General features: G+C 72.2%; 48 protein-coding genes and 3 tRNA genes (2 of these 51 only partly in view). 29 read left to right on the top strand and 22 right to left on the bottom strand.

The features are described 5' to 3' along the window. The 3 genes in view from O3X23_RS05835 to O3X23_RS05825 are tightly spaced (at most 54 nt apart) and all read left to right on the top strand, a layout consistent with a single transcriptional unit that may run on beyond the window. Positions 1–954: the 3' portion of a carbohydrate ABC transporter permease gene (locus O3X23_RS05835; RefSeq protein WP_269270039.1), read on the top strand. It extends 57 nt beyond the left edge of the window; the window shows 954 of its 1,011 coding nt (coding positions 58–1,011); its start codon lies off the left edge, out of view; the stop codon is at positions 952–954. Between the two features lie 3 nt (positions 955–957). Continuing rightward, positions 958–1,875, top strand: a complete 918-nt coding sequence (locus O3X23_RS05830; RefSeq protein WP_269270038.1) for a carbohydrate ABC transporter permease — start codon at positions 958–960, stop codon at positions 1,873–1,875. A 54-nt stretch (positions 1,876–1,929) separates the two neighbouring features. Next, the gene (locus O3X23_RS05825; protein ID WP_269270037.1) at positions 1,930–3,387 is read left to right on the top strand and encodes a GH1 family beta-glucosidase; all 1,458 of its coding nucleotides are present in this window, start codon (positions 1,930–1,932) and stop codon (positions 3,385–3,387) included. Between the two features lie 120 nt (positions 3,388–3,507). Here the strand turns inward: O3X23_RS05825 and O3X23_RS05820 are convergent, their stop codons facing one another. The 3 genes from O3X23_RS05820 to O3X23_RS05810 form a co-directional block, all read right to left on the bottom strand. Further along, positions 3,508–4,986: a cellulose binding domain-containing protein gene (locus O3X23_RS05820; protein ID WP_269270036.1), complete on the bottom strand. Its 1,479-nt coding sequence runs from the start codon at positions 4,984–4,986 to the stop codon at positions 3,508–3,510. 125 nt (positions 4,987–5,111) lie between these two features. Then, the gene (locus O3X23_RS05815; protein WP_269270035.1) at positions 5,112–6,506 is read right to left on the bottom strand and encodes a sensor histidine kinase; all 1,395 of its coding nucleotides are present in this window, start codon (positions 6,504–6,506) and stop codon (positions 5,112–5,114) included. Next, a complete protein-coding gene (locus O3X23_RS05810) occupies positions 6,503–7,192 on the bottom strand; it encodes a response regulator transcription factor (RefSeq protein WP_269270034.1) in 690 nt (229 codons plus the stop codon). Before O3X23_RS05810 ends, O3X23_RS05815 begins: the two co-directional genes overlap by 4 nt. 180 nt (positions 7,193–7,372) lie before the next feature. Here O3X23_RS05810 and O3X23_RS05805 point away from each other — a divergent pair, with 180 nt between their 5' ends. Next, entirely contained in the window at positions 7,373–7,912 is a 540-nt protein-coding gene (locus O3X23_RS05805; RefSeq protein WP_269270033.1) for a hypothetical protein, read from the top strand. 15 nt (positions 7,913–7,927) lie between these two features. Here O3X23_RS05805 and O3X23_RS05800 read toward each other — a convergent pair whose 3' ends face one another. Beyond that, a complete protein-coding gene (locus O3X23_RS05800) occupies positions 7,928–8,794 on the bottom strand; it encodes a spermidine synthase (RefSeq protein ID WP_269270032.1) in 867 nt (288 codons plus the stop codon). Between the two features lie 25 nt (positions 8,795–8,819). Then, a complete protein-coding gene (locus O3X23_RS05795) occupies positions 8,820–9,221 on the bottom strand; it encodes a hypothetical protein (RefSeq protein WP_443047777.1) in 402 nt (133 codons plus the stop codon). A 210-nt stretch (positions 9,222–9,431) separates the two neighbouring features. Here O3X23_RS05795 and O3X23_RS05790 point away from each other — a divergent pair, with 210 nt between their 5' ends. Next, entirely contained in the window at positions 9,432–10,733 is a 1,302-nt protein-coding gene (locus O3X23_RS05790) for a tetratricopeptide repeat protein (RefSeq protein WP_269270031.1), read from the top strand. Between the two features lie 58 nt (positions 10,734–10,791). Here O3X23_RS05790 and O3X23_RS05785 read toward each other — a convergent pair whose 3' ends face one another. Beyond that, positions 10,792–11,400 carry a histidine phosphatase family protein gene (locus tag O3X23_RS05785; RefSeq protein ID WP_269270030.1) on the bottom strand — a complete coding sequence of 203 codons (609 nt, stop codon included), beginning with the start codon at positions 11,398–11,400 and terminating at the stop codon, positions 10,792–10,794. 38 nt (positions 11,401–11,438) lie between these two features. Then, the gene (locus O3X23_RS05780) at positions 11,439–12,140 is read right to left on the bottom strand and encodes a TetR/AcrR family transcriptional regulator (protein WP_269270029.1); all 702 of its coding nucleotides are present in this window, start codon (positions 12,138–12,140) and stop codon (positions 11,439–11,441) included. 214 nt (positions 12,141–12,354) lie between these two features. Between O3X23_RS05780 and O3X23_RS05775 the strand changes: the two genes are divergently transcribed. From O3X23_RS05775 to O3X23_RS05715, 13 genes are all read left to right on the top strand, one after another. Next, the gene (locus O3X23_RS05775; protein WP_269270028.1) at positions 12,355–13,350 is read left to right on the top strand and encodes a phosphatase PAP2 family protein; all 996 of its coding nucleotides are present in this window, start codon (positions 12,355–12,357) and stop codon (positions 13,348–13,350) included. Positions 13,351–13,371: 21 nt separating this feature from the next. Further along, positions 13,372–14,511 carry a hypothetical protein gene (locus tag O3X23_RS05770; protein WP_269270027.1) on the top strand — a complete coding sequence of 380 codons (1,140 nt, stop codon included), beginning with the start codon at positions 13,372–13,374 and terminating at the stop codon, positions 14,509–14,511. Beyond that, complete coding sequence (locus tag O3X23_RS05765) at positions 14,502–16,064, top strand: hypothetical protein (protein ID WP_269270026.1); 1,563 nt, start codon at positions 14,502–14,504, stop codon at positions 16,062–16,064. Before O3X23_RS05770 ends, O3X23_RS05765 begins: the two co-directional genes overlap by 10 nt. Continuing rightward, positions 16,061–17,443: an AAA family ATPase gene (locus O3X23_RS05760; RefSeq protein WP_269270025.1), complete on the top strand. Its 1,383-nt coding sequence runs from the start codon at positions 16,061–16,063 to the stop codon at positions 17,441–17,443. Before O3X23_RS05765 ends, O3X23_RS05760 begins: the two co-directional genes overlap by 4 nt. Before the next feature lie 91 nt (positions 17,444–17,534). Further along, positions 17,535–17,897 carry a hypothetical protein gene (locus tag O3X23_RS05755; RefSeq protein WP_269270024.1) on the top strand — a complete coding sequence of 121 codons (363 nt, stop codon included), beginning with the start codon at positions 17,535–17,537 and terminating at the stop codon, positions 17,895–17,897. A 163-nt stretch (positions 17,898–18,060) separates the two neighbouring features. After that, positions 18,061–18,678, top strand: coding sequence for a bifunctional DNA primase/polymerase (locus O3X23_RS05750; protein WP_443047775.1), 618 nt, complete (start codon positions 18,061–18,063; stop codon positions 18,676–18,678). A gap of 58 nt (positions 18,679–18,736) precedes the next feature. After that, positions 18,737–18,810 (top strand) — tRNA-Lys (locus tag O3X23_RS05745). A gap of 238 nt (positions 18,811–19,048) precedes the next feature. After that, positions 19,049–19,690 (top strand): class F sortase, encoded by a 642-nt coding sequence (locus tag O3X23_RS05740; protein WP_269270099.1) that lies wholly within the window; start codon positions 19,049–19,051, stop codon positions 19,688–19,690. A gap of 228 nt (positions 19,691–19,918) precedes the next feature. Beyond that, positions 19,919–22,534, top strand: coding sequence for a phosphatidylglycerol lysyltransferase domain-containing protein (locus tag O3X23_RS05735; RefSeq protein ID WP_269270023.1), 2,616 nt, complete (start codon positions 19,919–19,921; stop codon positions 22,532–22,534). A gap of 186 nt (positions 22,535–22,720) precedes the next feature. Beyond that, positions 22,721–23,359 (top strand): hypothetical protein, encoded by a 639-nt coding sequence (locus O3X23_RS05730; protein ID WP_269270022.1) that lies wholly within the window; start codon positions 22,721–22,723, stop codon positions 23,357–23,359. 71 nt (positions 23,360–23,430) lie between these two features. After that, positions 23,431–26,664 (top strand): bifunctional lysylphosphatidylglycerol synthetase/lysine--tRNA ligase LysX, encoded by a 3,234-nt coding sequence (lysX, locus tag O3X23_RS05725; protein ID WP_269270021.1) that lies wholly within the window; start codon positions 23,431–23,433, stop codon positions 26,662–26,664. A 168-nt stretch (positions 26,665–26,832) separates the two neighbouring features. After that, positions 26,833–27,717, top strand: coding sequence for a polysaccharide deacetylase family protein (locus O3X23_RS05720; protein ID WP_269270019.1), 885 nt, complete (start codon positions 26,833–26,835; stop codon positions 27,715–27,717). A 92-nt stretch (positions 27,718–27,809) separates the two neighbouring features. Further along, on the top strand, positions 27,810–28,238 hold the full coding sequence (locus O3X23_RS05715) for an OsmC family protein (protein ID WP_269270018.1): 429 nt from the start codon (positions 27,810–27,812) through the stop codon (positions 28,236–28,238). Between the two features lie 60 nt (positions 28,239–28,298). Here the strand turns inward: O3X23_RS05715 and O3X23_RS05710 are convergent, their stop codons facing one another. Both O3X23_RS05710 and O3X23_RS05705 read right to left on the bottom strand, forming a co-directional pair. Continuing rightward, positions 28,299–29,552 carry a M6 family metalloprotease domain-containing protein gene (locus O3X23_RS05710; protein WP_269270017.1) on the bottom strand — a complete coding sequence of 418 codons (1,254 nt, stop codon included), beginning with the start codon at positions 29,550–29,552 and terminating at the stop codon, positions 28,299–28,301. A 4-nt stretch (positions 29,553–29,556) separates the two neighbouring features. Then, on the bottom strand, positions 29,557–30,783 hold the full coding sequence (locus O3X23_RS05705) for a M6 family metalloprotease domain-containing protein (protein ID WP_269270016.1): 1,227 nt from the start codon (positions 30,781–30,783) through the stop codon (positions 29,557–29,559). 279 nt (positions 30,784–31,062) lie between these two features. Between O3X23_RS05705 and O3X23_RS05700 the strand changes: the two genes are divergently transcribed. Beyond that, entirely contained in the window at positions 31,063–32,850 is a 1,788-nt protein-coding gene (locus O3X23_RS05700) for a putative bifunctional diguanylate cyclase/phosphodiesterase (protein WP_269270015.1), read from the top strand. 89 nt (positions 32,851–32,939) lie between these two features. Here the strand turns inward: O3X23_RS05700 and O3X23_RS05695 are convergent, their stop codons facing one another. Together O3X23_RS05695 and O3X23_RS05690 are read right to left on the bottom strand one after the other, a co-directional pair. After that, positions 32,940–34,670 (bottom strand): glycosyl hydrolase family 18 protein, encoded by a 1,731-nt coding sequence (locus tag O3X23_RS05695; RefSeq protein ID WP_269270014.1) that lies wholly within the window; start codon positions 34,668–34,670, stop codon positions 32,940–32,942. 290 nt (positions 34,671–34,960) lie between these two features. After that, a complete protein-coding gene (locus tag O3X23_RS05690; protein ID WP_269270013.1) occupies positions 34,961–36,070 on the bottom strand; it encodes an LLM class flavin-dependent oxidoreductase in 1,110 nt (369 codons plus the stop codon). A 343-nt stretch (positions 36,071–36,413) separates the two neighbouring features. Between O3X23_RS05690 and O3X23_RS05685 the strand changes: the two genes are divergently transcribed. Beyond that, entirely contained in the window at positions 36,414–37,169 is a 756-nt protein-coding gene (locus tag O3X23_RS05685) for an IclR family transcriptional regulator (protein ID WP_269270012.1), read from the top strand. Between the two features lie 74 nt (positions 37,170–37,243). On the opposite strand, the gene O3X23_RS05680 is transcribed toward O3X23_RS05685, so the two are convergent. The 3 genes from O3X23_RS05680 to O3X23_RS05670 form a co-directional block, all read right to left on the bottom strand. Beyond that, entirely contained in the window at positions 37,244–37,540 is a 297-nt protein-coding gene (locus tag O3X23_RS05680; protein ID WP_269270011.1) for a hypothetical protein, read from the bottom strand. A 165-nt stretch (positions 37,541–37,705) separates the two neighbouring features. Next, positions 37,706–37,779, bottom strand: a tRNA-Lys gene (locus O3X23_RS05675). Between the two features lie 82 nt (positions 37,780–37,861). Then, a complete protein-coding gene (locus O3X23_RS05670; protein ID WP_269270010.1) occupies positions 37,862–41,596 on the bottom strand; it encodes a S8 family peptidase in 3,735 nt (1,244 codons plus the stop codon). A 203-nt stretch (positions 41,597–41,799) separates the two neighbouring features. On the opposite strand from O3X23_RS05670, the gene O3X23_RS05665 reads away from it, so the two are divergent. Further along, a tRNA-Lys gene (locus O3X23_RS05665) sits at positions 41,800–41,873 on the top strand. 66 nt (positions 41,874–41,939) lie between these two features. Here the strand turns inward: O3X23_RS05665 and O3X23_RS05660 are convergent. Then, entirely contained in the window at positions 41,940–42,779 is an 840-nt protein-coding gene (locus tag O3X23_RS05660; RefSeq protein WP_269270009.1) for a metallophosphoesterase family protein, read from the bottom strand. A gap of 114 nt (positions 42,780–42,893) precedes the next feature. Between O3X23_RS05660 and O3X23_RS05655 the strand changes: the two genes are divergently transcribed. Genes O3X23_RS05655 through O3X23_RS05645 form a run of 3 tightly spaced genes read left to right on the top strand, consistent with a single transcriptional unit; the run spans position 42,894 to position 47,865 of the window. Then, positions 42,894–45,767, top strand: coding sequence for a Na+/H+ antiporter subunit A (locus O3X23_RS05655; RefSeq protein WP_269270008.1), 2,874 nt, complete (start codon positions 42,894–42,896; stop codon positions 45,765–45,767). Next, complete coding sequence (locus tag O3X23_RS05650) at positions 45,764–46,249, top strand: Na(+)/H(+) antiporter subunit C (protein WP_269270007.1); 486 nt, start codon at positions 45,764–45,766, stop codon at positions 46,247–46,249. The genes O3X23_RS05655 and O3X23_RS05650 overlap by 4 nt, the downstream gene beginning before the upstream one ends. After that, on the top strand, positions 46,246–47,865 hold the full coding sequence (locus tag O3X23_RS05645) for a Na+/H+ antiporter subunit D (RefSeq protein WP_269270006.1): 1,620 nt from the start codon (positions 46,246–46,248) through the stop codon (positions 47,863–47,865). The genes O3X23_RS05650 and O3X23_RS05645 overlap by 4 nt, the downstream gene beginning before the upstream one ends. 13 nt (positions 47,866–47,878) lie before the next feature. Here the strand turns inward: O3X23_RS05645 and O3X23_RS05640 are convergent, their stop codons facing one another. Continuing rightward, entirely contained in the window at positions 47,879–49,351 is a 1,473-nt protein-coding gene (locus O3X23_RS05640; protein WP_269270005.1) for a M1 family metallopeptidase, read from the bottom strand. Between the two features lie 183 nt (positions 49,352–49,534). Then, positions 49,535–50,992 carry a peptidoglycan D,D-transpeptidase FtsI family protein gene (locus O3X23_RS05635; RefSeq protein WP_269270004.1) on the bottom strand — a complete coding sequence of 486 codons (1,458 nt, stop codon included), beginning with the start codon at positions 50,990–50,992 and terminating at the stop codon, positions 49,535–49,537. 110 nt (positions 50,993–51,102) lie between these two features. On the opposite strand from O3X23_RS05635, the gene O3X23_RS05630 reads away from it, so the two are divergent. From O3X23_RS05630 to O3X23_RS05610, 5 genes are all read left to right on the top strand, one after another. Then, positions 51,103–51,624 (top strand): Na+/H+ antiporter subunit E, encoded by a 522-nt coding sequence (locus O3X23_RS05630; RefSeq protein WP_269270003.1) that lies wholly within the window; start codon positions 51,103–51,105, stop codon positions 51,622–51,624. Then, complete coding sequence (locus O3X23_RS05625; RefSeq protein ID WP_269270002.1) at positions 51,621–51,890, top strand: monovalent cation/H+ antiporter complex subunit F; 270 nt, start codon at positions 51,621–51,623, stop codon at positions 51,888–51,890. Before O3X23_RS05630 ends, O3X23_RS05625 begins: the two co-directional genes overlap by 4 nt. Continuing rightward, positions 51,887–52,243: a monovalent cation/H(+) antiporter subunit G gene (mnhG, locus tag O3X23_RS05620; protein ID WP_269270001.1), complete on the top strand. Its 357-nt coding sequence runs from the start codon at positions 51,887–51,889 to the stop codon at positions 52,241–52,243. The genes O3X23_RS05625 and mnhG overlap by 4 nt, the downstream gene beginning before the upstream one ends. Positions 52,244–52,267: 24 nt before the next feature. Beyond that, a complete protein-coding gene (locus tag O3X23_RS05615; RefSeq protein WP_269270000.1) occupies positions 52,268–53,401 on the top strand; it encodes a PP2C family protein-serine/threonine phosphatase in 1,134 nt (377 codons plus the stop codon). 203 nt (positions 53,402–53,604) lie between these two features. After that, positions 53,605–54,165: a hypothetical protein gene (locus tag O3X23_RS05610; RefSeq protein WP_269269999.1), complete on the top strand. Its 561-nt coding sequence runs from the start codon at positions 53,605–53,607 to the stop codon at positions 54,163–54,165. A gap of 81 nt (positions 54,166–54,246) precedes the next feature. Here O3X23_RS05610 and O3X23_RS05605 read toward each other — a convergent pair whose 3' ends face one another. The 5 genes from O3X23_RS05605 to O3X23_RS05585 all read right to left on the bottom strand — a co-directional run. After that, entirely contained in the window at positions 54,247–54,897 is a 651-nt protein-coding gene (locus O3X23_RS05605) for a class F sortase (protein WP_269269998.1), read from the bottom strand. Between the two features lie 6 nt (positions 54,898–54,903). Next, positions 54,904–55,500 (bottom strand): hypothetical protein, encoded by a 597-nt coding sequence (locus tag O3X23_RS05600; protein ID WP_269269997.1) that lies wholly within the window; start codon positions 55,498–55,500, stop codon positions 54,904–54,906. Positions 55,501–55,645: 145 nt separating this feature from the next. Then, positions 55,646–56,425 (bottom strand): HAD-IIA family hydrolase, encoded by a 780-nt coding sequence (locus O3X23_RS05595; protein WP_269269996.1) that lies wholly within the window; start codon positions 56,423–56,425, stop codon positions 55,646–55,648. A gap of 87 nt (positions 56,426–56,512) precedes the next feature. After that, entirely contained in the window at positions 56,513–57,583 is a 1,071-nt protein-coding gene (locus tag O3X23_RS05590) for a 2-aminoethylphosphonate ABC transporter substrate-binding protein (protein WP_269269995.1), read from the bottom strand. 64 nt (positions 57,584–57,647) lie between these two features. Next, a protein-coding gene (locus O3X23_RS05585; RefSeq protein ID WP_269269994.1) for an ABC transporter permease crosses the window boundary here: on the bottom strand, positions 57,648–57,671 show its final stretch. 774 nt of this gene lie beyond the right edge of the window; 24 of the gene's 798 nt are visible here — the last part of the coding sequence; the start codon falls outside the window, past its right edge — the gene reads right to left on this strand; the stop codon is at positions 57,648–57,650.

Genomic DNA, 57,671 nt, shown 5'->3' with positions numbered 1-57,671 from the left:
CCCGCCTCCGCACCGCCGGGCACTCCCGGCTCCCCCGCCGGCCCCTCCTGGCGCTCGCGGCTGTACCGCCTGGACCTCAAGGCGACGCCGTACGCGTACATCGCCCCCTTCTTCATCTGCTTCGCCGCCTTCGGGCTCTTCCCGCTGATCTACACGGGCTGGCTCTCGTTCCACCAGGTCGAACTGGGCGGCTCCGCGCAGTGGCGCGGCTTCGACAACTACACCCGGCTGTGGGACAGCGAGTTCTTCTGGAACGCGCTGCGCAACACGTTCTCGCTGGGGGTGATCTCCACCGTCCCGCAGCTGCTGATGGCGCTGGGCCTGGCCCATCTCCTGAACTACAAGCTCCGGGGGCGCGGGTTCTTCCGGGTGGCGGTGCTGGCCCCGTACGCGACGTCGATCGCGGCGGCCTCGCTGGTCTTCGTGCAGCTCTTCAACCCGGACTACGGGATGGTCAACCAGCTGCTGAGCCACTTCGGGGTGGACCACATCCAGTGGGAGGCCGACAAGTGGCCGTCCCAGATCGCCATCTCGACGATCGTCACCTGGCGCTGGACGGGGTACAACGCGCTGATCTACCTCGCGGCGATGCAGGCCGTGCCGGGCGATCTGTACGAGGCGGCCGCGCTCGACGGGGCCTCGCGCTGGCGGCAGTTCATCAACATCACCATCCCCTCGATCCGTCCCACGATCCTGTTCACGATCATCGTCTCGACGATCGGGGCGACCCAGCTGTTCGGCGAACCGATGCTGTTCGGCGGCGGTCTGGGCGTCAGCGGCGGATCGGCGCACCAGTACCAGACGCTCAGCCTCTACATGTACGAGAAGGGCTGGCAGAACGGGGCGCTCGGACAGGCGTCGGCCGTCGCGTGGGTCATGCTCCTGATCCTCCTGCTCGTGGGTGCCATCCAACTGATCATCACGCGGGTGAACCGCAGGAAGCTGGGGGGCTGACCCATGGCACACGCAGTCGCCGACCGCAGCGCGCGCCGGGCGGGGCCCGGTTCCGCCGCTCCCCCGCCCAAACGGCGGCGCTTCCGGGCCCGTGCCGGACGGCAGGACCACGCGGGGCCCGTCACGTACGCGGTCCTGGTCTTCGCCGCGCTGGTCTCGCTCTTCCCGCTGTACTGGACGATCGTCGCGGCCTCCAGCACCGACACCGAGATCGTGCAGCCGCCGACCGAGCTGCTGCCCGGCAGCCATCTGATCGACAACCTGAAGATCGCCTGGGACCAGGTCCACATGGGCCAGGCGCTGATCAACTCCACCATCGTGGCCGGGTTCGTCTCGCTCAGCACGGTGCTGTTCGCCACGCTGGCCGGCTTCGCCTTCGCGAAGCTGCGCTTCCGGGGCCGCAACGGGCTGCTGACCCTCGTCGTCGCGACGATGACGATCCCGCCGCAGCTCAGCGTGATTCCGCTCTACCAGATCATCACCGATCTGGGGTGGGTGGGCCAACTGCAGTCGGTCATCCTGCCGTCGCTGGTGGCGGCCTTCGGGGTGTTCTTCATGCGGCAGTTCCTCGCCGAGGCCCTGCCGATCGAGCTGATCGAGGCGGCCCGGGTGGACGGGGCGCACAGCCTGCGGATCGTCTGGCACGTGGTCTTCCCGATCGCCCGGCCGGCCATGGCGGTGCTGGGGATGCTGGTCTTCGTCCAGTCCTGGAACGACTTCTTCTGGCCGTTCATCGCACTGAACCAACAGAACCCCACCGTGCAGGTGGCGCTGGCCGGACTGGGTTCCGGCGACCACACCATCGACCACGCGGTCGTGCTGACCGGTGCGCTGATCGCGACCGTGCCGCTGCTGCTGGTCTTCGCCCTGCTCGGCAAACACATCGTGGGCGGCATCACCGCCGGCGCGGTCAAGAGCTGACCCTCCCGCCGGCCCACCGCCCCTCCCCACACTCATCCTTTGGAGTGCCCCCGTATGACCGCTGTCCGTCCCGAGACCGCATCCACCGGTCTGCTCCGCTTTCCGCCCGGCTTCGTCTGGGGCGCGGCCACCGCCGCCTACCAGATCGAGGGTGCCGTGGCCGAAGACGGCCGCACGCCCTCCATCTGGGACACCTTCAGCCACACCCCGGGCCGGGTCCACAACGGCGACACCGGTGACATCGCGGCCGACCACTACCACCGGTTCCGTGACGACGTCGCCCTGATGTCCGACCTCGGCCTGGGCGCCTACCGCTTCTCCGTCTCCTGGTCGCGGGTCCAGCCCACCGGCCGGGGGCCCGCCGTCCAGCGCGGCCTGGACTTCTACCGCGCGCTCGCCGACGAGCTGCTCGACAAGGGGATCACCCCGGTCGCGACCCTCTACCACTGGGACCTGCCGCAGGATCTGGAGGAGGTCGGCGGCTGGACCGTGCGCGACACCGCCGAGCGGTTCGCCGAGTACGCCGCGATCATGGCGAGCGCCCTCGGCGACCGCGTCCCGTACTGGACCACCCTCAACGAGCCGTGGTGCTCGGCGTTCCTGGGCTACGGCTCCGGGGTGCACGCACCCGGCCGTACCGAGCCCGACGCCGCCCTGAAGGCGGCCCACCATCTCAATCTCGCCCATGGCCGGGCGATCGGGGCTCTGCGCTCCATACTCCCCGCTACCGCGCAGACCTCGATCACCCTCAATCTCCACCAGGTGCGCCCGCTCGACCAGTCGCCCGCGGCGCTGGACGCCGCGCGCCGGATCGACGCCGTCGGCAACCGGGTCTTCACCGGGCCGATCCTGCACGGCGGGTACCCGGCGGACCTGCTCGAGGACACCGCGCACCTCGTGGACTGGCAGGCGCTGGTCCACGACGGCGACCTCGCCGAGATCTCCCGCCCCATCGACCTGCTGGGCATCAACTACTACACGCCGACGGTCGTCTCGGGCCCGCTGCCCGTGCAGGACGGGGCCGACGCCACCCGCTTCGACGGCCACGGCGCCAGCGCGCACTCCCCGTGGCCCGGCTCCGAGCAGGTCGCCTTCCACCTCCCGCCCGGCGAGACCACGGCGATGAGCTGGGCGGTCGACGCCAGCGGGCTGTACGACCTGCTGCGGCGCATGGCCGAGGAGAACCCCGGCCTGCCGCTGATGGTCACTGAGAACGGCGCCGCCTTCGACGACTACGTCTCCCCCGAGGGCACGGTCAACGACCCCCGGCGGATCGACTACCTGCGCGGCCACCTCGCCGCCGTGCACCGCGCGATCGCGGACGGCGCCGATGTCCGCGGCTACTTCCTGTGGTCGCTGATGGACAACTTCGAATGGTCCTACGGCTACAGCAAGCGGTTCGGCGCGGTGTACGTGGACTACGCCACCCAGACGCGGATCCCGAAGTCCAGCGCCCACTGGTACGCCCAGGTCGCCCGCACGGGTGAGATCACGGAGCCCGACGCTCCGTAACGGACGCGGGGGGTGCGGCGGTTCGAGGGTGCTGTCGCGACCCCTCGCACGGCAGCGGCCCACCGGCGGGAGGCTCCGCCGGTGGGCCGCTGTGGGCGTGCGCGATCAGGTCGGGGCAGGTCAGCCGAAGGCGCCGAACGCCTTCGTGAAGGCCAGGTCGCCCTGGACGATCGAGCTGCAGCTCGCGTCGGCGTAGTTCTTCGCGCCGCCGGGGCACTGCTTGTCACGGGTCGAGGACCACATCGACAGCCAGCCCAGGCCCTTGGACTTCGCGAAGTTCACCAGCTGCGTCGCGTCGTCGACCGTGAAGATCTCGGTGTTGACGTCGTTCACACCGATCATCGGGGTGACCGCCACCGCCTTCCAGGCGGCCGCGTCGGACAGTCCGAGCACGCTCTTGACCTGCGCCTGCGTAGCGGTGGCGCCGTCGATCGCGTACTGGCCCATGTCGCCGTTGAACGCGGGTCCGTAGTCCATCGCCATGATGTTGACCGTCGAGATGTTCACGCCGTTCTTCTTGGCGTTGGCCAGCAGGTTGATGCCGTCCTGCGTCAGACCGGTCGGCATCGCGGGGAGCGTGTACGAGACGTCGAGGCCGCTGTGGCTCTTCTGGAGCGCGGCGATGGCCTGCGCGCGACGGCTGTTGGACGCGGTGTCCGGCAGCGCGCCGCCCTCGATGTCGAAGTCGACCTTGGTCAGCTTGAACTGGTCGACGGCCTTGCCGTAGGCGGCCGTCAGATCGGCGACCGACGAGCAGGCCGTGCCCAGCTCGGTGCCGGACGCGCCGCCGAACGAGACGCGGACGTCGCCGCCGGCTGCCCGCAGCGCGCCTATCTGGCCGGCCACCGAGTCGGCGCCGAGCTCCGTCACGCCGCCCCACTTGGGGGTGCAGCCGCCGCCGGAGGTGATGAAGGCGAGGTTGTACTGCTTGACGCCGGTGCTCTTCGCGGTGCCGACCATGTCGTAGGCCGGGTACAGCGAGGTGTCGATGTACGGCGAGAAGCCCGCGCCGGCGACCGGGGTGGTGGTGCCGCCGGTCTTGGTGGGCGTGGGGGTCGGCGTGCTGGTCTTCGTGGGCGTCGGCGTCGCGGTCCTCGTCGGGGACGGCGTCGCGGTCGGGCTCGCGGTCACGGTCGGCCGGCCGCTCGGGGTGGCGGTCGGGCCGCTGTCCACCGAACACTTGGCGTCGTTGATCAGGCAGTTGACGGGGTCGGCCGCGGTGCCGCCGGACGCCGCCACGAACCCGACGTTCACCTTCGCGCCCGGCGCCACGGTGCCGTTCCAGCTCTCCGGCTTCACGGTGACGTGCTGGCCGTTCGCGGTGAACTTGCCGTTCCACAGCGAGCTCAGCGTGGTGCCGGCCGGCAGGTCGAACGAGAGGGTCCAGCCGGCGAGCGCCTTGTCCGAGGAGTTGGTGATCTCGTACTGGCCGGTGTAGCCGCCGGTCCAGCCGCTCGTCTTGGTGTAGGCGGCGCCGACCGGAGCGGCACTCGCTGATCCGGCCAGCGCGAAGGCGCCTCCCGCCACGACTCCCACGGCGACGAGGCCACCGATCGCTTTGGTCTTGAGCCCGGGTCGACGGCGGTGCGTGCTGGCCATACCGGCCTGCCTTTCGTGGGGGGCGGGGTGCGGCACGACGCTAGCGCGGGCGGAACGGACAAAAGCCCTGACCACAGCGGGGGTTGGGGTTCTTATGGCGCCCTTAAGGGAGGGATCGGAGCGGGTTAATGGTTCAGACCACTGGCACGGGACTTCTGTCCCGATCTGCGACGGCGGCGTGCCACACGGTGACCCCGGCCGGAGTCGCCGGAGCCGGGACGCAGCGCCAGCCAGACCCGGACCTCGGTGCCGCCGAGCACGGAGTGGCCGATGGCGATGTCGCCGCCGGTGGACTCGGCGACCCGGCGCACGATGTCGAGTCCCAGACCCGTGGAGCCCGGCCCGCCGTCGCCCTGACCGCGGCGCAGCGCGGCCGCGGGGTCCTTGATGCCGGTCCCGGCGTCGGAGACCAGCACGATCACGGCGTCCTCGCCGTTGTGCATGTCCACGGAGAACGCGGCGCCCTCCGGGGTGTGCCGGAAGACGTTGCCGAGCATGGCGTCGAGCGCGGCGGCCAGCTCGCCGCGCGCCACCGGCACCCGGACCGGCCGGTCCACGCCCGCGGTGCGCGCCTCGCGCCCCTGGTCCTCCGCGAGGGCGGACCAGAACGCCATGCGCTCACGGATCACCTCGGCAGCGTCGCAGCCGGCCACGACCGGTGCGGTGATCTGCTGTTCGCGCGCGGTGCGGATGATCGTGTCGACCTCGCGCTCCAACTGTGCGACGGCCTCGCGGGTCTGCTCGGCGACGGGCCCGTTGCCGAGCGAGGCGGCGTTGAGCCGGAGCACGGTGAGCGGGGTGCGCAGCCGGTGCGAGAGGTCGGCGGCCAGCTCGCGCTCGTTGGCGAGCAGTTGGACGACCTGGTCGGCCATGGCGTTGAACGCGACCGCCACCGAGCGCAGTTCCGACGGCCCGGCCTCCGAGACCCGTACACCGAGGTCGCCGCGGCCCAGCGCGTTCGCCGCGTTCGCCAGTCGGCCGGCCGGCCGCACCATCCGGGTGCCGAGCCGGTCGGCGATGGCCACCGAGCCGACGATCAGCCCGATGCCGACCGCCGCCAGCACCATCCACGCGGTGGCGACGCCGCGGGTGATGTCGCTGTCCGGCACGTAGACCTCGACGACTGCGACCGTGCCCGAGCTGACCGCGTTCGGCTGCAGCAGCGCGTATCCGCCGCGGACCCCGACGGTGGAGGCCCGGCCGCGGCTGGACGCGGCGTCCATCGCGGCGTTGGAGGAGCGGTGCTTCCCGATCTCCACCGGGGCGGAGCCGGCGGTGGCCGGCACCCGCAGCGCCATCCGGCCGTCCGCGCCGGCCTGGGTGGACGCGAGCGCCCGTTCCAGCTGGACGCGGTCGGTGGTGATGGCCAGCGCGGGGCCGATCGCGGCGGCCTGCCGTTCGGCGTTGGAGAAGGCCCGGTCGCGGGCCAGCTCCTTGACCACCAGTCCCAGCGGGACGGCGAACGCGACGACGACCATCGCGGTCACCGCCAGGCACACCTTGACGAGCAGCCACCTCATGCGGGTGGCTCCAGCTTCACCCCGACACCGCGCAGCGTGTGCAGATACCGCGGCCGGGCAGCGGTTTCGCCCAGTTTGCGACGGAGCCAGGACAGATGGACGTCGATCGTCTGGTCGTCGCCGTAGGACTGCTGCCACACCTCGGCGAGCAGTTCCCGGCGCGCCACGACGACGCCGGGGCGCGCCGCGAGGAAGGCCAGCAGGTCGAACTCGCGGCGGGTCAGGTCCAGCGTCACCCCGTCGAGCTCCGCCCGCCGCCTGCGCACGTCGATCCGCAGCCCGCCGACCGCGAGCAGCGCGGTCTCGTCGGGCGCGGCCTCCCGGCCGCGTGCCCGGCGCAGCACGGCGGACATCCGGGCGGACAGGTGCTCGACCGAGAACGGCTTGACGAGATAGTCGTCGGCGCCCGCGTTGAGCAGCCTGACCACCTCCGCCTCGTCGTCACGGGCGGTGGCGATGATCACCGGGACGTCGGTGATCCCGCGCAGCATCTTCAGCGCCTCCGACCCGTCCAGGTCGGGGAGGCCGAGATCCAGGATCACGACATCGAAACCGACCTGCGCCACCTCGCGCAGCGCCTCCAGAGCCGTGCCCACACTGCGTACGGTGTGGGCCGCCTCGGTGAGGTGCCGGATGAGGGCGGAGCGCACGAACTGGTCGTCCTCGACCACGAGCACACTTGCCATGGCCCGCACGGTAGCCCATTCGGGGGACGCGGTACGGGTCGGTCCGCTTACGCCTCCGCGGCCGCACCCCTTAGCAGCTCCTCCGACCGCCCCACCCGCGTTCGAACGTATTCGCGCACGCCAGGACAGGTTCCGGGCGCCGAAGGCCCGGCCCGGACGGGCGTACGGCAGGATGTGCCGATGCAACGAGGATTGCTTCACGCCGGGGCCTGGACGCTCGCGACCTCCGCCGCGGTGACGATGTCGTGGTTCGGGGTGCACTCCGTGCTCACCGGTACCGCCTACGATCCGCCGCGCGCGCTCCCGGTCTCCGACGCCGTCGCCGGCTCCTCGGCGCAGCCGGTGGCCTCCTCCACGCACCGGCCGAAGCCGACGCCGTCCACGAAGTCGCCCTCGCCGACCGCCCCGCCCACCACCAAGCCCGCGACGAAGGCGTCGTCCACGCCGCCGGTGCGGCCCCCCGGCGCCTCGCACGACGCCTCCACCAGCAACACCACGGGCAATGTGCACAGTTACAAGGTCACCGGCGGCCGCGTCGTGCTGGACCTCGGGCCGTCCTCGGCCACCCTCGTCTCGGCGACTCCCGACTCGGGCTGGGAGATGAAGGTCTGGAAGCTGGACGAGTGGATCCGGGTGGACTTCACCGGGGGCGCCGCCACCTCGTCGGTCTTCTGCACCTGGAACGGCCACCCGCCGATGGTGGAGATGTACAAGGCCTGACCCGCTGCGCACGCGTCAGCGGAAGACCGACTCCGGCGGGGCCGGTGACGGTGCCGCCGTCGCGTCGGTGACCGGGACGGCGCCGCCGGCGAAGTCGGCCAGCGGGCGGCCGTGTTCGACGCGGCCGGGATGCGGATCGGAGGCGACCCGCCGGGTCAGCTCGGCGAGCGGCAGCTCGACGTCGGCGGCGAGCAGGATGGCGTTGCCGAAGCGGCGGCCGCGCAGCACGGCCGGGTCGGCGGACACACAGACCTCGGCGAAGGCGGACCGCGCGGTGGCGATCTGGGCGCGCAGGAAGCCGAGCGCGCCGCCGTCGGCGAGGTTGGCCGTGTAGAAGCCGCCGGGGCACAGCGCGCGCCTGACCTCGTGCAGGAACTCGGCACTGGTCAGATGTGCGGGGGTGCGGGCACCGCCGAAGACGTCGGCGATGACCAGGTCGGCCCAGCCGTCCGGGACCTTGCCGAGCCCGGCCCGCGCGTCGCCGCCGCGTACCTTGATCCGCCAGGTCCTGTCCCACGGCAGCTCACGGCGGACCAGCTCGACGAGTGGACCGTCGAGCTCGACGGCCTGCTGCGTGGAGCGCGGCCGGGTCGCGGCGGTGTACCGGGCCAGGGTGAGCGCGCCGCCGCCCAGGTGGAGCACCTGCAGCGGGCGCCCCGGGGGCGCTACCAGGTCGATGATGTGGCCGATCCTGCGCTGGTACGAGAAGTCCAGGTACGACGGGTCGTCGAGATCGACGTGCGACTGCGGGGCACCGTCGATGAGCAGCGTCCAGCCGCGCGGCCGCTCCCGGTCCGGGACCAGCTCGGCCTGCCCGCCGCCGACCGCGGCGCCGACCGCTTCCCTCGCCTGTGCTCTTCCGCCCTGCTTCTTGCCCGCCACCCGACCAGTATCGGTCAGCGGTCGATCAGACGCCGCCGGCCAGCCTGATCGTGCGGGCCGCCTCGCCGAGCGCCGCCCGCAGTACGGCCGGGTCGGTGGCGGTGAGCCGGTCGGGCCCGCTGTCCGGCGGCACCAGCCAGCCGGAACCGGCCACCGACGGCTCCGCGCCGATGGAGAAGCCGCGCCCGTTGCTCCGCGTACACGAACTGCCGGGCAGGTCCCAGCCGTCGGCGGTGCCCTGCGGCACCAGGAAGCCGATGCCGTCCCCCGCGTCGTCGTGCAGCACCGGCCCCACGCGGGTGCGCAGCCGCAGGATGTCGACGGCTTCCAGGCCCTGCTGGGTCGGGACGGTGACGAGATCGCAGGGCGGCGTCGACGGCGGCAGTTCGCTCTGCTCCGGACTCGGTTCGTGCCGATCGGTGTGCAACAAGGGGAACCCTCCTCGCGGGCGGACGCAGCACCGCCCTTATGAGGGGTACAACGCGCCTCCGCGTCAACAGCTACGGCCACCTAACACCGCAAGGGGTGGCATTTCATGGCAGATCCAGGGTGAGATATCCGTTTTGTAGGCAAACTCTCGGTATCCGGACCATGACAGCCGGTACGGTCGTCGCGCCGTCCGCACCAGGAGTCCGCCATGGCTTCACCGTCCTCCAGCCCCGATCCAGCCCGTCCCGCCACCATGGCCAACGCGGCCTTCCGGCAGTTGCGCGGAGACCGCTCCCCCAACGAGTTCGCGGCGGCGGTACGCCGTTCCGCCCGCGAGATCGGCGAGCAGGTCAGCTGCGACGCCCGGTACATCGGGCGGGTGGAGGCCGGGGAGATCCGGTGCCCCAACTACGCCTACGAGCGGGTGTTCCGCCACATGTTCCCCGGCCGTTCGCTGGGGGACCTGGGCTTCGCCCCCCGCGAGGCGGTGCGGGGCAGACGCGGCGGCGCGCCACCGCAAGAGACGTATGAATCCGAGTTCGAGGAGAGCGACGTGCTGCGTCGCGTGTTCATGACCGGCGGCCCCGTCGTCATCGCGACCGCCCTGGCGTCCGACCCGCGCCGGGTCGGTGTCAACGACGTCCAGGCCGTGGAGGACGCCGTCCGGCACATCCGGCTGCACGACGACCGGCACGGCGGGGACGGCCTGTTCGAGCAGGCCGGCCAGGCGCTGCGCACCGCCTGCCGACTGCTCGACGAGGGCGCCTACAGCCAGTCCGTGGCCGACGGCCTGTACGCCGGGGCGGGCGAACTCGCCGTCTCCGTCGGATGGCTGGCCCACGACTCCGGCCGGTTCGGCGACGCCCGCTCCTACTATGCCGAGGCCCTGGCGACGGCCCGGGTGTCGGGCGACGCGGCCCTGGAGGCGCACGCGTTCTGCAACACCGCCTTCCTCGCCCGTGACGCGGGCCGGCCGCACGAGGCGGTCCGGGCCGCCCAGGCGGCCCAGGCCGCCGCCAAGCGCCTGGCGTCGCCCCGGCTGCTGTCGCTGCTCGCCCTGCGCGAAGCGAACGGCCGGGCGGGGCTCGGTGACCGCGTCGGCTGCGAGCGCGCGCTGTCGCGCGCCCAGTCCCTCTTCGGCCGCGGCCCGTCCGACGCCGACCCGCAGTGGATGACGTTCTTCGGCGAGGCCGAACTCGCGGGCCTGGAGGCCCAGTCCTGGTCCGCCCTCGGGGACCACCGCCGCGCGGCGGACTCCGCGCGGCGCGCGGTCAGCCTCCAGGACCCGCACTTCACCCGCAACATCGCCCTCTACGGTGCCGAGCTGTCGGCGAACCTCGCCGCCGGCAACCGCCCGGACGAGGCGGCCGCCGCAGGCTCCCGCGTCCTCGACCTCCTCGGCCGCGTCCAGTCCTCCCGGGTGAGAGCCCTCCTCGGCACCACAGCCACCCGCCTCCGCCCCCACCACCGGACAGCGGCGGTCGCCGAGTTCATGAACCGCCAGAGGTAGCGCCTCCGGGCCGGGATCCGGCCCCGGCCCGGAGGGCCCGGTCACCGACCCCGCAACGTCACCCGAGATGACCGGTGTCGTTCCAGCGTTCCATCGCCGGTTCGCCGTAAGCCCAGCCCAGGATCGACAGCGACGCCGGGTCCAGGCGGATCGACGCGCCGAACGAGGGGTCCAGGCCCAGCCAGCGGGCGCCCAGTGTCCGCAGGAAGTGCCCGTGGGCGAAGACGAGTACGTCGCGGTCGGCCGACCGGGCCCACGCCACCACCTCGTCCGCCCGCGCCGCGACCGCGGCGAGCGCTTCCCCGCCCACGATCCCGTCCCGCCAGATGTTCCACCCGGGCCGGCCCGCCGCGCGTTCGCGCTCCGCGATGCCGTCGGGGGTGAGCCCTTCGTAGTCGCCGTAGTCCCACTCCATCAGCGCGTCCCACGCGGTGGCGCGGCCGCCGAAGCCGGTGAGCTCGCAGGTCTCGCTCGCCCGGACGAGCGGGCTGGTGCGGACCTCGACGCCCGGCAGCCCGCCCCAGGGCGCGCCGCTCAGCCGGTCGGCGAGCAGCCGCGCGGTACGGCGGCCCTCCTCGGTGAGGGGGATGTCGGTACGGCCGGTGTGGCGGCCGGAGAGGGACCACTCCGTCTGGCCGTGACGGACCAGAAGGATGCGCGGAGCCATGCGGAGGGACCTTTCATCACGTAATGGAGATCACGCCATCATCGCGCACTCCGGGCGCCCCGGCCGATGAGGCCGGTCAGCAGTCCGTCGAGCCCGAGTTCGTACTGGGCCATTCCCGCGTCCTGGGCGATGGCGAGCTCGGGGACGAGCTCGGTGAGCGCGGGGTAGCGGTCGGCGGGGAGGTCGGCGAGCCGGGCGCGCACCCGCTCGCGCAGCCCGTCCTCGCACAGGGCGCGGTCCCGCCGGACGTTCCACAGCGCGGACCCGACCGTGTACTGCATGAGGGCGACGTGGGCGCGCGCGGCGTCGACCCGGTCGAGGCCGGCGGCGCGCAGCAGGCCGAGCATGCGGTCGATGACGGCGATGGCCTCGTCGCCGCGCATCGGCCGGGTGGTGAGGAGCTGCAGGGCCGACGGGTGTTCGGCGAAGAGCCGGAAGACACTGCGACATACCTCACGCAGTTGCTCGCGGGCGTCACCGTCGACCTCACCCGCGGCGGGCAGCTCGACTTCTCCGAGGAGCCGCTGGGCGACGGCGTCGCTGATCTCCTCCTTGCTCCGGAAGTGCGAGTAGACGGCCATCGTGCCGACGCCGAGCTGCGCGGCGAGAGCGCGCATGGTGAACGCCTCGGCGCCGTCACGGTCGAGAAGTGTGACCGCCGCGTCGAGGATTCTGTCCGGATTGAGCGTGTTTCGGGGAGCGCGGCGCCGGGGGGAGCGGGCCGGCTGGGTGACGGTCATGCCATTCTCTAACTTCTCACGGGGAGCAACCTGGGAGGGTGCCCCTGGCGTCTTCCCTCCCGCATACCCGACCAAGAGATGCTGAACACGGGACAAACAGTATGTGGCCGGGAATTTCCGGGGCGATGTGCGGGCTGTCTAGCGTACGACGTACGGTAGAGCCTACGACATGGTCCGCAACGAGCCACATCCGCAGAACGGGGAGAACGGCCGCATGACGATCACCGCCACAGCGCCTCGCGCCTCGGCCTATCGGGGCCGGCTGCGCTGGTGGACCGAGCTGCCGCTCATCGCCGTCGTGTACGCCCTGTACTCGTCCGGCCGCCTCCTGGTCCGCGGCGACGTGGCCAACGCCATGGAGAGCGGGATCGACATCCTGCATCTCGAACAGCTGATGCGGATCGACCCGGAGCGCTGGCTCAACGGCATCTTCACGAAGCACGCGGCGATCGGTGTCCCCGCGGACTTCGCGTACGCCTCCCTGCACTACCTCGTGACGCCCGCGATCCTGGTGTGGCTGTGGCGGCGGCGGCCGACGCACTACCGCGCGGCCCGCACGTGGCTGATGCTCTCCACCCTGATCGGCCTGATCGGCTTCACCCTGACGCCCACGGCCCCGCCGCGGCTGCTCGACGCCAGCCACGGCTTCATCGACACCATGGCGCAGTACGGCTCCTACGGCTGGTGGGGCCAGGAGGCCAGCGCCCCGCGCGGCCTGGGCGGGCTCACCAACCAGTACGCGGCGATGCCGAGCCTGCACGTCGGCTGGGCGCTGTGGTGCGGGATCATGCTCTGGCGTTACGGGCGGACCCCGCTGGTGCGCTCGCTGGGCATCCTGTACCCGCTGATCACCACGTTCGTGGTGATGGGCACCGCCAACCACTACCTGCTGGACGCGGTCGCCGGTGCGGCCGTCATGGGCATCGGGTACCTGCTGGCCCCGAAGGCCCTGCACGCCGTCGACGCGCTGCGCGCCCGGCGGGCCGTCCGGTCCGGCGCCACCACCTCGGCGGAGGGCCACAGCCCGGTCGTCGCGGCCTCGGCGGACGTCTCCGGCACGAAGTCGAGGGCCCCGGCTCCGGGGGCTTCCAGGAGCACGCCGCACGACCCGGCACCCAGCGGGGTCCCGACCCCGCGGACGGCGTCGGAGGACGAGCACAGAACCGACCCCTCGGGCAGGTCTTCCGTGGGTCAGAGCCGATTGTCGTAGCGGGGTGCGAGACTTCCGCGGGTGAGCACTACGCACTATCTGCGGGAGCGGCTGGCCGAGTTGCGCGGACCGGCCACACCACCACGTCCGCTCGACGCGCGGGCCCTCGCGGCCCTGGCCGCGAACCCCGGCTGCCGCCGCCGGGCCCTGCTCGACGCCGCCGGGATCGACAAGGGGGCGGTCGCGCAGGTGCTGGGCGCGCCCGCCCCCTTCGGGCAGTCCCAGTTCGCCTTCGCCCGCGGCCATGCCTTCGAGGCCCGGGTCAAGGCGGAGAAGTGCGCCGAGCTGCTGCGGCTGCTGGGCGCCCCCGAGGACAGCGGCGCGCTGCTGCCGGACCTGTCGGCCGCCGGCCCCGAGGGCCGTACGGCCAGGACCCGGCTGGCCCTCGCGGAGGCGACCACCGCCGGCTGCTGGACGCTGCTGGACCACCCCCTGCTGACGCTGGACGTGGCGGGCTCGACCGCCTACCTGGAGCCGGACGCGGTGGCGGTCGCGCCGGACGGCGGCTGGACGGTCGTCGAGGTCAAGTCCTTCCCGATCCTGGACGGCGGCGCGGACTCGGTGAAGGTGGGCGCCGCCGCCCGCCAGGCCGCCGTCTACGTGCTGGCGCTGGAACGGCTGGCGCCGACGCTGGAGGAGACACCGGGTCCTGTGCGGGTCTCGCACGATGTGCTGCTGGTGTGCCCCAAGGACTTCTCCAACCTGCCCACCGCCCAGTTCGTCGACGTGCGCAAGCAGCTGTCGGTGACCCGGCGGCAGCTCACCCGGCTGACGCGTATCGAGGAGATCGCCGCGGAACTGCCGGACGGCACCACGTTCGACCTGCGCTGGTCCGAGGACGGCCGGACGCCGACCCGGCCGGCCCCCGAGCTGACCGCCGCCGTCGAGGCGCTCCCCGCCGCGTACTCCCCCGAGTGCCTGGCCGCCTGCGAGCTGGCCTTCCACTGCCGCGGCCGCTCCCGCGCCTGCGGCTCCGTCGAGTCCCTGGGCCGGGGTCTGCGCGGTGAACTGGGCACCCTCACCACGGTCGAGGCCGTGCTGTCCGCCGCCCGGGGCACCGACGCGGCGAGCGCCGCGGCGGATCCGGCCGTCGCCGCGCTGCGCCGCGCCGCCGTCCTGCGCGCCGAGGCGCTCGCCGCGGGAGGTGCCGGATGTCGCTGATCGGGACCCTGGCGCGGGCCGAGGCCGTGGTCGCGGGCCGCGCGCAGCCGTTGGCGACGGTCAGGCACCGGCACCTGTCGCCGCATCCCCTGGTGTTCGTGCCGCTGACCACGGCGGGCGAGGTCGGCGCGCCGCTGGGCGCGCTGATGGGCCGCGACCGGAAGGCGCCGAGCCTCCTGGTGGTGCCGCAGCCGCGCGACCGGGACCTGCGGTTCGACTTCCTCGCGGCGCTGGCGACCACGGTCGTCGCGCACATGGACCGGTACGCGGACGAGGTCGAGACCGAACCGGCGACACGCAACCGCGAGGAGTCCGAGGTCTGCGCGGACGCCCCGCAGATCATCGTGCCGAACGCCGCGGCGGCCGACTACGTCCGGCTGCTCGGCCGCTCCACCCGCTTCCGCCGCACGGCGGAGGAGAATCCCGACGAGCCCTACCCCGTGCCGTCGCGGGTCCCGCTGGCCGGGCGCTGGCTGACGCAGTACGGGGAGCGCGCCCGCACACCCGGCGCCTGCCTGCTGCTGTCGATGACGGAGCTGCTGTCGCGCCACTGGGCGACCGGCCAGAGCAATCTGGAGGACCAGCACCTGGGCGCGCTGCTCGGCTGGATCGACCCTCCCGAGGACATGACCGGCGCGGAGGCGGCCCGCCGCGCGGAGACCGGGCGCGGCGCCGACGGCCTGCTGCTGAGCCCGCCCGCGGGCCCGGCGACCGACCCCGCCTTCGACAACACGGTGCTGGCCCCCGCGATGTCCCGCTTCGACGCGGCCCGCGCGGCGGCGCGGGCGGCGGGCGAGGAGCGGACCCCCGCGACCGCCGTCGCCGAGGCCGAGGTGCGGGGGCTTGTCGAGAGTCAGTTGCGGCCGACCTGGGACGATGTGTGGCGCGGGCTCGACCTGCTGCGGGCGCTGCCCGAGGGCGGGCACGTCGAGGAGCGCTGGAAGCGGGACCGCTGGTCGTTCACCGCGCACCGGGACCGGGTGCGGGCCGGTGAGCCGCCGCAGCCGAAGCGCGACGACGCCATCGCCGCCGCGCAGAAACTGATGGGCCGGGAGACGGCCCAGGTGCGGCTGGAGGCGCAGGAGGCGTTGGACGATCCGCTGGTGATGGCCGGCCGGCGGCTGTCCGGCGAGGCGTTCGCGGGCGAGGTCACCGACGTGGTGATGGCGTACAGCGAGGCGAAGGTGCCGCGCCCGCGCCCGCTGGTGACGGTCGCGACCGCGGACGTGCCGCACTTCGACACCGACGCGAAGCTCTACCGCGCGCTGCCCGGTGGGAAGACCCAGGAGGCGCGCTTCGTGGAGTGGCCCGCGCCGGGCGAGGTCACGGTGCGGCTGCTGAACGGCATGGGCCGCGGCAAGGTCCCCGACGAGGGATCCGTGCCCGCCGCCGGCGACCTCGTGTGCTGGACGCTGTTCGAGCACGCGCCGCGCGGCGGTCCCGAGCTGCCCGACCCCGAGGACACGCCGTGGACGCACGGCGGCCCGCCGCAGTCCGCCGCCCCGCCGGCCGCCCCCGCACCCGATCCCGTCACCGTGGAGGACTTCCTGTGAGCCGCACGACGGAGGACTCACCGCCCCACGGTTCGGCCCGCCCCGCTCCGCGCGACCCCGCGGCCGAGGCGGCGGCGGTCACGGAGGCGATCCTGCGCGACACGCTCCACGGGTCGTCGCGCGGTGTCGTCGTCGACTCCCCGCCGGGCGCCGGCAAGTCGACGCTCGTGGTGCGCGCCGCGCAGGAACTGGCCGCGGCGGGCGAGTCGTTGATGGTCGTCGCGCAGACGAACGCGCAGGTGGACGACCTCGCGGACCGGTTGGCGACCGCCGATCCCGGACTGGCGATCGGACGGTTGCACGGCGCGGAGTCGCCGCCCGATCCGCTGCTCGACCGGCATCCGTCGATCGTGAAGTCCGCGAAGGTGGCCGATCTCGCCCAGCAGAAGGTGGTGATCGCGACCTCGGCGAAGTGGGCGTACGTCAAGACCACCGACCTGACGTCGCCCTGGAGGCACGCGATCGTCGACGAGGCGTACCAAATGCGTTCGGACGCGCTGCTCCAGGTGGCCGGGCTCTTCGAACGGGCGCTGTTCGTCGGTGACCCCGGGCAGCTGGACCCGTTCAGCGTGGTGGGCGCCGACCAGTGGGCGGGGCTGAGTTACGACCCGTCGGCGAGCGCGGTGGTGACGCTGCTGGCGCACAACCCAGGGCTCCCGCAGCACCGGCTGCCGGTGTCGTGGCGGCTCCCGGCGTCGGCGGCGCCGCTGGTGTCGCGGGCGTTCTACCCGTACACGCCGTTCCGCAGCGGCACCGGGCCCGGCGTCCGGCGGCTGTCCTTCGGAGTGCCCTCGCAGGGCACGGGCCCCGACGAGGTGCTGGACGAGGCGGCCGCGTCGGGTTGGGGGCTGCTGGAGCTGCCGGCCCGGCACACTCCCCGGACGGATCCCGAGGCGGTGCACGCGGTGGCCCTGGTGGTGCGGCGGCTGCTGGACCGGGGCGGGGTGACGTTCAGCGAGCGCTCGCAGGAGCCGTCGCCGCTGACCGCGGACCGGATCGCCGTCGGCACGGCCCACCGCGACCAGGCGGCGGCGGTGCGGTCGGCGCTCACCGCGCTGGGCGTGGCCGGGGTCGCCGTGGACACCGCGAACCGGCTGCAGGGCCGGGAGTTCGACGTGACGGTCTTCCTGCACCCGCTGTCCGGCCGTCCGGACGCGACGGCCTTCCACCTGGAGACGGGCCGGCTGTGCGTGCTCGCCTCCCGGCACCGGCACGCCTGCATCGTGGTCTGCCGGGCGGGCGTGGCCCGGCTGCTGGACGAGCATCCGTCGACCGAACCGGTGCAGCTCGGCGTGACGGTGAAGTTCCCCGACGGCTGGGAGGCCAACCACGCCGTTCTGGCGCACCTGGACGAGCACCGGGTCCCCTACCGGACGTAGGGCCGCTGCGGAGCAGCACGTCGGACGGCCCGCAGGCCCTCTTGCGCGGGCGCGGGACAATGGAACGCGCGAATCCCTTGGAGGTAGGTACATGTCAGAGCCGCAGTCGGCTCACGACCGGCGCGACGCCGTCCCGCCGGCGACCGCACGGCGCCTGCGCCCGGCGGAGCTGCTCTTCGAGCCCGCCCAGGCCCTCGCCGACGAGGAGCACTTCTTCGACCTGGAGTCGCTCGACGATCCCCGGCAACTGCTGGCGCGCTCCACGGAGCTGGCGCTGGCCTTCCGCGCGGCGGCCGACCGGGCGACGGAGTACCAGGCGATAGCTGCGGCCCAGTTGGCGGATCCGCGCCGGTTCGACCGGCTGACGTTCGCCGCGATCGCCGAGCAGTCGGGCTGGACCGAGGACTACGCGAAGAAAATGGTCGAGTTCGGGACACGACTGCAGGAGCGGTGACCGGAAGGTGGCTGAAAGCCCTGCCCTGAGCTGGTGATCGTGTCAAGCGATCACGGGCCTTTGGCATATGCGGGTTGCGCAAGGTACCGGATGAGCGTTGTTCCTGTCCCGTATTCGTCCGATTCACTTCGACACAGCGCGATCGGCCGGTACCTCTAGGTGTATGAGCGAATGGCAGTGGGAGACCTGGAGGCACCCGGACTTCGGCGTGGCCGGTGACCCGATGGATCCCGAACGGCAGTCGCACACCGCGTACGTCACCCCGGCGGGCGCGGAGTGGCTCGCCTCCGCCAGCGCTTTCCCACGCAGCGTCCAGGCACTGTGGAGCGCCCGCCCGACGGCGCCCAGCGTGCTGCCGTGCGGCACCGTCTTCGACGTGGTGAACCTCCCCGCGCTCTTCGGCCGCCGGGTGCTGGAGCAGCTGTGGGCCTCGGGGCCCGGGAGCGGGCCGGTGGCGCTGCACCGCGGCCGGGTGCTCCTGCTGGTCGCTCCCGGGTGCGCCCAGCGGCTGCCGTCACTGCTGGGCTGGGAGGAGTGGAGCCACTCGGTACCGCCGCTGATGTGCCACGGGCCGGGGGACGCGGTGACCGTGCCGCCGCTGTACGGCGACGAGACCGGCCTGGACACCGAGGGCGGGTCGTCGCGCTGGGTGGTGGCACCCGACACCCGTCAGCCGTGGCTCCCCGGCCCCGACGTGCTGCTGTGGGCCTGCATCCGGGCGGCCCGCTCCGCCGCCCGCCCGTCCGCTCCCGCGCCGACCCCCACGACCTCCCCGGCCTGATCGGGATATTCGATTTTCGCTCCGCCGGAAGCGGATGCTAATGTCTGTCTCGCAGCACGCGCCGCTAGCTCAGTTGGTTAGAGCAGCTGACTCTTAATCAGCGGGTCCGGGGTTCGAGTCCCTGGCGGCGCACCTACGGTAACTCCGTTGACCTGGGCGTTCCTCCTTCGGGAGGGGCGCCTTTCGTCATTTCGCGGTGCGGCGTGAGAGCAGTGCGTGAGCGGTACGGGAGCGGCCCGGCGCGGTAACAAGGCCAGGGAGAGACCGTCTCCAGGAGGCCCGCATGCCACTGCCGCACTACCGTCCCCCGGACGCGCCGGACGGCGCGCGCGACGATGCACGGCGTCCGCCGTCGCACCGCGTCGGCCGGATGGCGGCGGGCATCCTCGCGGTCACGGTGGTGACCGGCGTCTGGCTGCTGCGCGACGGCACGCAGGAGCGGGAGCCGCCGCTGCCCACCGCGGCCGACGCGGTCTCCACGGCCGGGCGGAACCCGGACGGCGGCAGGCCGCAGGAGGCCGTCCTGCCGCCGCGCGCGACCCCGCTGGCCGCCGCCGACCCCGAACGGATCCGGATCCCGGCCATCGGGGTGGACGCGTCCCTCATGCGGCTCGGACTCGACGCCGCCGGCCGGCTGCAGACGCCGCCGGAGACCGAGCGGCCGCTGGCCGGCTGGTACGCGGGCGGGGCCGCGCCCGGCGCGCCGGGCGGGGCCGTACTCGCCGGGCACGTGGACACCCGCGAGGGCCCCGCCGTCTTCTACCGGCTGGGCGGGCTGCACAAGGGCGACCGGATCGAGGTCGACCGCGCGGACGGCCGTACCGCCGTGTTCACGGTGTACGGCATCGAGGTCTACGACAAGCGGGAGTTCCCCACCGAACGGGTGTACGGCGCGACGCCCGACGCCGAGCTGCGGGTGATCACCTGCGGCGGGGAGTTCAGCAAGGCGGCGGGATACCTGGCCAACGTCGTGGTCTACGCCCGGCTCACCGGCTCCGCCGGACCCGCCTGACCCCATCCGCTTCCGGCGGTCTGCCCACCCCCGGGCGGACCGATCGGCCGGCCCGGGGGCACACCACTGGCAGGCGAGTTCAGTATGTCCTAGTTTAGGAATTTCTGATGGCATGGATAAAACGGTGTGTCACCTTATTGCTCGCGTTCACGACAAAATCCCAGCCCGGCCGCCACTTTGTGTACATGATGTGCTCTCCGGATCCGGCCGCTCTCCCGAGGTGACGCCATGTGGGACTGGTTGGCCGACGCCTACCGGTCGCGGATCGTCGACAACGGCCGCGAACCGCTCTTCCTGCTGCTCGTCGGGTTGATCGGGTCCTTCCTCTTCATCCGCTTCAGCGTGCGGATGATCAGGCGGGGCGTGAGCTGGTGGCCGGGGAACGTCAACCCGGGCGGCCTGCACATCCACCACGTCGTCTTCGGCCAGGCCATGATGCTCATCGGCGGCATCGGCTCCTTCGCGGTACGCGGCGGTGTCGTCGCGCACAACCTCCTGGCCGTGCTGTTCGGCATCGGCTGCGGGCTGGTGCTCGACGAGTTCGCCCTCGTCCTGCACCTGGAGGACGTCTACTGGAGCGAGCAGGGCCGCAAGTCCGTGGACGCGGTGATCCTCGCCGTCGCGGTGATCGGTCTGCTGCTCATCGGGGAGGCCCCGCTGGGCGGCTTCGTCGGCGGGGTCAGCGGCGAGCAGATCGGGGTCGCGGCGGTCCTGCTGGGCTTCGTGGTCATCTGCCTGATCAAGGGCAAGGTGTGGACCGGGCTGATCGGCGTGATGATGCCGCCGGTCGCGATCATCGGGGCGCTGCGGCTGGCCCGGCCGGCCAGCCCCTGGTCGCGCTGGCGCTACCTCTCCCGGCCCCGGCGGCTGGCCCGCTCCGAGCGCCGCGAGGACCGCGTCCACCGGCGGCTGGTGGCGTTCAAGACCACCCTGATGGACGCGGTCGCGGGCGCCCCGCACCTGAAGTCGAAGTCCGAGAGCGCCCCCGTGCCCCGCCCCACCCTGGTCGACATCCCGCCGTCCCGGATCGAGGTGTGGCTGCGGCCGCTGCAGGAGCCCGGGGCGGCGATCGCCGTCTGGTACCTGCGGGCCGCCGCCGTGGTGAACGTCCTCACCGGACTGATCGCGCCTTTCCGCGAACGGGTGCACCGGGCCACCAACGGGGAGTTCTTCACCGCCTTCCTGCTGAGCCCGGGATTCACCGGCGCCGCCCTGGCCTTCCTGCTCGCGGTGACCCTGCGCCGCCGCAAGCGCGCGTCCTGGATCGTCGCCGTAACGCTGGTCTGGGGATACCTGGCGCTGTGCGCGCTGGCGATCGATCTGCTCCCCGAGGCCCGCACGCACCCCTTCAACTGGATCTCCGGCGGCCTCACCCTGCTGCTGGCGCTCTCCCTGCTCGTCTCCCGGCGGGCGTTCAACGTGCGGGGCGAGCGCGGCAACGTCGCCCTCGGAATGGTCTCGCTGCTGATCGGCAGCGTCGTCGCGGTGGGCCTGGGCACCGTCCTGGTGCACGCCACGGACGAAGCGCCGCCCGCGAGTTGGCGCGCCTGCCTGCACTACGCCGTGCTGCGCGTGCTCACCGTCTCCAGTCTGTTCGACCTGCCCGAGATCACCGTGCCCGGCTGGACCGACCTCGCCGTCAACCTGCTGAGCGTCACCCTGATGCTGATGGTGCTGCTCGCCTTCTTCCGCTCCCCGCGCGGCCGCGCCAGGCTCGAACCGTCGGACGAGCTCCGGCTGCGCGAACTGCTCGCCGAGCACGGCGAGCACGACCCGATCGGGTACTTCGCGCTGCGCCGTGACAAGTCGGTGAGCTGGTCCCCCGACGGCCGGGCCGCCGTGCTGTACCGGGTGGTCAACGGGGTGGCGCTGGCCTCCGGGGATCCGATCGGCGACCGCGCGCAGTGGCCGGCGGCGATCGACGGCTGGCTGGCCGATGCCCGCCGGCACGCCTGGATCCCGGCCGTCACCGGGACCGGCGGGGGCGCCGCGGCCGTCTACGAACAGGCCGGACTGAAGTCGCTGGACTTCGGCGACGAGGCGGTGGTCGACGTCGCCGAGTTCGCCGGAACGTATCTGGGCATGTCGGAGGAGGGCGCGGACGGCCGTGCGGCGTTGCGTCCGCTGCGGGAGGCCCGCGGGCTGATCCGCGACGCCGGCTACACCGCCGTCGTACGCCGCCACCGCGACATCCCCCGCGAGGAGATGGCCGGTCTGACCCATCTCGCCGACGCCTGGCGGCGGCACCCCGGCGAACGCGGCTTCTCGGTGGCGCTGGGCCGGCTGGGCGATCCGGCGGACGGCGACTGCGTGATGGTGGAGTGCCGCGACCCGCAGGGGCGGACCTCGGCGCTGCTGAGCTTCGTGCCGTGGGGCCGGCGGGGCCTCTGCCTCGACCTGATGCGCCGCGACCGCGAGTCCGGCAGGGCGCTCATCGACTACCTGATCACCGAACTGCTGCTGCTGGCGCGGGCGGACGCCGAACCGGTGCGGGGCGTCGAGCGGATCTCCCTCAACTTCGCCGTCTTCCGCTCGGTCTTCGAGGAGGACGGCAAGGCCGGCGCCGGCCCGCTGCTGCGGCTGTGGCGCAAGGTTCTCCGGCTGCTCTCCCGCCGCTGGCACCTGGAGGCCCGCTACCGCTCCTACGCCGCCTACCTGCCGCAGTGGCGCCCGCGCCATCTGCTGTACGAGCGGTCCGCCGAGCTGCCCCGGATCGCCGCCGCCACCGCCATGGCCGAGGGCTTCCTGACGGCGCCGCGCCTGCCGCGGCTGGGCGGGGCACCGGCGCCGGCGGCGGCCGGGCCCGTTCACCCGGGCGGCGGTGACGCCGACATCCGGTCCTGATGCCCGGGGCACGTCGCTGACCTGCGCGGGCCCGGCCGGAACGCCCCCTGCGGTGGTCCGTTCGGCGTAGTCCCGGCCGGGCGGCCGACAGGCAACGGGCGCGGCATCCGGGTGTGCTCGGAGGGAGGGCGGGTTCCTGTCCGCCCCGCGGAACACCGTCCGTGAACCCGCCCTGGGAGAGACCCGATGCGCTCACAGCACCTACTCGCCGCCCCCGCCCTCGCCGCGGTCATCGCGCTGAGCCCGGCGGGAGCCGCGTCAGCCGTGTCACCCGAGCCCGTCGTCCCCGTCGAGTCCGTAGAGCCCTCGGCGCCCGCCGAGCTCCTGCAGCCCACCGAGCCCGCCGAACTCACCTCGCCCGCCGTACCCCTCAAGCCGGTGGTGCCCGCCAACCCCGTCATCGTCCAGCCGAACCCGGTCGCCCCCGGCGGCCAGTTCTCCGTGTTCGACGGCGGCAACTGCACCGGCACGTCCGGCGTCGCCACGTTCCGGTCCACCGCGGGCGGTTCCGTCATCCCCCCGGTCACCCTCTCGATGCTCGACAACCAGGTCGGCGGCGTCGGCACGATCCCGGAGGGCACCCAGCCGGGTGAGTACGAGGTCACGGTGACCTGCAAGAACGGTTCCGCGCCCAAGGAGGGCTCGTTCACCGGAACCCTCACCGTCTCGTCCCGCACCCCCAGGGGCGGCGTGCAGACGGGCCTCGGCGGCGGCATCGGCATGAACCCCGCGGAGACCGCGCTGGGCGCCGCCCTCGTCGCCGCCGCGCTGACCGGGACGGTCGTCCTGCGCCGGCGCCGCCGGACCCGGGGCGACGACGACTGAGGCCCGCCCACCGGAGGGCGCGGGCCGGGGTGTCCGGTTGCGGAAACCCCGGGGGCGGCCAGCATGGTCGTATGGAGGAACAACCCCGCTGGAAACGCTCGGTACCGGAGTGGTTCGGGGAGTTCTTCGCCGCGCTCGCCGTGTTCTGCGCCGTACTCGCCGTCATCGGCCCCCTGCACCGCCTCCTCCGTCCCGTGCTCCGCTGGATCGAGATCCTGACGGTGCCGGCATCCGCGAACCTCGCCTACGCGGCGTTCCTGATGCTGCTGGCCGGGGCGCTGGCGGCGCGCAAGCGGGTGGCCTACTGGATCGTCGTGGTGCTCCTCGGGCTGACGGTCCTGGCGAACGTGGTGCTGATCTTCTTCTCGGAGTGGAGCGCCGTACCCGCGCTGCTGATCACCGGCACGGCGCTCGCCGTGCTGGTGATCGCGCGCGGTGAGTTCTCCGCGCGGGTGCGCAAGGGCGCGTTCTGGCGGGCGCTGCTGGTGCTGGTGCTGGGCCTGGTGGCCGGCGTCCTGGCCGGCTGGGCGCTGCTGTCGGTGTTCCCCGGCACCCTCGTCGGGAAGGACCGGCTGCGCTGGTCGGTCAACCGGGTGGTCGGCGGCGTCAACGACCTGCCGTCCGGCATCGGCCATCCACCCTTCTGGACCAACTTCTGGCTCGGTCTGTTCGGCGCGCTCGCCCTGCTCGCCGGCGCCGCCGCGCTGTTCCGCTCGCAGAAGGTCGAAGCGGCGCTGCACGGCGACGACGAGCCGCGGATCCGCGCCCTGCTGGCGAAGTACGGGGAGCAGGACTCACTCGGCTACTTCGCCACCCGGCGCGACAAGTCCGTGGTCTTCTCGTCCAGCGGCAAGGCCGCCATCACCTTCCGCGTCGAGATGGGCGTCTGCCTGGCCAGTGGTGATCCGCTGGGCGACACCGAGGCGTGGGGCCCCGCCATCGAGGCGTGGCAGGAGCACGCGGCGCGGTACGGGTGGGTGCCGGCCGTGATGGGCGCGGGCGAGGAGGGCGCGAAGGCGTACTCGCGGGCCGGTCTCGGCGCCCTGGAGCTGGGCGACGAGGCGGTGCTGGAGGTCGGCGGCTTCGATCTGGGAGGCCGCGAGATGCGCGGCACCCGACAGGCCGTCAACCGGGTGCGGCGCACCGGTGCGACGAGCCGGATCCGCCGCCACCGCGAGCTGTCGGCCGAGGAGCTGAGCGAGGTGGTGGCGCGGGCGGACGCCTGGCGCGGCACCGACACCGAGCGCGGCTTCTCGATGGCGCTGGGCCGGCTCGGCGACCCCGCGGACGGCGACTGCCTGCTGGTGGAGGCGCTGGACGACGCGGGACAGGTCATCGCGCTCCTGTCGTTCGCGCCGTGGGGCCGGGCCGGGGTCTCACTGGACGTCATGCGGCGCGATCCCGCCGCACCCAACGGGATCATGGAGTTCATGGTGACGGAGCTGGCCGCGCAGTCGCCCCGGCTCGGCATCCGGCAGATCTCGCTGAACTTCGCGGTCTTCCGCTCGGTCTTCGAGGAGGGCGCCAGGATCGGTGCGGGGCCGGTGCTGCGGCTGTGGCGGCGGCTGCTGCTCTTCTTCTCCCGGTGGTGGCAGCTGGAGGCGCTGTACCGGTCGAACGTGAAGTACCAGCCGCAGTGGTACCCGCGCTTCCTCTGCTACTCGGAGGCGAAGGACCTGGCCCGTATCGGCCTGGCCTCCGGTATCGCGGAGGGTTTCGTGGAGATGCCGCGGCTGCGCTTCTGGCGGGACCGGGGCGGCGCGGAGGTCCCGGCCGCGATGCCGGTGTTCATCCCGCTGGAGGAGGCCGCGGAGGCCGCCGCCGACCTGTCGGCGGCCGGGCCGGGCCGGTCGGCCGGCCCCGGACGCCCGGAGCAGGTGCGCGTCAGGCTGCGGAAGCTGGAACGGCTGCGGGAAGCGGAGAGCGACCCGTACCCGCCCGGCGTCGAGCCGACGCACACCCTGGCCGCCGCCGCGGCGGCGCCCGCCGGCACCGGGGTACGGCTGGCGGGGCGGGTGCTGCGGCTGCGCGACCACGGCGGCGTGCTCTTCGTGACGCTGCGGGACTGGTCGGGCGACCTGCAGATCCTGCTGGACCGCGACCGCTTCACCACTGCCGGGATGCGCTCCTTCGCCGCCGACGTCGACCTGGGCGACCTGCTGGGCTTCGAGGCCGTGATGGGCGTGAGCCGGGCCGGCGAGGTGACCGCCGACGCGCACACGTGGCGGCTGAACGCCAAGTGCCTGCACCCGCTGCCCGACAAGCGGCGCGGCCTGACCGATCCGGAGGCCCGGGTCCGGCAGCGCTACCTCGACCTGGTGGTCAGGCCCGACGCCCGAGACGTGCTGCGGGCCCGCAGCGCGGCGGTGCACTCGGTGCGCGAGTCGCTGGTGGACCGCGGGTACCTGGAGGTCGAGACGCCGATGCTGCAGCCGGTGCACGGAGGCGCCAACGCCCGCCCGTTCACCACCCACATCAACGCCTACGACCTGGACCTGTACCTGCGCATCGCCCCGGAGCTGTACCTCAAACGGCTCTGCGTCGGCGGTGTCGAGAAGGTCTTCGAACTCGGCCGCACCTTCCGCAACGAGGGCGTGTCGTACAAGCACAACCCCGAGTTCACGATGCTGGAGGCGTACCAGGCCTACGCCGACTACGACACGATGCTGGACCTGACCCGTGAGCTGATCCAGCGGGCCGCGACCGCCGCCAACGGCTCGCAGACCGCCCGCCGGGACGGCGGTGACGTCGACCTGTCGGGACTGTGGCCGGTGCGGACCGTCAACGACGCGATCTCGCAGGCGCTCGGTGAGGAGGTCACCGCCGACACCCCGCCCGAGGCGCTGCGGCGGCTCTGCGACCGCGCGGGCGTGCCGCACTCCCCCGGCGACGGGCGCGGCGACATCGTGCTGGAGATGTACGAGCGGCTGGTCGAGGAGCGCACCACCCTCCCGACGTTCTACAAGGACTTCCCGCTGGACGTCTCCCCGCTCACCCGGCAGCACCGCGGCGACCCCCGGCTCGCGGAGCGCTGGGACCTGGTCGCGTACGGCACCGAACTGGGCACCGCCTACACGGAGCTCACCGACCCGGTGGAGCAGCGGCGCCGGCTCACCGAGCAGTCGCTGCTGGCGGCGGGCGGTGACGCCGAGGCGATGGAGCTGGACGAGGACTTCCTGACCGCCCTGGAGTACGCGATGCCGCCGACCGGGGGGCTGGGCATCGGCGTCGACCGCTTGGTGATGTTCCTTACCGGCCGCTCGATCCGCGAGACCCTGCCGTTCCCCCTGGTCCGCCGCCGCTGATCTGCGGATATACCGGTCGTGGCGGAACACGCCACTGCTCAGTCTTGACCGAACGGACGAGGTCGCCCGCCGCGGCCTGCGCTTACGGTGGAACGACGGAACAACGAGCGGGCCGGTCCGGGCGGACCGGCCCTTTCGGGTCGCGAGTGCATCGATGGAGGTACAACTGTGGCGCTGAGCAGCGCGAAGAAGACGACCGCCACGACCCTGGGGGTGACGCTCGCGGGAGCCGCCCTGGCGGCCTGCGGCGGCCAGCAGGGCACCCAGGCGGCTCCCGTCTCCTCCCCGTCGCCCACTCCTTCGGCCACCATCCCCCACCAGACCCGGACGGGCACGCCACCCGCCACGTCCTCGCCACGCGCCCCGTCCGCGCGGCCCACCCGGTCCTCGCCGTCCGCCACGAGTTCGGCGACCGTCCCGTCCGACGACGCGCCCGGCGGCCACCGCGTCAGCCGGGAGATACAGCACGGGCTGGAGGACGGCGGCAAGGCCGTGGCCCTCACGTTCGACGACGGGCCCGACCCGCACTGGACGCCGCAGATACTGGCGCTGCTCGCCCGGCACCACGCCAAGGCCACCTTCTGCGAGATCGGCCCGAACGCCCAGGCCCACCCCGCCGTCGTGCGGCAGATCACCGCGGCCGGCCACCGGCTGTGCGACCACTCGGTGCACCACGACGAGCACCAGAGCTCCAAGTCCGCCGACTACAACCGGCACGAGATCCTGGACGCCCGGCAGCAGATCGCCGACGCGGCGGGGCCCGGCGCCGAAGTGCCGTACTACCGGGCGCCCGGCGGGGACTTCAAGCCGTGGATACGGGAGATAGCCGCAGGTCACGGGATGCGCCCGCTGGGCTGGACCTCGGACTCCGACGACTGGAAGCGGCCCGGGGCGGCCGCCATCGTGCACCACGTCAACGCCAACCTCGCGCCCGGCGCGATCGTGCTGATGCACGACGGCGGCGGCGACCGCTCGCAGACGGTGCAGGCGTTGTCGCAGCTGCTGGACCAGCTCGACGCGCAGCACTACACCTACAGCTTCCCCGGGCGCTGACCCTCCCGCGCCGCCGTCTTCCGCCGCCCAGGACCCGGTGGCGGGGTAGCGTGCGAGAGGCGTTTCCCGCTCTCTCTTGGAGGCTTGTGACCATGGCAACCACCCGCACCGCGACCACCCAGTGGAAGGGCGCCCTCCTCGACGGCTCCGGCACCGTCTCCCTCGACTCCTCCGGGGTCGGCAGCTACGAGGTCTCCTGGCCCTCGCGCGCCGAGGCGGCCAACGGCAAGACGAGCCCCGAGGAACTCATCGCGGCCGCGCACTCGTCCTGCTACTCGATGGCCCTGTCCCACGGCCTCGCCGGCGCGGGCACCCCGCCGGAGTCCGTGAACACGAAGGCCGACGTGACCTTCCAGCCGGGTGAGGGCATCACCGGCATCGTCCTGTCCGTCAAGGCCCACGTACCCGGCATCAGTGCCGAGGACTTCCAGACGGCGGCCCAGGACGCGAAGGCCAACTGCCCCGTCAGCAAGGCCCTGGCCGGAGTGAACATCACCCTGAACGCCGAACTCCTCGCCTGACACCGCCGTACGACCCGTACCGTTCCGGCGAGCCGGTGCGCCGCGCCGGAGCGGTACGGGTCAGCGGCGGGTCACCTGGACCTCCCAGTCGCCGGCGGGATCACGGCCCAGCACGCGGACCGTCAGACCGGCCGCCGGGTCGTCGAAGACCTCGCCCACCCGGAAGGGTGCGTCGTTGAGGGAGTTGAACGAGCCGCTGCTGAAGTCGCATGCGCTGGTGGAGGGATGGGCGTCCCGGACGGACACCGGCCCCGCGCCGGAGTCGATGTCGGTACGGACCTGGTAGACGAGGACGCCCTCGCGGCAGGCCTCACGGTCGTTGCCCGACGTCTGCCGGGACTCGATCACATACGCGCGGGTCCGCCCGTAGGGAACGACCACCGCCTTCCGGCCGCCGGGCACGGAGACGGCGCGCAGCGCGTACGTCCATTCGCCGCGCACCGCGGCGCAGGCGATCTGCGAGTCGTCCAGCCAGCCGAGCCGCCATTTGTGCCAGGCGAAGAGGTCGCCGCCCAGCCCCCAGTCCAGGGACATGCTGTCCCACTGGCCGGCGAGGGTGTCGGTGCGCTGGAAGTCGTCGGCGGCGTAGAGGTCGGGCAGGCCGAAGGCGTGGCCGTTCTCGTGGGCGAGGACGCGGGAACCCGACTGGTCGTGGCCGTAGACCAGCGAGACCCGGTCGAGCCGGGCGCCGTCGTCGGTGGTGGCGGCCGAGGCGCCGGTCCAGGTGACCGACAGGACGGCCTCGTCGGCGGGCGGCCCCGCGTTGGGGGTGACGAGAATGTTGACCAGGTCGTAGCCGCGGAAGTCGATGTCACGGTCGGCGACCGCGAGCAGGTCGCGCATCATCGCGGTGTGCGCGTCCCAGCCGTAGCCGCGGTCGATCCCGTACGCGGAGAACGGCCGCGGCATGCGGATGTAGCGCATCACGGGCGTCGACTCGTAGCGCAGCTTTCCGTACGAGCCGCGGTCGAACCACTCGGTGACGGCCGGGAAGAACTCCGCGTACCGCTCACTGGCGCCGTAGGGCGCGGGCGCGTCGGAGAAGTCGAGGAACAGGGTCAGGGCCCGCACCTCGCCGGTGGACGGGGCGAACTCGCTGCCCAGCCCCCGGGCGGACCGGTCGGGGAAGCCCTCGGACATCGCGGTGCCGGGCGTCGCGCGCAGCGCGCACGGCCTGGCGGCCGTCGGCGGGGAGTAGGCGGCCTGCGGCCCCGTGGCGGCCGTGCTGGCCACCGCGAGCAGCGCGACCGTCCCGATGGCGGCGGCCTTCAGCCCCGCACCGGGTACCCACGGTATTCGTCCGTCCGTCGGCACGGCCCTATCCCTCGCTGACCTTGACGGTCCACGAGCCGTCCACGGAGTGGGAGGCGACCGTCACCCGCACCAGGCCCGCGTCGTAGGCGTAGGACTCGCCCGCGCCGAGCGGCGCGTCGGCCAGCGGCGGGTAGGCGGAGCCGTCCTGGCAGGCGGAGGTGGCGGGGTGGCCGTCGAGGACCGTGACGGGCCCTTCGCCCGACTCCCTGTTGGAGCGCACCTCGTAGAGCAGCACGCCTTCCCGGCACAGACCCGCGTCGTTGCCGGTCGCGGAGCGCGCCTCGATGGCCAGCGCGGTGCGCCGTCCGGTGCGGACGACGACGAGCTTGGTGCCGCCCGCGGTCTCCAGCGGTGTCAGTTCGTGCCAGCTGGTGCCGCGTCGGAACACGCACTGCACCTGGTGGTCCTCCAGCCAGCCGAACTTCCACTTGTGCCAGGCGAACGGCTCGGGGGCGAGGCCGAACTGACTTCCCATGAGGTCCCAGTCGCCGACCCGGGTGTCCCAGTCGGCGTCGCTCCCGATCGCCGGCCGCGAGTAGAGGTCGGGCAGGTCGAAGACGTGGCCGGTCTCGTGGGCGAGCACGTTGTGGTCGGGCGGGTGCTGCTCGAACACCGTGACGAGCCGCCGCAGATCGGTGCCGTCCGCCCGCAGCGGGGTGCCGAGGTTCACGACCTTCGTGGCGTCCGCGTCGACGCCGGGGGCGTTCGGGTCGGCGACCAGGTAGACGAGGTCGTACGCCGAGAAGTCCACCGCTGGGTCGGCCGCGGCGACGGCGTCCCGCAGGTACCCGCCGCGCCGGTTCGCGTCCCAGTCGCGCCGGATCCGGTAGTCGGTGGAGCGGTGCGGCATCGGGATCCAGCGGTCGACGGGATGCGCGCGCAGCTGGAACCGTCCGTACGAGGCGCGGTCGTAGAAGAGCGAGGTGGCCGGGAAGTGGTCCGCGGTGACCTCTGCCGGTGTCAGCTCGGGCACCGCGTCCGGGAAGGACAGGAAGATCATCACGGCGTCCAGGACCGTACTCGGCCTGGGGAACGCCGCGTTCCACGTGTCCACTCCTTCGGAGTGGTGGGCCGCGGTGCGCGGCAGGGCGCAGTCCCCGCCCGGGGCGGCGGCCGCGGTGGGTCCCGCGACGAGCGTCCAGGCGACGACTGCGGCGAAGACGCTCGCCGCCGCCGCCAGCGCGCGCAGGGGCCGACGCCGCGCCCGTATGAGGATGCCTGTCCGCCGCACATGGACCTCCGGGGAGGATTCGTGAGCCCGTTCGGGACACCTTCACCACGTTGCTATGAATTGCGGAGATATGCCCTGTTGGGTTGCTCCGCACGAGGCGTGGGCGACTCCATTACTGTGCGTAATGGCTTATGCAAAGCGGTCAGTTGGCCACCGCATTCGTGCAGAAACGATCAATCCGTCAGCTTGCGTGCCAAGAATCACCACGACGGCGCTGGTTTTGCCGCTCCGCCAGCGCCTATGATCGCCCAGAGACCAGCGCGACACGGGGAGCGGGCAATGGGCGGACCCTCGGGCGGCCCCAGCGCCGAACCCGACATCACACCGGTAGTGCTCACGCAGAGTAATGGAATTACTTCCGAATCGCGTTCCGAAACGCCCGGCTCCTCAGCCGGCGAACCGCACGACTACCGCGTCGCCTTCACCGCGGCCCGGCTGGCGATGGCGCTGGTCGACCGTGACGGCTGGGTGCTGGAGGCCAACCAGGCGCTCGGCTCACTCCTCGGCAGCAGCCCCGCCGGGCTCGCCGCCCGCGTCGCCACCGGACTGCTGGGGCTCGCCGAGGACGACCCGGTCCGCACCGCCTACCGCGAGGTGCTCGCCGGCCGCCGCGACCACCTGCGCTGCACGCGCCGGGTGAAGCTGCGCGACGGCGGCTTCCTGTGGGCCGAGGTCACGCTCACCGGCACCGGCGGCGGCTGCGGCGCCGCACTGCTCTCCGTCGAGGACGTCGGTGAACGCCACAGCCTGCGCGAGCAGTTGCGCCATCTGCAGATGCACGACTCCGTCACCCGGCTGCCCAACCGGGCGCTGTTCTTCGAGCGGCTCTCCGCCGCCCTCGACGGCGCCGGCAGCAGGACCGGCCGGATCGGGCTGTGCTACCTGGACCTCGACGGCTTCAAGGCCATCAACGACACCCTCGGGCACCGGATCGGCGACGAGCTGCTCGCCGCCGTCGCCCAGCGGCTGCAGACCTGCGCGGAACCCGGCGGCAACCTGGTCGCCCGGCTCGGCGGCGACGAATTCGCCCTGCTCGTCCGGGACTCCACGGGCACGGGACAGGCCACCGTGCTCGCCGAGTCCGTCCTCACGGCGCTGCAGCGGCCGTTCGACGTGGACGGGCAGCGGCTCGCGGTGTCGGCGAGCATCGGCGTGGTCGAGCGCGAGGTGGCCGGCAGCTCCGCCACCGGCCTGATGCAGGCCGCCGACACCACGCTCTACTGGGCCAAGGCCGACGGCAAGGCCCGCTGGACGCTCTTCGACCCCGAGCGCAACGCCCACCGCATGACGCGCCAGGCGCTCTCCAGCACGCTGCGACAGGCCGTGGAGCGCGGTGAGTTCATCCTGGAGTACCAGCCGCTGGTCGGGCTGGACAGCGGGATGCTGCGCGGTGTCGAGGCCCTGGTCCGCTGGCAGCACCCGCACTTCGGGCGGCTGGCGCCGGACCGTTTCATCGGCCTCGCCGAGGAGAACGGCTCGATCGTCCAGCTCGGCCGCTGGGTGCTCGCCGAATCGTGCCGCCAGGCACGGGTCTGGCAGAAGGACCACCCGGACGACCCGATCTTCATCAGCGTCAACGTCGCGGTCCGCCAGGTCTGGGACTCCGACCTCGTCGCCGATGTCGCCGCCATCCTGGAGGAGACCGGACTGCCGCCGGAGCTGCTGCAGTTGGAGCTCACCGAGTCCGCCGTCATGGGCTCCGCCGGCCGGCCGCTGCAGGCCCTGCACGCGCTGAGCGAGATGGGGGTGCGGATCGCCATCGACGACTTCGGCACCGGCTACTCCAACCTCGCCTACATGAGCCGGCTGCCCGTCTCCGCCCTCAAGCTCGACGGCTCCTTCGTCCAGGGCTTCCGCTCGGCCGAACACCCCAACCCCGCCGACGAGACCATCGTCGAGGCCCTGGTGGAGCTCGCCCACCGGCTCGGCCTCACCGTCACCGCGGAATGCGTCGAGAACGCCGAACAGGCCGAGCGGCTGCGGCGGATCGGCTGCGACACCGGCCAGGGCTGGCACTACTCCCGCCCGGTCGCCGCCGAGCGGATCTCAGGACTGCTCGACACCTGACACCGGTCGTCAGGTGAACCGGACCCCGGACATGCCGGAGCCCGCGTCCGTGGGGGGAAGGGACGCGGGCTCCGGATGGGGCGGTCAGGTCAGCAGGCCCCGAGGTCCTGCCACACGCCCCATTCGCCGGTGGTGCCGGGCTCCTCGCCCGTCGTCCACCACTTGGCCTTCCAGTTGTGACCCTTCCAGGAGACCGTTCCGCTGGCGGTGGTGTAGACCGCGGAGGAGCTCCAGGCGGCCGCCGTGCACGTGCCGCCCGGCGGCGTGGTCGGCGGGGTGGTGGGAGGCGTGGTCGGAGGCGTCGTGGGCGGAGTGGTCGGCGGGGTGGTCGGAGGCGTCGTCGGCGGCGTGGTGGTCGTGCCACAGCCGGTCGCGGAGCCGCCCACCGCAGTGTTGATCTTGTTCAGCAGCGTGGTGCCGGTGTCGAGGTCCAGCAGGGAGTACATCATCGCGCCGGCCAGTCCGCGGCAGTGCGCGTAGTCGGCGCGGGCCTGAATGGACTGGGCGTTGAGGCCGGTCCAGAACTCCGTGCCGTTGTAGAAGTACGAGGACTTCGACGCGTCGTCCCAGAAGGTGGTCGCCGGGTTGTCGACGATGCCGCCGAGTTCCTTGTAGTACGCGATGCCGGCCGTCGCGCTGAGGCTGCGGGCCGGGGCCGGCCCGGTGGCGGGCTGTCCGAGACCGTGGTTGGCGCCGGCGGTGACGCCCGTCCAGCCGCGGTAGTACAGCTCGTAGCCCAGCGTCAGCTTGTTGGCGGGGAAGCCGCCCGCGATGCCGTACGTGGGGTTGCCGTCGAGCCAGGAGTTCACCGCGTTGGTGACGTTGTACTTCTCGGTGCCCGGCGCGATCGGGTCGGTCGGGTCGTTGCTCGCGGGGACGAGCGGCGACTGGTGGTACACCGGGCCGTCGGCGTCCCAGGCACCGTGCATGTCGTAGGTCATGATGTTCGCGTAGTCGAGGTACTGCCCGACCTTGTTGGTCTCGATGTGCGAGATCTTGTCCTGGCCGGCCGGCAGCGCGGCGGTCAGCAGCATCTTCTTGCCGCCGTTGGCGGTGCCGTACGCGTCGAGCTGCTTGCGGAACTCGGCGAGCAGCAGCGTGAAGTTCTGCTTGTCGGCCACGTCCACGTGGTTGCCGAGGTGGCCGCCGGTCGAACCCGGGTACTCCCAGTCGAGGTCGATGCCGTCGAACACGCCGGCCGCGGAGGCGGGGCCGCCGAAGCCGCCGTCGACGGGCAGGTTGCCCTTGATGTACTGGTCGACGCAGGAGGTCACGAACTTCTTGCGGCTCGCGTCGGTCTTCGCGGCGTCGGAGAAGTACTTGGAGTACGTCCAGCCGCCGATGGAGATGTTGACCTTCAGCTTCGGGTACTTCGCCTTGAGCTTCCGCAGCTGGTTGAACGCGCCGGTGATCGGCTGGTTCCAGGTGTCGGCGACACCGTCCACGCTGTCGGCCGCGCCGAAGGACTTCTGGTAGTCCGCGAAGGAGTCGCCCGCGCCGTCACCGGCACTGGGGTTGTTCTCGTCCTGCGAGGCGGCCTTGTTGGCCTCGAAGCAGGTCAGGTCGGTCGGGTGGATGTTCCCGAACGAGTAGTTGATGATGTCCAGCTTGCTTGCTATCCCGCGGGTGTCGAGCGCCTTGGGGTAGAAGGCGTTGCCGTACACGCTCCACTGGTCGTAGTAGGCGATCTTCACCCCGCCGCTGCTCGCGGCCGCGGCGGCCGGCTGGGCGTCGGTGCCCGCGGCGCTCGCCGGGGCGAGCCCGCCGACGAGCGCGGTGATCGCGCCGAGGGCGAGGGCCGCACTGGTGGCGGCAGCCACGAGTGATCTTTTATGGAGCTGCACGTAAGACCTCCGGGGGGAAGAGGGAGGAGCAGGGGCTGCGCCATGTATAGGGCGCCTGAGATGCTCAGGTCAATGGTCTGTACCAGACTTAGGACTAGACCAATTGACCGGCTGCCTACCCGCCGGAAACCCCCTCCGGCCAGCGAAAAGCCGCCTGTCGCAGGTGCTGACAAGCGGCTTTAGGCTGAGTTAAGGATGCGGAAGATGTCCGTCCGGTGGTCGAACCACGCCCCCTCGGGAAACCCGGTATTAACCGCTGGGAGGCCCTACGCCCCGTCACCGCCGGGCAGCCCGTACGCGTCCGCGATCAACGCGTAGGAGCGCAGACGGGCGGCCGGGGTATGGGCGTTGGCCGTGATGATCAGCTCGTCCGCCCCGGTCCGCTTCACCAGGGAGTCGAGCCCGTCTCGAACCTCCTCGGCGCCGCCGTGCACCACGTTGACCAGCCAGGAGTCGATGAACTCGCGCTCCAGGGAACTGAATTCGTACGCCTCGGCCTCTTCCGGCGACGGAATGAGCCCCGGTCGCCCGGTGCGCAGCCGCAGCATCCCGAGGGCACCGGTGAGCACTTGGCGCCGCGCCTCGGCCGGATCGTCCGCCGCGAGGGCGGAGACGCCGATGGCGGCGTACGGGCTGTCCAGTACCGCGGAGGGGCGGAACGACTCGCGGTAGAGCTCCAGCGCGGGCACGGTGTTGGCCGCCGAGAAGTGGTGCGCGAAGGAGAACGGCAGGCCCAGCGCGCCGGCCAGCCGGGCGCTGAAGCCGGAGGAGCCCAGCAGCCAGACCGACGGGCGGGACGCGGACTGCACGCCGCCCGGGGCGGAGCCCTGCACCGGTCCGGGGATCGCGTGGATGCGCGCGTAGCGGTGCCCGTCCGGGAAGTCGTCGTCCAGGAACCGGGTCAGCTCGTCGAGCTGCCGCGGGAAGTCGTCGGCGCCGTCCGGGCGGTCGGTGCGGCGCAGCGCGGCGGCGGTGGCGCCGTCAGTGCCGGGCGCTCGGCCGAGCCCCAGGTCGATCCGGCCGGGGGCCAGCGCCTCCAGGGTGCCGAACTGCTCGGCGATCACCAGCGGGGCGTGGTTGGGGAGCATCACCCCACCGGAGCCGAGCCGGAGCGTCCTGGTGTACGCGGCGAGGTGGGCGAGGATCACCGCGGGGGACGAGCTGGCCACACCCGGCATCGAGTGGTGCTCGGCGACCCACATCCGGTGGAATCCGCGGGCTTCGGCGAGCTTGGCCAGTTCGACACTGGCGCGCAGGGCCTGCGTAGCGGTGAGCCCGCTTCCCACGGTCGCCAGATCCAGCACGGACAGCGGCACGGGTGCGCTGCCGCGGGCTGCTCCGCGGATGTCGTCGGTGGTCTGCGGTTCGTCTCCCACGGGGGGCGCCTCCTCGGTCATGTATTCGCCTGCGGCAACTTGAACCGGAGACGGACTCCGGTTATTCCCGGCCGATCCCCTCGCCGATCCGCCGTCGATCCGCCATCGCTCCGTCCGCAACGAGGCCACTGGCATATGCCGACACCCCGACTTTCTGCATTTGTGCACGAAGAGCACCGATCGGCTGGTCAACGGCCTCTACCTTGAACGCCGTTGCGGCTATCGTGGAAGACGGCTCGGCCTGTCGGGTTCGTTCGGTCCGCCCATCGGCCATGACCAGCGGCTACCGCCGTGACGTACGGCACGGCACCGGACGCGAACGGCACACGTGCAGGGGGATTTCGTGGCGCTTGAGTACCGACAGATCGCGCCGGTCTACGCGGTCCAGTACGCACTGCGCGTGCTGGAGGCGATCGACCGCCACCGGCATGGCGTGACGGCCGAGCAGCTGGCCCGTGAGCTCGGCGTGCCCATCGGATACCTCTCACAACTACTGGCCATGCTCAAACGCGAGCGCTACGTGGCGTTCCTGCCCGGCGGCGGATACGTCACCGGTGAATCCCTCGTGCTGCTGGGCGCCGCCGATCGCGAGCAGGCGCTCGCCGACCGGCTCAACAGCGTCCTCAACGAGCTGCGCGACGAGGTCGGCGCAGCCGTCTATTTCAGCCGTTACGACGACGGCGAGGTGACGGTGGTGGACGTGGCGGACGGCCCGGCCACCCCGCGGGTGAACGAATGGGTGGACTTCCGCTCCTCCGCCCACGCCAGCGCGATCGGCAAGTGCCTGCTCGCGCAGCTCGACCACGACAGCCGCCGCGACCACCTGTCCCGGCACAGGACAGCGCGCCTCACCTCGCGCACCGTCGTCAACGAGAAGGCCCTGCTGTCGGAGCTGGAGAGCCTGCCGGCCAGCCACCCCATGCTCGACCTCCAGGAGTACGCGGTCGGCACGGTCTGCGCCGCGGTACCGGTCACCATCGGCAAGACCGTCGCGTGCCTCGCACTGTCGATGCCCACCTCGCAGGCGCACCGCCTGAAACCGGCCGTCGACACCCTGAACGAACGCGCGGCGCCGGTCCTCCTCTCCCTCAGCTTCTGAGCCCCCGCACCGGCCCCGGCACACGAACGAAGGCCCCCCGCTTCAGCGGGGGGCCTTCGACCGTGGTGCCAGGCCTACGGGGTCACCAGGTTGACCACCGGATAGATCTTCGGCTGTACGTCCGCGACGCCGAGCCCCTCCAGGATCGGCCGGATGATCTCGCCGAACTTCTGGAACGCCTCCTCGGACTCCCAGACGTCGGCGACGAAGAAGCCGTTGGGAGTGGTGGCGGCCGTGTGCGTGACGAGGCCGGGCACGGGCCAGTCCGACGAGCTCTTGACCGCGTCGCGGCCACCGGTCAGCTTGACGATGGACTGCTGGTACGCGTCCTGGGTCATGCCGGGGATGTCGAAGACAATGAGGATCGCCATGCTGAGCTCCTATGGGGGGAGTTTTGCGAGACCGACCCAGTGGATCACCCCGCAGGCCCACCCGCGCGTCGGCCTGGGCCGTGCGGGTCGGCAGCGCGTGGTGCGCCCGGGAACGACGAAGGGCGCTCTTCCCGGAGGAGGAGCGCCCTTCGTCTTGCCCTGCTGTGCGCCGTCAGGGACTCGAACCCCGGACCCGCTGATTAAGAGTCAGCTGCTCTAACCAACTGAGCTAACGGCGCCTACGTGTCAATCATACGGGGCCGGAGGGGGTGCTGATGACCATTCCCCTCCGGCCCGCGTGGTGCGGTACGGGTCGCCGGATCAGCGCAGCCCGAACGCCCGGATGATCTCCTGGCTGATGGTGCCGCCCTTGCCGTCCTGCGCGGTGGCCTTGAGCGAGACCGAGCCGCCGGGCTTGTCCGGCGTCCTGACGAGCGTGCTCCAGGAGCCCTCGCCCGTCCGGACCAGGAGCGTCGGCGCCCACGTCTTTCCGTCGTCGTACGAGACCGACAACGTCGCCCTGGTGGCCTTCGTCACACCGTTCAGCCACTCCTGCGTGCGGGACGAGACACCGATCCGCGTCCACTGTCCGGCCCTGACGTCACCCGCGGTGTCCGTGGGCACGTCGTAGTCGAGCTGCAGCAGTTTGATGTCCTCCTGGAAGGGTCCGTCCGTCGGGAGCGGTCCGGAGACGAAGCCCCACTCGGTGTGGGTGCGGATGGAGGACTTCCAGGTGGCCGCGTCCCGGGTCGAGTCCAGGACGAACCGGTACGGCGCGGTGCCGGGAGACGCCGTCACGAGTCCCGCGCGGCCCGCGCCCTCGTCCAGCAGCTTGTCGCCCTGGTACACCGCGTACGTGGTGGTGTCGTACTCGTCCGACGGCATCGAGCCGGAGTGGCCCGCGCCCGCGTCCGTCCACGGGGTGAGGTTGAACTGGATGTCGTTGTAGACGCTGCGGTTCGGACCCCAGAACGCCTGGCCCAGGCGCGGCCGCTGGACCCCGCCGAACCACGAGGTGGTGTAGTGCCGGCCCGCGGTGAAGTGGTCGTTGCCGCCGCGCATCTCGAACATCACGTCCGAGTAGTCGGGCTGGTAGACGGCGTGGTCCTCGTACCAGAAGCCGGCGCCGTGCTGCTGCGAGACGTACTCGGTGCGCTTGCCGGGGTAGCTCTCCTTCTCGGCGAAGCCGACGCCCGGACCCCAGGCGGGGATGTTGTAGCGGAAGCCGCCGCCGGCCCGCTGCCGGTCGCCGTTGTACACGGCGTCGATCCGGGCGAGGTCCCGCTTCGGGTCGGGGGTGTAGGCGAGGGGCCGGTCCGGGATCGTGCCGTCCTGCTGCGAGAGCAGGTCGTACAGGTAGCGCGGGTAGGTGCGCTGGGTGACGTCGAGGGTGAGCTTGCCGCCCCTGGCGTCGGCGACGAGCCGGGCGCCCGCGTCCCGCATGGTCGAGACGACGCTGAGCGGGGTGCTGACGCCCGCGTCGTCGGCGTAGTACTCGGAGAGCCGGCCGGTGCCGTCGTTGACGACGATCAGCAGCTTGGCGCCCGCCCGGAGGGCGTTCGCGGCGCGGTCGGCCGGGGAGACGCCGGCGCTGTGGGTGACGACGACGGCCTTGCCCCTGACGTCCAGGCCCGCGTAGTCGGCCGCGGCGCCCTTGCCCGCGGTGACGACGCGCAGCTTGGCCGAGCCGTCCTGGACGGTGGCGCCGGCCTGCGGCATCAGGTCGAGGTCGCGGCCGTGCGCCGAGGCGTCGACCTGCTTCTCACCGAGCCGCCAGCGGGTCACGAACGAGAAGGTGCCGTCGGTGACCTTCCGGGTGGGCGCGGCATAGATGGCGTCGAAGGCCGGCGGCACGACGTACGCGTCGCGGACGAGGTTGCCGTTGGAGAAGGTGCGGGCCAGGTCCAGGTGCAGCTGCCGCTGCTCGGTCTCCTGCGGGACGCGGGTGCTGACCCGGTGCGCCGTGCTCGCGTCGAGCGCGACCGTGGTGCTCTTGGTGAGCACGGTCTCCGGGCTGGCGAGCACCGCCAGGCCGCGGGAGTCCGGGGTGTCACCGGCGACCTCGAGCTCCGCGTACGCCATGTACGTGCCCGGCGGGAGCCGCAGGGTGCGTTCGCCGGCCACGTCGAGCGGCGACAGGTACGGATTGTCCTTCTCGGCGAGGACGACGATGCCGGTGGCCGGCTTCCCGTCGCGCCCGTTCAGCTTGATCGTGTAGTCGTAGAGCTCCTGCTCCTTGGTGAGCGCGAAACCGGTGTGCGCGACGGCCTTGCCGCCGGCCGCGTCGGTCGCGGTGACCTGGCCGGAGAAGGTGGTCGCGGACGGAACGGTCGCGGGGTCCAGGGTGAGGGTGACGGCGGCGGTGCCGCCCGCCGGGACGGTGACCGTCTTCGCGGACAGCGTGTAGGCGCCGGCCGCCTGCGCGGCCGGGTCCAGCGCGAGGTTCAGCGTGACGTCCGCCGAGCCGTTGTTGCGGTAGGTGAGGGTGCGCGTGGTGCTCGCGGCACCGTCGTGCGGCCACTTATAGGCGGCCGCGGCGACGGAGCCGGTGGCCTGGACGGTGGAGTCCACGGCCGCGAGCACGTCGAGCCGCCCGGTGCCCATCTCGTACGGGGTGAAGGCGGTGAGCTGCTGGGACGAGCTCATCAGCGCGTCCTTGAGCTGCTGTCCGGTCCAGTCGGGGTGCCGCTGCTTGAGGATCGCGGCGGCGCCCGCCACGTGCGGCGTGGCCATCGAGGTGCCGGACATGGTCTGGTACATGCCGCTGCCGGAGGCGAGCGCCTGCGAGCGGGCGGCGGTGATGTCGACGCCGGGGGCCGAGATGTCCGGCTTCAGCCCGTACGAGCCTTCCAGCGGACCCATGCTGGAGAAGTCCGCGCGGCCGTCCTGCTTGTCGACGGCGGCGACGGTCAGCGCCGATGCCGCCGAGCCGGGCGAGCCGATGGAACCGGCCGCGTACGCGTTTCCGGCGGCGATGACGAAGAGCGGTCCGCCGTTCGCCGAGAGGCTGTCGACCGCCTGCGACATCGGGTCGGACCCGTCGTCGGGGAGCGGCGAGCCGAGGCTCATGCTGACCACGTCGGCGCCCTGGGCCTTGGCCCACTCCATGCCGGCGATGATCCAGGAGTCCTCGCCGGAACCCTCGTTGGACAGCACCTTGCCGATCAGCAGCTTCGCGCCGGCCGCGACGCCCTTGTAGTCGCCGTCGGAGGCGGCTCCGGTGCCCGCGATCGTCGAGGCGACGTGCGTGCCGTGGCCGTTCCCGTCGGTGACCGCCTGGCCGGGGACGAAGCTCTGCTCGGCGGAGACCTGGTCCTTCAGGTCCGGGTGGGTGTCGTCGATCCCGGTGTCCAGGATCGCCACCTTCCGGCCCTTGCCGTCATAGCCCTTCGCCCACGCCTGCGGCGCGTTGACCTGCGGTACCGACTCCTTCAGGCTCGCTTCGACACGGCCGTCCAGCCACAGCTTGTCGATGCCGTTGTCGAGCGACCGGGCCTTCGCGGGCGCGGCCACGACGTCCTGCCAGAAGGCGCGGGTCTCCTTCTTGCGCGCCTTGAGCGCGGCGCCGCCGATGCTCGGCAGCGGGCGGGTGGTGCTGCTGCCCGCGGGGGCGGCGGGCAGCGACCGGGCGGCGCGGGCGGCGGCGGTGTAGGTGGCGATCATGGGGACGCCGCCGGAGCGGGCGTCGTCGTAGCCCATCTTCACCAGCGCGGTCAGGTCGAACAGCCGGCGGTCGAGCTTGCCCGCGGCGAGCAGCGGCAGCGCCTCGTCCGGCAGGACGTAGGTCTCACCGCCCGACTGCTGGACGTGCACGCCGCCGGGGGCGCCGTGCGGGCGGTCCACGGTGACGGTGTCCTGGGTGCCGGCTCCGTCGGCGAAGTGCACGACGTCCCCGGTGACCAGGGTGATGTCGTACGTCTTGGCCTGCGGTGCCGCGGTGCGCGGGGTGGCGCCTGGGGCGGCGTTCGCGGGGGTGGTGGGCAGGAGGAGTCCGGTACTGAGCGCGAGCGCGGTGGCGCTGGCGAGCAGGGAGGCGCGGCGTCTTATCGGCGTCATGCACATGATCTATCGGCCCGGAGGCGCGCCGCGCACCGCCACAGCCTGGCAGGATCCCGCCTGGCGGAGATCCGCCGCCCGCGTCGGCGCAGCTCCGAGGCCGGTCCGGCCCCGGTCGGCCCCGGTCGGCGTCGGTCCGGGGCCGGTCCGACGCCGGTTTTTGAGCACCCCGGAGGATCGGGTACGATCTTCCATGTCAGCACGCGCCGTTAGCTCAGTTGGTTAGAGCAGCTGACTCTTAATCAGCGGGTCCGGGGTTCGAGTCCCTGACGGCGCACAGACGGTCGAAGGCCCCTCGCGGAAGCGGGGGGCCTTCTTCGTTCCCGGCGCGCGCGGCGCCGTGTCAGTGCACCGGTTCCGGGAGGATCTGGCGGGGGACCGTTCTCGGGTGGCCCGGGCGGTTCCATTCCCGGGGGTAGCCGACGGAGACCTCCTCGAAGCGGACGCCGTCGTACCAGGCGGTCCTCGGGATGTGCAGGTGGCCGTAGACCACCGCGCTCACCGTGAAGCGCCGGTGCCAGTCGGCCGTGCGTTCGGTGCCGCACCACTGGGCGAACTCCGGATGGTGCAGGATCCGGGTGGGCTGGCGGACCAGCGGGAAGTGGTTGACCAGGACCAGCGGGAGCGCCGGGTCGCAGTCCAGCAGGCGCCGCTCGGACTCCTTCACCCGGGCCCGGCACCAGGCGTCACGGCTCGGGAACGGGTCCGGGTGCAGGAGGAACTCGTCACTGCACACGATTCCGGACTTGTACGCCTGGGCCAGCGACTCCTCCTTGTTCGCGGCGGTCTCGGTGCGGAACGTGTAGTCGTAGAGGATGAAGAGCGGCGCGACGACGGCCGGGCCGCCCGCGCCCTCCCAGACCGGGTAGGGGTCCTCCGGCGTCAGCACGCCCAGCGAACGGCACATCTCGACCAGGTGGCGGTAGCGCGCCTCGCCGCGTAACTGGACCGGGTCCTCGGCGGGCGTCCAGAGGTCATGGTTGCCGGGCGCCCACACCACCCGGGCGTATCTGCTGCTCAGCAGGGTCAGCGCCCACTCGATGCCGTCCGTCAGCTCGCCGACGTCGCCCGCGACGATCAGCCAGTCGGCGTCCGACGCGGGGCGCAGGCCTTCGACGATCTTCCGGTTCTCCGCGAACGCCACGTGCAGGTCGCTGATACCCCAGAGTTTTCCATCCGGCATATGCAGAAGGTAGGCGGATCCGGGCACCGGCGGTACCCCGCCCAATGGGTGATCCTGGCTTACGCATGGCGCGCCGGGCACCCGTGTCGCCCGGGCGGCGGAAGTGTTCGCCGCGTGCTCGCCCTGGTCGCCGCCCACTTCGTCCTCGCCGCCTGCGCCACCCCTCTGGTGCGGTGGCTCGGCCGGCGGGCCTTCCTCGTCCTCGCGGTGGCGCCGGCCGCCGCGGCGGTGTGGGCGTTCTCCCAGTGGGCGTCCGTCGCCGACGGCGCGGTGCGCAGCGAGCAGTGGCGGTGGGCGCCCGCGCTCGATCTGGAGATCGCGCTGCGGCTCGACGCCCTGGGGCTGCTGCTGACCGTGCTGGTCGGCGGCGTCGGGGCGCTCGTACTCGTCTACTGCACCGGGTACTTCGGCGACGACGAGCCGGGGCTGGCGAACTTCGCGGGGAACCTGACCGCGTTCGCCGGGGCGATGCTGGGGCTCGTTCTCGCCGACGACCTGATCCTGCTGTACGTCTTCTGGGAACTGACCACCGTCTTCTCTTTCCTGCTCATCGGCCATCTGTCGGTGAAGCAGGGCAACCGGCGCTCCGCGCTGCAGGCGCTGCTCGTCACCACCGCCGGCGGCCTCGCCATGCTCGTCGGGCTGCTGATACTCGGTCAGGCGGCCGGCACCTACCGGATCTCCGCCCTCGTCGCGCATCCGCCGCCGTCGGGCGGCACCGCGGTGCAGGTCGCACTGGTGCTGGTGCTCGCCGGGGCGCTGTCGAAGTCCGCGATCTGGCCGTTCAGCCTGTGGCTGCCCGGTGCCATGGCGGCGCCGACGCCGGTCAGCGCCTATCTGCACGCGGCGGCGATGGTGAAGGGCGGCATCTACCTCGTCGCCCGGTTCTCCCCCGCCTTCGCCGCGATCGCGCCCTGGCGGGGTCTGACGTTGACGTTCGGCGCCGCCACGATGCTGCTCGGCGGTTGGCGGGCGCTGCGCGAGACCGACCTCAAGCGGATCCTCGCCTACGGGACGGTGAGCCAGCTCGGCTTCCTCACCGCGCTGGTGGGGGCCGGGTCCCGGTACACCGCGCTGGCCGGCGCCACCATGCTGCTGACGCACGCGCTGTTCAAGGCGCCGCTGTTCCTCGTGGTCGGCATCGTCGACCACGCCACCGGGAGCCGAGACATCCGCCGCCTCGACGGGCTGGCGCGTGCGATGCCGCTGGTCTGCGGCACCGCCTGCCTCGCTGGCGCCTCCATGGCGGGCCTGCCGCCCTTCCTCGGCTTCGCCGCCAAGGAGGCCTCGTTCGCCGCGCTCTGGGCGGGCGGCGGAGCCGACCGTCTCACCCTGTACGCCACCGTCGCCGGGTCGGCGCTGACCACCGCGTACACCCTCCGCTTCCTGTACGGCGCCTTCGGCCCGGCCACGTCGTCCGATCGGCCGCCCGCGCACAGCGGGCGGAGGAGGACGGCCCCCGCCCTGCTGGCCCCCACGGCGCTGCTGGCGCTGGCGGGCCTGGCGCTGGGGCCGGGGGTGAGCCTGCTGCAACCGCTGATGGCGCGGTACGCGTCCGCTTTCCCGTCCCGCGGAACCCCGTACCACCTGGCCCTGTGGCACGGCGCCGGCCTCCCGCTGACCCTGTCGGAGATCGCGTGGGCGGGCGGCGTGGCCCTGTTCTTCGTACGCGACCGCCTGGTGCGCTGGGGCAAGCGGCTGGCGCTGCCGCGCGCCGAGACGGCGTTCGCCCAGATCCTGTGGCAGACGGAGCGCTTCGCGCTGCAGCTCACCGGGAGCATCCAGCGCGGCTCGCTGCCGGTCTACCTCGGCACGGCGCTGCTGGTCTTCTCGGGCGCGGAGGCGGCGGCGCTGCTCACCGACCGGCCGTGGGCGTGGGGCGGCGCCCCGCGCTGGGGGGACGACGCGGGCCAGATCGCGGTGGCGGTCGCCGTGGCCGCGGCGGGCGTGCTGTGCCTGCCGACCCGGCAGCGGATGAAGGCGGTGGTGCTGGCCGGCACGACCGGCTACGGCACCGGCGTGCTCTTCGTGCTGCAGGGGGCGCCGGATCTCGCGCTGACGCAGTTCACCGTGGAGACGACCAGCATCGTCGTGTTCGTCCTGGTGCTGCGACGCCTCCCGCACCGCTTCCCGCCGACGGCGACGGCATGGCGGCGCGCCCTGCACGCCGCGCTCGGCGTCACCGCCGGGACGCTGGCGGCCGCCCTGACGTATCTGGCGCTGGCGGCCCGCCGGCATCCGGCAGCGGGCGCCGACATGGTCGCCGAGACCGCGCACGACGGGCTGAAGAACGTGGTCGCGACGATCCTCGTCGACCTGCGGGCCTGGGACACGATGGGCGAGTCGGCGGTGCTGGCGGTCGCCGCCGTCGGGGTGACGAGCCTGGTCTACCTTCGCCGCCGGGCCGGCTCGCTGCCGCGCGCGCGGGACGAAGGCGGCGCGGCGGGCGTGTGGGCGGCGGAGGTGCGCACCGGTCCCCGCGCGGCCCCGGAGCGCGCCTGGCTGGCGGCCGGCGACACCCTCGACCCCGACCGGCGCTCGGTGGTCTTCGAGGTGGTGGCGCGGCTGGTCTTCCACCCCGTCCTCGTGCTCTCGCTGTACCTGCTGTTCTGCGCGGAGAGCCTGCCCGGCGGCGGCTTCACGGCCGGGATGGTCGCGGGTCTCGCGCTCGTCGTGCGGTATCTGGCGGGCGGACGGTACGAGTTGGCCGAGGCGGCTCCGGTCGACGCCGGGTTCCTGCTCGGCACGGGCCTGATGGTCTCCGTCGGGACGGGCCTGGGCGGTCTGGTGTTCGGGGCCGACGTCCTGGCCGGCGGGGTGTTCCACACCCGGCTGCCGCTCTTCGGCGACGTGCACGTCCCCAGCTCCGTGCTCTTCGACTTCGGCGTCTACCTGCTGGTCCTCGGGGTCGTCCTCGACGTGCTGCGGAGCCTCGGCGCCAAGATCGACCAGCAGATCGAGCGCGAAGAAGCCAGGAGGAAGGCATGACCGCCACCGTCGCCCTGATCGCCGCCGGCGGGGTGCTGTTCGCCTGCGGGACGGTGCTGCTGCTCGCCCGGCCGCTCACCCGCATCCTGCTCGGCGCCGTCCTGCTGGGCAACGGGGTGAACCTGCTGGTGCTGGCCACCTCAGGCCCTTCGGGCAAGGCCCCGCTGCTCTCCCCCGGCACCGATCCGGCGGCCGTCTCCGACCCGTTCCCGCAGGCGATGGCGCTGACCGCGATCGTGATCACCCTCGCGCTGACCGCGTTCCTGCTCGCGATGGCGTACCGCAGCTGGCAGTTGACCGGCAGCGACGACGTCCAGGACGACGTCGAGGACATCCGGGTCGCGCTGCGGGCCGAACACGAGGGGACACGGGCCGAGTTGCGGGCGGTGATCCGGGCGGACCGGGCACGGCAGGCGCGTGCCGAGGACTCCGAGGACCTCGACGACGAACTGTGGGACAACGTGCTGGGGGCCGACCGATGAACGCGAGCGCACTGCTGCCGCTGCCCGTCGTCCTCCCGCTCTTCGCGGCGGGCCTCAAACTCGCCGTGGGGCTGCGGCTCCCCCGCGTCCAGCGGTTCATCAGCGCGGCCGTCCTCAGCGTGGTGCTGGCCGCCTCCGTCACGCTGCTGGTGGCGGCCGACCGCGACGGGCCGCAGGTGATGCACGCGGGCGGCTGGCCGGTCCCGATCGGCATCGCGCTGGTCGCCGACCGGCTGTCGGCGCTGATGCTGGTGGTGTCGTCCGCGGTGACGCTGTGCGTGCTGGTGTACTCCATCGGCCAGGGCATGGCCGACCGCGACGAGGCGACCCCGCTGTCGGTCTTCCACCCCGCGTACCTGATCCTCGTCGCCGGGGTCTCCGACACGTTCCTCTCCGGCGACCTGTTCAACCTCTACGTCGGCTTCGAGATCATGCTGACCGCGAGCTACGTCCTGCTGACACTCGGCGGCACGGCGGCGCGGATCCGCGCGGGGGCCACGTACATCGTGGTGTCGCTGCTGTCCTCGGTGCTCTTCCTGGTGGCGATCGGCATGGTCTACGCGGCCACCGGCACCATGAACCTCGCGCAGCTCTCCGTCCGGCTGGCCGATCTGCCCGCCGGGATCCGGCTGGTGCTGCAACTCGCCCTGCTCACCGTCTTCGGCATCAAGGCGGCCGTCTTCCCGCTCGCCGCCTGGCTCCCCGACTCCTACCCGACCGCGCCCGCGCCCGTCACCGCCGTCTTCGCCGGGCTGCTCACCAAGGTCGGCGTGTACTCGATACTGCGCACCCAGACGCTGCTCTTCCCCGGCACCCGGCTCGCCGAGCCGCTGATGCTGATCGCCCTGCTGTCGATGGTCGTCGGGATCCTCGGCGCGGTCGCGCAGACCGACCTCAAACGGCTGCTGTCCTTCACCCTCGTCAGCCACATCGGGTACATGGTCTTCGGCATCGCGCTGGCCTCGCGCGGCGGCGTCGCGGGCGCGGTCTTCTACGTCGCCCACCACATCACCGTGCAGACCACGCTCTTCCTCGTCACGGGCCTGGTGGAACGCCGCGGCGGCACCACCGATCTGCAGCGGCTCGGCGGGCTCGCCAGGATCTCGCCGCTGCTCGCCGCGATCTTCTTCGTGCCCGCCATGAACCTCGCCGGGATTCCTCCGCTGTCGGGCTTCCTCGGCAAGCTCGGGCTGCTGCGCGCGGGCGTCGCCGACGGCGGCGTCTGGGCGTATGTGCTGGTCGGCGGCGGTGTCCTGACGAGCCTGCTGACGCTCTACGCGCTGATCAAGGTCTGGAACCTGGCGTTCTGGCGGGCGGCGCCGCCCGATCTGTGCGAGGACGGCACCGTGCTGGAGACCGACGACAGTGACGATCAGGACGACGCCGACGAGGACACTCTCATGCCCGCCGGACGCCCGGAGTCCGCTTCCCTCAGCGGCCGTTCGATCACCACCACCGCCGCGCTCCCCCGCACGATGCTCGCCGCCACCATGGCCCTGGTCGCGCTCGGGCTGGCCTACACCGTGCTGGCCGGCCCGCTGACGGGGCTCGCCGACCGGGCGGCCGGCGAGCTCCTGTCACGGACGCCCTACGTGCAGGCGGTCCTGGCGCGCTGAATCAGGGGCCGGCTCACCGGTTGTGGCCGGTGTGCGTCGCCGCGATCTGCTTCCAGGACTTCGGCTCCGCCTGCGGAGCGGCCGGCGCCGCGCGCAGCGCGCCCGCCTTCGGGGCCGCTGCCGGCGCCGCGGGCTTGGACGCGGTGAAGAGCCAGGTCTGGAAGAGCGGGCCGAGCTTCTTGCCGGAGATCTTCTCGGCGAGCTGCTGGAACTCGGCGATGGAGCCGTTGCCGTACTGGTGCTGGGCGGGCCACGCCTTGAGCAGGGCGAAGAACGCCGTGTCGCCGATCGTGTTGCGCAGCGCCTGAATGGCGACGGCGCCCCGGTCGTAGACGGCGCTGTCGAACTGGTTCTCCGCGCCGGGGTCGCCGGGCTTCACGGTCCAGAACGGGTCGTCGGCGGGGTGCTGGCTGTAGACCCAGTCGGCGAGTTCCTGCGCGGTGCCCTCGCCCTGGTGCTCGGACCACAGCCACTGTGCGTAACTCGCGAAGCCCTCATTGAGCCAGATGTCGGACCAGTGGGCGACCGAGACGCTGTCGCCCCACCACTGGTGCGCCAGTTCATGGACGACGAGCGAGGGGTTCGACCCGGCCGCGAACTGCGCGGGGCTGTAGAAGACCCGCCCCTGCGTCTCCACGGCATAGCGGGTGGGCACGTTGGGGACGTAACCGCCGGCGGCACTGAACGGGTAGGGGCCGAAGTAGTCGCTCTCCCAGTCGATGATCTCGCCGGTGCGCTCGACGCTGGCGCGGGCGGCGCCGTCGTTGTCGCCCAGGTCCTTGCTGTAGGCGTTGATGACGGGCAGCCCGTTGGCGGTGGTGCTGCGGGTGATGTCGAACTTCCCCACCGCGAGGGTGGCCAGGTACGTGGCCTGCGGCTTGTTCTGCCGCCAGTTGTAGCGGGTCCAGCCGATCCTGGAGGTCTGCGAGACCAGCACGCCGTTGCTGATCGCGGCGGTGCCGTCGGGGACGAGCACCGAGACGTCGTACGTGGCCTTGTCCAGCGGATGGTCGTTGCTGGGGAACCACCACCAGGCGGATTCCGGTTCGTTGGCGGCGACGCCTCCGTCGGGGGTCCGGTGCCAGGACGTGAACCCGTAGCGCTTCACCTTGCCCGGGACGCCGGAGTAGCGGACGACGACGGTGGCCTGCTGACCCTTGGCGAGCGGGGTGGCCGGGGTGATCTCCAGCTCCTGCTCGCCGCTGGTGGCGAACTTCGCGATCCGGCCGTTGACCCGGACCTCGCTGACGTCCAGCGCGAAGTCGAGGTTGAAGCGGGTCAGCCCCTGGGTGGCGGTGGTCAGCAGGGTCGCGGTGCCCTCCAGTTCGTCGGTGGCGGGCTGGTACTTCAGCCGCAGGTCGTAGTGGGAGACGTCATAGCCGCCGTTCCCGTACGTCGGGTAGTACGCGTCGCCGATGCCGGGCGCGCCCGGTCCGGCGTCGGCGGCGGATGCCGGGATCGCCAGCAGCAGGCCGGCGGCGCTCACGGCGGAAACGATCGCTCTCTTACGCACAGGGGTCCTCCAGCGCGGGGTGAGTTCGGACACCCCGACCCTAGGAACCCGCTGTGGTCACAGCCACCCCTTCGCCCACCGCTGTCTCAAGACCTTCACCGTGCGCAACACAACGTCTCAAAACACCGTCCGGCGCACACCGGCCGTGATCCCGGGTCAACCTGTCTTCAACGCCGCCTTCATCATCGCCCGCGCGATCGGCGCCGCCAGCCCGTTCCCGCTGACCTCCGAGCGGGCCGCGTCCGACTGCTCGACGACCACGGCGACCGCGATCCGGTGCCCCTTGCCGTCCTCGGCGTAGGAGACGAACCAGGCGTACGGCGTCCCGCTGTTGTTCTCGCCGTGCTGGGCGGTTCCGGTCTTGCCACCGACCTCGACACCGCTGATCCTCGCGTTGGAGCCGGTGCCGTGGTCGACGACGTTGACCATCGCCTTGCGCAGCTTCTGGGCGGTGTCCGCGCTGACCGCGCGCGTGGTCCCACCGTCCGGGTAGGACTGCAGCGCGGTGCCGTTGCCGTCGGTGACCTGCGAGACCATGTGCGGGCTCGCCAGCTCGCCGCCGTTGGCGATGGCCGCGACGACCATGGCCATCTGGAGCGGGGTCGCGGTGTCGTCGAACTGGCCGATGCCGGACAGAGCGGTCTGCGCCTTGTCCATGCCCTTCGGGTAGCTGCTCACGGCCGCGCGCACCGGCACGTCCAGGCTGTCGGTGTTGAAGCCGAACTTCTCGGCGGCGGCGCGCACCTTGTCCTGGCCGAGGTCGACGGCCATCTTGCCGAAGACGTTGTTGCAGCTGTACTGGAGCGCGACGTTGATGTTCGCGTTCTCGCAGGGTGCGGACGCCGACTCGTTGGCCAGTACGCGCGAGGTGCCGGGCAGCGGGTACGGGTTCGGGCTGTCGGTCTTCTCGTCGATCGACGAGTACAGCCCGTTCTCCAGGGCCGCGGCGGCGACGACCAGCTTGAACGTCGACCCCGGCGGGTACGCGGCGCGCAGGGCCCGGTTCAGCATGGGCTGGTCCTTGTCGGCCTGCAGGGCGCTCCACGCCGAGCCGTCGGCGTTCGAGCCGCCCGAGATCTTCGACGGGTCGTAGCTGGGGGTGCTGACCATGCCGAGGATCCGGCCGGTCGCCGGGTCGATGGCGACGGCGGCGCCCTTCTTGTCGCCGAGCCCCTTGAAGGCGGCCCGCTGCACGGCGGGGTCGATGGTGGTGATCACGTCGCCCGGCTCGGTGGCCTTGCCGGTGAGCGAGTCGGGCAGGCTCTTGAGCCGCGGGTCGGTGCCGCCCAGGACACCCCGGTAGATGCCTTCGAGCTGGGTGGCGCCGTAGACCTGCGAGCTGTAGCCGGTGACCGCCGAGTACAGGCCGCCATCGGTGTACGTGCGCTTGTAGCGCAGGTCGCCGCCGCTCGTGGTGGTGGAACCGGTCACCGGTTCCCCGCCCACGACGATGTCACCGAGCGGGTTCGCGTACTGCGCGATGATGTTCCGCCGGTTGTGCTGGTCGTCCGCGAGCGCCCGGCCGTCCACCGCCTGCACCCACGTCACCCGCACCATGACCGCGAGGACGAGCAGGAGGCTGAAGACCGACGCACGCCTGATTGTCTTGTTCATCCCCTGCAAGAACGCTCCGGGGGGATTCGTTGGTTCCGGCGGGTGAGCACAGGTTCCTCACAGGTCGCGGCTCCCGTACGGAACCGTCCCGCTCTGTGAGGATCGCCACCGTGCGCACCCTGCGAGGACATCAATGGCCGCTGGTCGGCTGGCTCGTCGTCGTCTGGGTGCTGCTGTGGGGCAACATCACCGCGGCGAACGTGATCACCGGTGTCGTCGTGGCGGTCGTGCTCTGCCTGGTCTTCCCGCTGCCGCCGCTCGACCTCGGGCTGCGGATTCACCCGGTCGGCTTAACGCGGTTCGCCGCGTTCTTCCTCGTCGACCTGACCGTCTCCGGGCTGCGTACGGCGTGGCAGACCCTGTCCCCCGGCTCGCTGCCCTGCGCGGTGCTCGCCGTCCGGCTGCGCTGTCCGGGCGACCTCATGCTGGCGGCCACCGCGATCGCCGTCTCCGCCGTGCCCGGCAGCGCCGTGCTGGAGGTCCAGCGGTCCACCGCAACGCTGTTCGTGCACGTCATGGGCTCGGACAGCGAGGAGGCCAGGGACGGGGTACGGCGGCTGGAATCGCTGGTGGTGCGCGCCTTCGGCACCCGATCGGAGATCGCCGCACTGGAGACGGGAGACGCGTCGTGAAATGGGTCACCGCGGCCGTCCTCGGCCTGCTGATCGCGGCCGGGGTGATGGTCTTCGTCCGGCTGGTGCGCGGGCCGTCGATGCTCGACCGGGCGGTGGCGGTCGACGCGCTGCTGGCCGTCATCGTCGCGGGCCTCGGCGCGCAGGCGGCGGCCGACCGCACCCCGTACTCGCTCCCGGTCCTGCTCGTGCTGGCCTTCCTCGGCTTCACCGGCTCGGTCGCCATCGCCCGCTTCATCGCCTTCCGGGACGAGGAGGCGTCGTGAGCTGGGGTGCCGTGTGCGACTGGGCCGCGGCGGTCTGCCTGCTGCTCGGCGCCGCGCTCTGCTTCGTCGCCGGCATCGGGCTGCTGCGGTTGCCCGACACCCTCACCCGGATGCACGCGGCGACCAAACCGCAGGTCCTGGGGCTGCTGCTGGTCCTGCTGGGGGTCGCGCTGCGGCTGCGGTCGTGGGTGGACCTGGGCACCCTGGTGCTGATCGGGACGTTCCAACTGATGACCGTTCCGGTGGCGGCGCACCTGGTGGGGCGCGCCGCGTACCGCACCGGCCAGGTCCGCTCCGACCAGCTGGTCCTCGACGAACTGGACGACCACCTGACGCGGCCCGGCCCCGACTGAGCCCAACACCGGTAGGTTCGAAATGTGACAAATGCTCGGATCGTCGGCGCGCTGCGGTCCCTGGAGGACAGTGTCCTGACCCGCCAGGGCATGGGGCTGCCCCTGCTGGCCATCGTCATCGTCTCCGTGGCGGACCTGTCGGCCGGCCGGGACCACTACATCGGGCCCGGCATGGTCGTGGCCCCGGCGCTGGCGTCCATCACGACGACCTGGTGGCGCACCCTGCTCATCGCCGCCCTCGGCCTCGCCTCACAGGTGGCGCTCGCGCCGTACAACGGGGTCGACCGGGTCCACGACTGGGTCCTGCTCAGCGGCCAGTTCGCCACCTACCTCGTGGTCAGCCTGTTCAGCGCCTACATCGCCTGGCGGCGCGAGACCGGACTGCGGGCCTTCACCGCGATCACCTCGGTCGCCGAGGCCGCCCAGCGCGCCCTGCTGCGGCCCCCCGGCAACCGGGTCGGTGAGGTCCGGCTCGCCGTCCGGTACGTCTCCGCGGCGGACGCGGCCCAGATCGGCGGCGACCTGTACTCCGTCCTGGACACCCCGCACGGCGTGCGCGCGCTCATCGGCGACGTCCGCGGCAAGGGCCTGGACGCCGTCCAGACGTCGGCGGTCGTGCTCGGCGCGTTCCGCGAGGCCGCGTACGACGAGGGCGGACTGACCTGCGTCGCGCAGCGCGTCGAGGCGAGCGTCCAGCGCCATGTCGTCTCCGACGAGTTCACCACCGCCCTCTTCGCGGAGTTCGACGGCTCCGGCTCCGTCGAACTGCTGCACTACGGCCATGTGGCGCCGCTGCGCGTCACCGCCGACGGAACGGTGACGACGCTGAACCCGCCGGACCCCTGGGTGCCGCTGGGCCTCGGCCGGCTCGTCAGGGGCGCGCCCGTGCCCTGGCGGGCCCAGCTCACCGGCGAGGACGTGCTCGTCCTCTGCACGGACGGGGTGATCGAGGCCCGCAGCCCGGAGGACGGCTCCTTCTACCCCCTCGCCGACCGGGTCGGGCCGCTGGTGGCCGGACTGGCCCAGGACCTGGAGGCGGCCGTCGAGCGCGTCTACGCCGACCTGCTGCGCCACGCGGGCGGCTCCCTCGGCGACGACGTCGTCCTGCTGCTGCTCGCGCCCGCCCGTCCCCCGGCACCCCCGGCACCGCCGGGCTGACGAGGCACCCCGCGGGCGTCACCCCGGGCGTGGCTGGAAGCATCGCACTGAGTATTCACGCAATGACGTCTCGTCAAGATGCCCTAGCGGCGGGGCGTTCGCCTGTTCTAGGGTTACTACGCGGCCCCAGGACCTCGGTCCGCTCCAGGCGGAGCCCAGCCGGGCTCGAGCGCCTCCGAATCTGCAGGACGTGGACCGGCGTCATGGCGAAGCTTGCGGCGATCTCGCGACTCCCCCTCTCCGACCCGCGGCGATCGACTCTCGATCTCTCCTGGACGTTCTCGCTGCACCGCGCCCCGGGCAGCGACGACCTGGCCGCCAGGATGACGTGCGCCGCACTCGACACCCTGGGGCCGTACGGCGAGGTCAGCGCGCGACTGGCGGATGCCGTCACCCTGGCGTGCGGCTATGTCGTCGACCACGGGTTCGCACACCGGTACCGCGTGACCCTGGGGGTGGACGGGACACGGTGCACGGTCTCGGTGACCGACTACGGCTACGACAAACCGCTCGCCGTCCCGCCCGCCCCACCGCACTCGTACGCCGCGACCGCCCTGTGCCAGCAGCTCGCCGACCCCGCCGGGAACGGGGCGCACATCGACGGCGTCCAGGTGCACCACGCCACCGACGGAGCGGTTCTGATCCGTTTCCGCGCTCTGCTCCCCGACGCCGCGACCGAGACCGCCGGCGACTCCGCCGCAGGGCTCCCCCAACCACCCCCGGCCGCGCCGGACCACTCCCGCAGTCCAGGCGCCCGGGGGTGAGGTGCGCCCGGCCGGCTGCTCCGGGGGGAGCGGGTTGCCGGCCGGGCGCCGAACAGGCGGGAGGAATACGCGCGGTGCCGGTCAGTCCTGGTGTGAGCCGGTCAGCGCCGCGAAGACGACGACGTTCGCCGAGTACGCGCGCTTCTCCGGGTCGAACATGCCACCGCAGGTGATCAGCCGCAGCTCCGGCCGGGTGCCCGCCCCGTAGACCCGGTCGGCGGAGAAGTGGTCCTTGTCGACGACCTCGACCCCTTCGACCGTGAACTCGGCGACGGAGCCGTCCGCCCGCTCGATCTCCACCTCCGCGCCCGGCGTCACCGAGCTCAGACCGTAGAAGACCGCGGGTCTGGTCGCGGTGTCGACGTGGCCGACGAGCAGGGCGGCGCCCGCCGCGCCCGGCGCCGGACCGCCGCGGAACCAGCCCGCGACGTCCGGCGTGCTGTACGGCGGCGGGTCCACCGAGCCGTTGAGCAGGCCCCGCTCGACGATGGGGGCGTGCAGCCCGATCGAGGCGATGTCCACCCGCAGCGGTTTGGAGTCCGACAGCGGGGTGTGCGGGGCGTAGACCTCCGGCGGCCGTTCGGCGGACCCGGCCGCCGGCTGCCCGCCGGAACCGGCCGGGTCCGCCCCGTCACCGGGGTTGCCGAGCAGCCAGGCGGCGAAGAGCACCAGCCCCATCGCGACCGCGGCCCAGGTGCGGCCGCCGACGGCGGTGCCTTCCTCTTCCGGCACCGCGGCCTAACCGTCGCGGCGTCGGCGGTACACCGCCACGGCCGCGAACGCCGCCGCTGCCGCGCCGCCGATCGCCAGCACCGAGTCGGTGCCGGGGCCTGCCTCCGCCGGACCCGCGGCCAGTTGCGCGGTTCCACCGCCGCCGGCCGGGACCGGGGCCGTCGGCCAGAGCGGCTCGGGCTTCACGGGCTTGACGGGTTTGACCGGCTCGACGGGGCTGACCGGGCTGACGCTGTTGATGACGACCACGCTGCCCTCGGCGGCGTGGGTCTTGCCGTCGCACTCGACCGAGACGGCGTAGGTGCCCGCCACCGCGTCGGAGCGGATGGACGCGTCACTGACCAGCCCGTCCTGCCCGTCGACCGGCGGCGCCAGTGTCACCGAACTCACGAAGACCTCGGCACTCGCCTTGGCCCGGTTCGCCGAACGGCACGCGCTTTTCACCTGCAGCGTGATGACCGCGCCCGCCCAGGTCTTGCCTGGGGTGACGGTCACCGTCCCCGAAGCCGTCGCCGAACTCTGGTCGGCGAATGCCGGGACAGCGCCACTGAGCATGAACAGGACGGCCGCACCGGCAGCCGCCGGTCGTCGGATATCTCGCATCGGGGAAACCTCCGCTCGGCCGGGTACGGCCAGCGGACCCGGTGCTTCGAACCTCCATCCACGGGGGTTCCGCCGCACCTCAGGGGACGTTTGGTTACGCCATCAGGGGGTGTCGGTCACGCACGGTGCCGCACGGTGTGAAGGCTCAGATCTCGTCGACGAGGTCCGCGATCGAGTCCACGACCCGGGACGGCCGGAACGGGTACTTGTCGATGTCGGCCTTCGACGTCAGGCCGGTCAGCACCAGGAAGGTCTCCATGCCCGACTCCAGCCCGGCGAGGATGTCGGTGTCCATCCGGTCGCCGATCATCGCGCTGGTCTCGGAGTGCACGCCGATCGCGTTCAGCCCGGCGCGCATCATCAGCGGGTTCGGCTTGCCGACGAAGTACGGGTCCTTGCCGGTGGCCTTGGTGATCAGGGCGGCCACCGATCCGGTGGCGGGCAGCGGGCCCTCCGCCGACGGGCCGGTCTCGTCGGGGTTGGTGCAGATGAAGCGCGCACCGCCGTTGATGAGCCGGATCGCCTTGGTGAGCGCCTCGAAGCTGTAGGTGCGGGTCTCGCCCAGCACCACGTAGTCGGGCTCGGAGTCGGTGAGGATGTAGCCGACGTCGTGCAGCGCGGTCGTCAGACCGGCCTCGCCGATCGCGTACGCCGTACCGCCGGGACGCTGGTCGTCGAGGAACTTCGCGGTGGCCAGTGCCGAGGTCCAGATGTTCTCGACGGGCACGTCGAGACCCATCCGCGACAGCCTGGCGTGCAGGTCACGGGCGGTGTAGATGGAGTTGTTGGTCAGCACCAGGAACGGCTTGCCGGAATCCCGCAGCCGTTTGATGAAGGCGTCGGCGCCGGGGATCGGCGTGCCCTCGTGGATCAGCACCCCGTCCATGTCGGTGAGCCAGGATTCGATCGGCTTGCGAGTCGACACGGGTGTGGTCTCCTGTCCTGGTGTACAGCTGCGCTGCTCAGCCTAGCCGGGGCGCACGGCGTACGCCCCGGCCGTCTCAGCCGCTGATCAGCTGCCGGTCGCCTTCTTCCAGGCGTCGACGTACGACGTCAGCTCGGCGTTCACCTTGGCCCAGTCGGGCGTGAAGATCTCGACGCCCGACATGACCGCCTTCAGCTTCGCCGCGTTCGCGTCCGTCACCGTCACGTCGGCACGGGCCGGGAAGCCGCCGCCGACCGAGGACACCTCGCGCTGCACCTCGGGGGTGAGCAGGAAGTCCAGCAGTTTCTTGCCGTTCTCCGCGTGCGGGGCGTCCTTGACCAGGCCTGCCGCGTACGGGAGCGCGAAGGTCGTCGGCTTGCCGGTGGCGTTCGCGGCGGGGAAGAAGATGCCCTGGTTCGGCATGGTCCTCATGTCGGCGAAGTTCATCTGCACATCGCCGTTGGCGACGACCAGTTCGCCCTTGTCGACCTTGGGTGCGAGCGCGCCCGTCGACTTCGACGGCCCGACGTTGTTGGTCTGCAGCTTCTTCAGGTACGCCATCGCCGGCTCCAGGCCGCCGAAGTCGTGGACCGCCTTGATGACGACGGCCGTGCCGTCACCGGCGACGCCCGGCGTGGAGTACTGCAGCTTGCCCTGGTACTTCGGGTCCAGCAGGTCGTCCCAGGTCCTGGGGGCCTGCTTCAGCTCCTTGGTGTTGTAGATGAAGCAGAAGTAGTTGTTGACGACCGAGGTCCACCTGCCCGCCGCGTCCTTGTCGGCGGCGGCGACCTGGTCGGAGCCGGCGGGCTTGTACGTGTCCAGCAGGCCCTTGCCGTCGGCCTGCTGGATGAACGGCGGCAGGGTGACGACGACGTCGGCCTGGGTGTTGGACTTCTCGCGGGCCAGGCGCTGCACCATCTCGCCGGAGCCGCCCTCGACGTACTTCACCTTGATGCCGGTTTTGGCGGTGAAGTCCTTGAAGACCTTGTCGTAGAAGCCGGAGCCGTCGTCGGCCTTGAGGCCGTCGGCGCTGTAGACGGTGATCTCCTTGGCGTCGCTCGCGGCGGAGGTGCCGCCGCAGGCGGTGAGCGAACCGGCGAGGACGAGGGCGCCGGCGACGGCGACGGCGGCGAGCGGCTTGCGGCTGTGTGCGGGCATGGCGGATCGATCTCCTTGCTGGGTGACGGAATCGAGAAGGGTGGTGCGTGAGGTCAGCGGTACGTCAGCGGTAGGCGGCCCGGGTGCG

It is taken from the genome of Streptomyces sp. H39-S7, from assembly GCF_027158205.1.
Taxonomy (GTDB): Bacteria; Actinomycetota; Actinomycetes; order Streptomycetales; family Streptomycetaceae; genus Actinacidiphila.
Note: the sequence above shows the minus strand (reverse complement) of the source record. Positions and strands in the feature narration are given on the sequence as shown.

What these genes read in the sequence shown, in the direction of transcription:
- O3X23_RS05715 (WP_269270018.1), top strand. Translation starts at nt 27,810, where the DNA reads ATGGCAACCACCCGCACCGCGACCACCCAGTGGAAGGGCGCCCTCCTC.
- O3X23_RS05735 (WP_269270023.1), top strand. Translation starts at nt 19,919, where the DNA reads ATGTGGGACTGGTTGGCCGACGCCTACCGGTCGCGGATCGTCGACAAC.
- O3X23_RS05825 (WP_269270037.1), top strand. Translation starts at nt 1,930, where the DNA reads ATGACCGCTGTCCGTCCCGAGACCGCATCCACCGGTCTGCTCCGCTTT.
- O3X23_RS05600 (WP_269269997.1), bottom strand. Translation starts at nt 55,500, where the DNA reads ATGCGAGATATCCGACGACCGGCGGCTGCCGGTGCGGCCGTCCTGTTC.
- O3X23_RS05660 (WP_269270009.1), bottom strand. Translation starts at nt 42,779, where the DNA reads ATGCCGGATGGAAAACTCTGGGGTATCAGCGACCTGCACGTGGCGTTC.
- O3X23_RS05750 (WP_443047775.1), top strand. Translation starts at nt 18,061, where the DNA reads ATGAGCGAATGGCAGTGGGAGACCTGGAGGCACCCGGACTTCGGCGTG.
- O3X23_RS05635 (WP_269270004.1), bottom strand. Translation starts at nt 50,992, where the DNA reads ATGAACAAGACAATCAGGCGTGCGTCGGTCTTCAGCCTCCTGCTCGTC.
- O3X23_RS05610 (WP_269269999.1), top strand. Translation starts at nt 53,605, where the DNA reads ATGGCGAAGCTTGCGGCGATCTCGCGACTCCCCCTCTCCGACCCGCGG.
- O3X23_RS05700 (WP_269270015.1), top strand. Translation starts at nt 31,063, where the DNA reads ATGGGCGGACCCTCGGGCGGCCCCAGCGCCGAACCCGACATCACACCG.
- O3X23_RS05670 (WP_269270010.1), bottom strand. Translation starts at nt 41,596, where the DNA reads ATGACGCCGATAAGACGCCGCGCCTCCCTGCTCGCCAGCGCCACCGCG.
- O3X23_RS05820 (WP_269270036.1), bottom strand. Translation starts at nt 4,986, where the DNA reads ATGGCCAGCACGCACCGCCGTCGACCCGGGCTCAAGACCAAAGCGATC.
- lysX (WP_269270021.1), top strand. Translation starts at nt 23,431, where the DNA reads ATGGAGGAACAACCCCGCTGGAAACGCTCGGTACCGGAGTGGTTCGGG.
- O3X23_RS05590 (WP_269269995.1), bottom strand. Translation starts at nt 57,583, where the DNA reads ATGCCCGCACACAGCCGCAAGCCGCTCGCCGCCGTCGCCGTCGCCGGC.
- O3X23_RS05740 (WP_269270099.1), top strand. Translation starts at nt 19,049, where the DNA reads ATGGCGGCGGGCATCCTCGCGGTCACGGTGGTGACCGGCGTCTGGCTG.
- O3X23_RS05645 (WP_269270006.1), top strand. Translation starts at nt 46,246, where the DNA reads ATGAACGCGAGCGCACTGCTGCCGCTGCCCGTCGTCCTCCCGCTCTTC.
- O3X23_RS05765 (WP_269270026.1), top strand. Translation starts at nt 14,502, where the DNA reads ATGTCGCTGATCGGGACCCTGGCGCGGGCCGAGGCCGTGGTCGCGGGC.
- O3X23_RS05755 (WP_269270024.1), top strand. Translation starts at nt 17,535, where the DNA reads ATGTCAGAGCCGCAGTCGGCTCACGACCGGCGCGACGCCGTCCCGCCG.
- O3X23_RS05680 (WP_269270011.1), bottom strand. Translation starts at nt 37,540, where the DNA reads ATGGCGATCCTCATTGTCTTCGACATCCCCGGCATGACCCAGGACGCG.
- O3X23_RS05780 (WP_269270029.1), bottom strand. Translation starts at nt 12,140, where the DNA reads ATGACCGTCACCCAGCCGGCCCGCTCCCCCCGGCGCCGCGCTCCCCGA.
- O3X23_RS05830 (WP_269270038.1), top strand. Translation starts at nt 958, where the DNA reads ATGGCACACGCAGTCGCCGACCGCAGCGCGCGCCGGGCGGGGCCCGGT.
- O3X23_RS05785 (WP_269270030.1), bottom strand. Translation starts at nt 11,400, where the DNA reads ATGGCTCCGCGCATCCTTCTGGTCCGTCACGGCCAGACGGAGTGGTCC.
- O3X23_RS05730 (WP_269270022.1), top strand. Translation starts at nt 22,721, where the DNA reads ATGCGCTCACAGCACCTACTCGCCGCCCCCGCCCTCGCCGCGGTCATC.
- O3X23_RS05790 (WP_269270031.1), top strand. Translation starts at nt 9,432, where the DNA reads ATGGCTTCACCGTCCTCCAGCCCCGATCCAGCCCGTCCCGCCACCATG.
- O3X23_RS05775 (WP_269270028.1), top strand. Translation starts at nt 12,355, where the DNA reads ATGACGATCACCGCCACAGCGCCTCGCGCCTCGGCCTATCGGGGCCGG.
- O3X23_RS05815 (WP_269270035.1), bottom strand. Translation starts at nt 6,506, where the DNA reads ATGAGGTGGCTGCTCGTCAAGGTGTGCCTGGCGGTGACCGCGATGGTC.
- O3X23_RS05650 (WP_269270007.1), top strand. Translation starts at nt 45,764, where the DNA reads ATGACCGCCACCGTCGCCCTGATCGCCGCCGGCGGGGTGCTGTTCGCC.
- O3X23_RS05810 (WP_269270034.1), bottom strand. Translation starts at nt 7,192, where the DNA reads ATGGCAAGTGTGCTCGTGGTCGAGGACGACCAGTTCGTGCGCTCCGCC.
- O3X23_RS05805 (WP_269270033.1), top strand. Translation starts at nt 7,373, where the DNA reads ATGCAACGAGGATTGCTTCACGCCGGGGCCTGGACGCTCGCGACCTCC.